This is a genomic window from Pseudomonas sp. 2957, from assembly GCF_031456345.1.
GTDB classification, from domain to species: Bacteria; Pseudomonadota; Gammaproteobacteria; order Pseudomonadales; family Pseudomonadaceae; genus Aquipseudomonas; species Aquipseudomonas siliginis.
The window spans coordinates 739,159-796,357 of the sequence record NZ_JAVDUL010000001.1; the positions used below are offsets into that span (position 1 = coordinate 739,159).

Annotated in this window: 48 protein-coding genes, 4 tRNA genes and 1 pseudogene (1 of these 53 cut by a window edge); 25 read left to right on the top strand and 28 right to left on the bottom strand. The window is 59.6% G+C overall.

The genetic code is table 11. The features are described from left to right. The 5 genes from J2Y39_RS03410 to J2Y39_RS03430 form a co-directional block, all read left to right on the top strand. Window positions 1-263: the 3' end of an adenosylcobinamide-GDP ribazoletransferase gene (locus J2Y39_RS03410; RefSeq protein WP_310215111.1), read on the top strand. Its footprint begins 460 nt before the window's first position; only the last 263 of its 723 coding nucleotides appear in the window; its start codon lies off the left edge, out of view; its stop codon occupies window positions 261-263. Between the two features lie 174 nt (window positions 264-437). Continuing rightward, window positions 438-842: a MarR family winged helix-turn-helix transcriptional regulator gene (locus tag J2Y39_RS03415; RefSeq protein ID WP_016773714.1), complete on the top strand. Its 405-nt coding sequence runs from the start codon at window positions 438-440 to the stop codon at window positions 840-842. A 52-nt stretch (window positions 843-894) separates the two neighbouring features. Continuing rightward, window positions 895-2,103: an MFS transporter gene (locus J2Y39_RS03420; protein ID WP_056783951.1), complete on the top strand. Its 1,209-nt coding sequence runs from the start codon at window positions 895-897 to the stop codon at window positions 2,101-2,103. Further along, window positions 2,100-2,222 (top strand): hypothetical protein, encoded by a 123-nt coding sequence (locus J2Y39_RS03425; protein ID WP_269084999.1) that lies wholly within the window; start codon window positions 2,100-2,102, stop codon window positions 2,220-2,222. Before J2Y39_RS03420 ends, J2Y39_RS03425 begins: the two co-directional genes overlap by 4 nt. 54 nt (window positions 2,223-2,276) lie before the next feature. Next, window positions 2,277-2,837: a glutathione peroxidase gene (locus tag J2Y39_RS03430; protein ID WP_041479535.1), complete on the top strand. Its 561-nt coding sequence runs from the start codon at window positions 2,277-2,279 to the stop codon at window positions 2,835-2,837. Window positions 2,838-3,041: 204 nt separating this feature from the next. Here the strand turns inward: J2Y39_RS03430 and J2Y39_RS03435 are convergent, their stop codons facing one another. The 3 genes from J2Y39_RS03435 to J2Y39_RS03445 all read right to left on the bottom strand — a co-directional run bounded on the left by J2Y39_RS03435 (window position 3,042) and on the right by J2Y39_RS03445 (window position 5,437). Then, window positions 3,042-4,313 (bottom strand): OmpP1/FadL family transporter, encoded by a 1,272-nt coding sequence (locus tag J2Y39_RS03435; RefSeq protein WP_056783953.1) that lies wholly within the window; start codon window positions 4,311-4,313, stop codon window positions 3,042-3,044. 145 nt (window positions 4,314-4,458) lie between these two features. After that, window positions 4,459-4,941: a hypothetical protein gene (locus J2Y39_RS03440; RefSeq protein WP_041479533.1), complete on the bottom strand. Its 483-nt coding sequence runs from the start codon at window positions 4,939-4,941 to the stop codon at window positions 4,459-4,461. Window positions 4,942-5,212: 271 nt separating this feature from the next. Next, on the bottom strand, window positions 5,213-5,437 hold the full coding sequence (locus tag J2Y39_RS03445) for a hypothetical protein (RefSeq protein WP_016773719.1): 225 nt from the start codon (window positions 5,435-5,437) through the stop codon (window positions 5,213-5,215). A 909-nt stretch (window positions 5,438-6,346) separates the two neighbouring features. On the opposite strand from J2Y39_RS03445, the gene J2Y39_RS03450 reads away from it, so the two are divergent. Both J2Y39_RS03450 and rmuC read left to right on the top strand, forming a co-directional pair. Then, window positions 6,347-6,670, top strand: a complete 324-nt coding sequence (locus tag J2Y39_RS03450; RefSeq protein WP_024012181.1) for a hypothetical protein — start codon at window positions 6,347-6,349, stop codon at window positions 6,668-6,670. A gap of 175 nt (window positions 6,671-6,845) precedes the next feature. Then, on the top strand, window positions 6,846-8,210 hold the full coding sequence (gene rmuC, locus J2Y39_RS03455) for a DNA recombination protein RmuC (RefSeq protein WP_310215789.1): 1,365 nt from the start codon (window positions 6,846-6,848) through the stop codon (window positions 8,208-8,210). Between the two features lie 582 nt (window positions 8,211-8,792). On the opposite strand, the gene J2Y39_RS03460 is transcribed toward rmuC, so the two are convergent. Further along, window positions 8,793-12,263: a NahK/ErcS family hybrid sensor histidine kinase/response regulator gene (locus J2Y39_RS03460; protein ID WP_310215119.1), complete on the bottom strand. Its 3,471-nt coding sequence runs from the start codon at window positions 12,261-12,263 to the stop codon at window positions 8,793-8,795. 223 nt (window positions 12,264-12,486) lie between these two features. Further along, window positions 12,487-13,029, bottom strand: a complete 543-nt coding sequence (locus tag J2Y39_RS03465; RefSeq protein ID WP_252887532.1) for a TetR/AcrR family transcriptional regulator — start codon at window positions 13,027-13,029, stop codon at window positions 12,487-12,489. A gap of 103 nt (window positions 13,030-13,132) precedes the next feature. Here J2Y39_RS03465 and J2Y39_RS03470 point away from each other — a divergent pair, with 103 nt between their 5' ends. The 3 genes from J2Y39_RS03470 (at window position 13,133) to J2Y39_RS03480 (ending at window position 17,555) form a co-directional block, all read left to right on the top strand. Then, on the top strand, window positions 13,133-14,320 hold the full coding sequence (locus tag J2Y39_RS03470) for an MFS transporter (RefSeq protein WP_310215792.1): 1,188 nt from the start codon (window positions 13,133-13,135) through the stop codon (window positions 14,318-14,320). 115 nt (window positions 14,321-14,435) lie between these two features. Then, entirely contained in the window at window positions 14,436-15,587 is a 1,152-nt protein-coding gene (locus tag J2Y39_RS03475; protein WP_310215125.1) for a TDT family transporter, read from the top strand. Between the two features lie 96 nt (window positions 15,588-15,683). Continuing rightward, a complete protein-coding gene (locus tag J2Y39_RS03480; RefSeq protein WP_130900883.1) occupies window positions 15,684-17,555 on the top strand; it encodes an MFS transporter in 1,872 nt (623 codons plus the stop codon). A gap of 103 nt (window positions 17,556-17,658) precedes the next feature. Here J2Y39_RS03480 and sugE read toward each other — a convergent pair whose 3' ends face one another. The 3 genes from sugE to rdgC all read right to left on the bottom strand — a co-directional run bounded on the left by sugE (window position 17,659) and on the right by rdgC (window position 20,123). Next, entirely contained in the window at window positions 17,659-17,973 is a 315-nt protein-coding gene (gene sugE / locus J2Y39_RS03485; protein WP_041479526.1) for a quaternary ammonium compound efflux SMR transporter SugE, read from the bottom strand. A gap of 120 nt (window positions 17,974-18,093) precedes the next feature. Then, window positions 18,094-19,059 carry a bile acid:sodium symporter family protein gene (locus J2Y39_RS03490; RefSeq protein ID WP_041479525.1) on the bottom strand — a complete coding sequence of 322 codons (966 nt, stop codon included), beginning with the start codon at window positions 19,057-19,059 and terminating at the stop codon, window positions 18,094-18,096. A gap of 143 nt (window positions 19,060-19,202) precedes the next feature. Next, window positions 19,203-20,123: a recombination-associated protein RdgC gene (gene rdgC, locus J2Y39_RS03495; RefSeq protein ID WP_024012190.1), complete on the bottom strand. Its 921-nt coding sequence runs from the start codon at window positions 20,121-20,123 to the stop codon at window positions 19,203-19,205. 159 nt (window positions 20,124-20,282) lie between these two features. Here rdgC and J2Y39_RS03500 point away from each other — a divergent pair. From J2Y39_RS03500 to J2Y39_RS03515, 4 genes are all read left to right on the top strand, one after another. Then, window positions 20,283-20,358, top strand: a tRNA-Val gene (locus J2Y39_RS03500). A gap of 19 nt (window positions 20,359-20,377) precedes the next feature. Beyond that, window positions 20,378-20,454 (top strand) — tRNA-Asp (locus J2Y39_RS03505). A 190-nt stretch (window positions 20,455-20,644) separates the two neighbouring features. Beyond that, window positions 20,645-20,720, top strand: a tRNA-Val gene (locus J2Y39_RS03510). A 19-nt stretch (window positions 20,721-20,739) separates the two neighbouring features. Further along, a tRNA-Asp gene (locus tag J2Y39_RS03515) sits at window positions 20,740-20,816 on the top strand. An 89-nt stretch (window positions 20,817-20,905) separates the two neighbouring features. On the opposite strand, the gene J2Y39_RS03520 is transcribed toward J2Y39_RS03515, so the two are convergent. Together J2Y39_RS03520 and J2Y39_RS03525 are read right to left on the bottom strand one after the other, a co-directional pair. After that, window positions 20,906-22,075, bottom strand: coding sequence for a catalase family protein (locus tag J2Y39_RS03520; protein WP_310215128.1), 1,170 nt, complete (start codon window positions 22,073-22,075; stop codon window positions 20,906-20,908). Continuing rightward, window positions 22,072-23,883, bottom strand: a complete 1,812-nt coding sequence (locus tag J2Y39_RS03525) for a di-heme-cytochrome C peroxidase (RefSeq protein WP_310215130.1) — start codon at window positions 23,881-23,883, stop codon at window positions 22,072-22,074. Before J2Y39_RS03525 ends, J2Y39_RS03520 begins: the two co-directional genes overlap by 4 nt. A 269-nt stretch (window positions 23,884-24,152) precedes the next feature. Between J2Y39_RS03525 and J2Y39_RS03530 the strand changes: the two genes are divergently transcribed. The 7 genes from J2Y39_RS03530 to J2Y39_RS03560 all read left to right on the top strand — a co-directional run bounded on the left by J2Y39_RS03530 (window position 24,153) and on the right by J2Y39_RS03560 (window position 32,143). Next, on the top strand, window positions 24,153-24,869 hold the full coding sequence (locus tag J2Y39_RS03530; protein WP_016773732.1) for an FKBP-type peptidyl-prolyl cis-trans isomerase: 717 nt from the start codon (window positions 24,153-24,155) through the stop codon (window positions 24,867-24,869). Between the two features lie 292 nt (window positions 24,870-25,161). After that, a complete protein-coding gene (locus tag J2Y39_RS03535; RefSeq protein ID WP_310215133.1) occupies window positions 25,162-25,617 on the top strand; it encodes a YkvA family protein in 456 nt (151 codons plus the stop codon). 112 nt (window positions 25,618-25,729) lie between these two features. Continuing rightward, a complete protein-coding gene (locus J2Y39_RS03540; RefSeq protein WP_310215135.1) occupies window positions 25,730-26,071 on the top strand; it encodes a helix-turn-helix transcriptional regulator in 342 nt (113 codons plus the stop codon). Then, entirely contained in the window at window positions 26,068-26,439 is a 372-nt protein-coding gene (locus tag J2Y39_RS03545) for a hypothetical protein (RefSeq protein WP_003223109.1), read from the top strand. Before J2Y39_RS03540 ends, J2Y39_RS03545 begins: the two co-directional genes overlap by 4 nt. Then, the gene (locus J2Y39_RS03550) at window positions 26,440-26,847 is read left to right on the top strand and encodes a sel1 repeat family protein (RefSeq protein WP_310215138.1); all 408 of its coding nucleotides are present in this window, start codon (window positions 26,440-26,442) and stop codon (window positions 26,845-26,847) included. A gap of 239 nt (window positions 26,848-27,086) precedes the next feature. Continuing rightward, window positions 27,087-31,760, top strand: a complete 4,674-nt coding sequence (locus J2Y39_RS03555; protein ID WP_310215141.1) for an RHS repeat-associated core domain-containing protein — start codon at window positions 27,087-27,089, stop codon at window positions 31,758-31,760. Continuing rightward, window positions 31,757-32,143 (top strand): hypothetical protein, encoded by a 387-nt coding sequence (locus J2Y39_RS03560; RefSeq protein ID WP_263469732.1) that lies wholly within the window; start codon window positions 31,757-31,759, stop codon window positions 32,141-32,143. Before J2Y39_RS03555 ends, J2Y39_RS03560 begins: the two co-directional genes overlap by 4 nt. Window positions 32,144-32,270: 127 nt before the next feature. Here the strand turns inward: J2Y39_RS03560 and J2Y39_RS03565 are convergent, their stop codons facing one another. Both J2Y39_RS03565 and J2Y39_RS03570 read right to left on the bottom strand, forming a co-directional pair. Next, window positions 32,271-34,052 carry a bifunctional diguanylate cyclase/phosphodiesterase gene (locus J2Y39_RS03565; RefSeq protein ID WP_236169464.1) on the bottom strand — a complete coding sequence of 594 codons (1,782 nt, stop codon included), beginning with the start codon at window positions 34,050-34,052 and terminating at the stop codon, window positions 32,271-32,273. A 118-nt stretch (window positions 34,053-34,170) separates the two neighbouring features. Next, on the bottom strand, window positions 34,171-36,255 hold the full coding sequence (locus tag J2Y39_RS03570) for a carboxy terminal-processing peptidase (RefSeq protein ID WP_177434207.1): 2,085 nt from the start codon (window positions 36,253-36,255) through the stop codon (window positions 34,171-34,173). Window positions 36,256-36,393: 138 nt separating this feature from the next. Here J2Y39_RS03570 and J2Y39_RS03575 point away from each other — a divergent pair, with 138 nt between their 5' ends. Continuing rightward, on the top strand, window positions 36,394-37,356 hold the full coding sequence (locus J2Y39_RS03575; protein WP_236169465.1) for a zinc-binding dehydrogenase: 963 nt from the start codon (window positions 36,394-36,396) through the stop codon (window positions 37,354-37,356). A 96-nt stretch (window positions 37,357-37,452) separates the two neighbouring features. Here J2Y39_RS03575 and J2Y39_RS03580 read toward each other — a convergent pair whose 3' ends face one another. The 6 genes from J2Y39_RS03580 to J2Y39_RS03605 all read right to left on the bottom strand — a co-directional run bounded on the left by J2Y39_RS03580 (window position 37,453) and on the right by J2Y39_RS03605 (window position 42,811). Next, entirely contained in the window at window positions 37,453-38,106 is a 654-nt protein-coding gene (locus J2Y39_RS03580) for an HAD family phosphatase (protein WP_095180777.1), read from the bottom strand. A 34-nt stretch (window positions 38,107-38,140) separates the two neighbouring features. Continuing rightward, window positions 38,141-39,130 carry an ABC transporter ATP-binding protein gene (locus tag J2Y39_RS03585; protein WP_150638743.1) on the bottom strand — a complete coding sequence of 330 codons (990 nt, stop codon included), beginning with the start codon at window positions 39,128-39,130 and terminating at the stop codon, window positions 38,141-38,143. After that, window positions 39,127-39,927, bottom strand: coding sequence for an ABC transporter permease (locus J2Y39_RS03590; protein ID WP_016773742.1), 801 nt, complete (start codon window positions 39,925-39,927; stop codon window positions 39,127-39,129). Before J2Y39_RS03590 ends, J2Y39_RS03585 begins: the two co-directional genes overlap by 4 nt. Then, the gene (locus J2Y39_RS03595; protein ID WP_162245414.1) at window positions 39,914-40,750 is read right to left on the bottom strand and encodes an ABC transporter permease subunit; all 837 of its coding nucleotides are present in this window, start codon (window positions 40,748-40,750) and stop codon (window positions 39,914-39,916) included. The genes J2Y39_RS03590 and J2Y39_RS03595 overlap by 14 nt, the downstream gene beginning before the upstream one ends. Window positions 40,751-40,755: 5 nt before the next feature. Continuing rightward, window positions 40,756-41,562, bottom strand: coding sequence for an alkaline phosphatase family protein (locus tag J2Y39_RS03600; RefSeq protein ID WP_310215154.1), 807 nt, complete (start codon window positions 41,560-41,562; stop codon window positions 40,756-40,758). Between the two features lie 181 nt (window positions 41,563-41,743). Next, window positions 41,744-42,811 (bottom strand): ABC transporter substrate-binding protein, encoded by a 1,068-nt coding sequence (locus J2Y39_RS03605; protein WP_150638735.1) that lies wholly within the window; start codon window positions 42,809-42,811, stop codon window positions 41,744-41,746. A 349-nt stretch (window positions 42,812-43,160) separates the two neighbouring features. On the opposite strand from J2Y39_RS03605, the gene phnR reads away from it, so the two are divergent. Beyond that, window positions 43,161-43,874 carry a phosphonate utilization transcriptional regulator PhnR gene (gene phnR, locus J2Y39_RS03610; protein WP_236169468.1) on the top strand — a complete coding sequence of 238 codons (714 nt, stop codon included), beginning with the start codon at window positions 43,161-43,163 and terminating at the stop codon, window positions 43,872-43,874. A gap of 528 nt (window positions 43,875-44,402) precedes the next feature. Here the strand turns inward: phnR and J2Y39_RS03615 are convergent. Beyond that, a pseudogene (locus J2Y39_RS03615) lies at window positions 44,403-45,738 on the bottom strand (amidohydrolase). 304 nt (window positions 45,739-46,042) lie between these two features. On the opposite strand from J2Y39_RS03615, the gene J2Y39_RS03620 reads away from it, so the two are divergent. Both J2Y39_RS03620 and J2Y39_RS03625 read left to right on the top strand, forming a co-directional pair. Then, window positions 46,043-47,953, top strand: coding sequence for an S-type pyocin domain-containing protein (locus J2Y39_RS03620; RefSeq protein ID WP_310215159.1), 1,911 nt, complete (start codon window positions 46,043-46,045; stop codon window positions 47,951-47,953). Continuing rightward, complete coding sequence (locus J2Y39_RS03625; protein WP_076566779.1) at window positions 47,953-48,207, top strand: bacteriocin immunity protein; 255 nt, start codon at window positions 47,953-47,955, stop codon at window positions 48,205-48,207. Before J2Y39_RS03620 ends, J2Y39_RS03625 begins: the two co-directional genes overlap by 1 nt. Window positions 48,208-48,254: 47 nt before the next feature. On the opposite strand, the gene J2Y39_RS03630 is transcribed toward J2Y39_RS03625, so the two are convergent. The 9 genes from J2Y39_RS03630 to minC form a co-directional block, all read right to left on the bottom strand. After that, window positions 48,255-50,411: a mechanosensitive ion channel family protein gene (locus tag J2Y39_RS03630; RefSeq protein ID WP_041479310.1), complete on the bottom strand. Its 2,157-nt coding sequence runs from the start codon at window positions 50,409-50,411 to the stop codon at window positions 48,255-48,257. A 74-nt stretch (window positions 50,412-50,485) separates the two neighbouring features. Continuing rightward, entirely contained in the window at window positions 50,486-50,662 is a 177-nt protein-coding gene (locus J2Y39_RS03635; RefSeq protein WP_016773747.1) for a hypothetical protein, read from the bottom strand. A gap of 192 nt (window positions 50,663-50,854) precedes the next feature. Next, the gene (locus J2Y39_RS03640; protein WP_016773748.1) at window positions 50,855-52,144 is read right to left on the bottom strand and encodes a M18 family aminopeptidase; all 1,290 of its coding nucleotides are present in this window, start codon (window positions 52,142-52,144) and stop codon (window positions 50,855-50,857) included. A gap of 78 nt (window positions 52,145-52,222) precedes the next feature. Then, complete coding sequence (locus J2Y39_RS03645) at window positions 52,223-53,317, bottom strand: hypothetical protein (protein WP_056784013.1); 1,095 nt, start codon at window positions 53,315-53,317, stop codon at window positions 52,223-52,225. Between the two features lie 94 nt (window positions 53,318-53,411). Then, complete coding sequence (locus tag J2Y39_RS03650; protein WP_056784015.1) at window positions 53,412-54,254, bottom strand: hypothetical protein; 843 nt, start codon at window positions 54,252-54,254, stop codon at window positions 53,412-53,414. Between the two features lie 152 nt (window positions 54,255-54,406). Continuing rightward, window positions 54,407-55,042, bottom strand: a complete 636-nt coding sequence (locus tag J2Y39_RS03655; protein ID WP_024012204.1) for an RluA family pseudouridine synthase — start codon at window positions 55,040-55,042, stop codon at window positions 54,407-54,409. A 169-nt stretch (window positions 55,043-55,211) separates the two neighbouring features. Beyond that, window positions 55,212-55,466 carry a cell division topological specificity factor MinE gene (gene minE, locus J2Y39_RS03660; protein ID WP_003223146.1) on the bottom strand — a complete coding sequence of 85 codons (255 nt, stop codon included), beginning with the start codon at window positions 55,464-55,466 and terminating at the stop codon, window positions 55,212-55,214. After that, a complete protein-coding gene (minD, locus tag J2Y39_RS03665; protein WP_056784017.1) occupies window positions 55,466-56,278 on the bottom strand; it encodes a septum site-determining protein MinD in 813 nt (270 codons plus the stop codon). Before minD ends, minE begins: the two co-directional genes overlap by 1 nt. Window positions 56,279-56,447: 169 nt before the next feature. Next, window positions 56,448-57,185, bottom strand: a complete 738-nt coding sequence (gene minC / locus J2Y39_RS03670; protein ID WP_024012205.1) for a septum site-determining protein MinC — start codon at window positions 57,183-57,185, stop codon at window positions 56,448-56,450. Between the last annotated feature and the right edge of the window lie 14 nt (window positions 57,186-57,199).

Consider the following 57,199-nt stretch of genomic DNA (forward strand, 5'->3'; position numbering starts at 1 on the left):
CTACGCCGTATGTGCGTGCGGGTGGATTGGGTCAGGCGCTGGCCGATCATCTGCCGCGTAAAGTGGGGTGGTGGGTGCTGGGATTGAGTGCCTTGGGCTGCGTGTTGATCGCTGGCTTCGGTGCGGTGCTGATTTCGCTGGTCGGGTTTGTCTGGCTGCGGCGTTTGATGATGCGGCGGTTGGGCGGGGCTACCGGGGATACGGCAGGGGCGTTGCTGGAATTGCTGGAGATGGGAGTGTTGGTGGGGCTCGCTTTGGTCTGAAAGATTTGCGTAGATGATGCCGGCTCCTTCGCGAGCAGGCTCGCTCCCACCTTCGAAATGCAATCCCCTGTGGGAGCGAGCCTGCTCGCGAAGGGGCCTCACCGGCAACAATGATGTTCAGAGTAAACTCATCTGTAACTTGATTTAACACACTCGCGGGTATATACACGCATCATGCTTCCTTCTCAGTGTTTGTGCACCAACCTGCGTCGCGCCGCGCGTGGCGTCAGCAGGCATTACGACGGCGCTCTCGATGGCTTCGGGATCAACGTTGCCCAGTATTCTCTGCTGTGCAATCTGCAGCGGCTGGAGCAACCGAGCATTTCCGAACTGGCTGAGGCCATGGGCCTGGATCGCAGCACGCTCGGACGCAATCTACGTGTGCTGGAGGGCGAAGGTCTGGTGGCGCTGGCCGAAGGCGAGGACATGCGCAACCGCATCGTGCGCCTCACTGAAACCGGCGTGCAGCGCCTGGCAGCGGCATTGCCGGCGTGGGAAGCGGCGCAACAGCGGCTGATCGACCGTCTCGGTGCCGAGAAGCGCGAAACCTTGCTCAAACTGCTCGACGAACTGGCCTGACGGCGGTTTTTTCGCGCTCAAGCGGGTATATACCCGCGACTGGAGAATAACAATGACATCGATGTGGCGTACGTGCGGTTGGGTGTTGCTGGGGAGTGCGCTGATCCTGGCGTTGTCATTGGGCGTGCGCCACGGTTTCGGTCTGTTCCTGTCGCCGATGAGCGCGCAGTTCGGCTGGGGTCGCGAAGTGTTTGCCTTCGCCATCGCCCTGCAAAACCTGATCTGGGGCCTGGCGCAGCCGTTCACCGGCGCGCTGGCTGACCGCTTCGGCGCGGCGAAAGTGGTGCTGGTCGGTGGGATCCTCTACGCGGCGGGCCTGGTGTGCATGGGCCTGTCTGATTCGGCGGTGACTCTGTCACTCAGTGCCGGTCTGCTGATCGGTATCGGTCTTTCGGGCACTTCGTTTTCGGTCATTCTTGGTGTTGTGGGTCGCGCTGTGCCGCCAGAGAAACGCAGCATGGGCATGGGTATCGCCAGCGCCGCCGGTTCGTTCGGCCAGTTCGCGATGTTGCCGGGCACGCTGGGCCTGATCGGCTGGCTCGGCTGGTCGGCCGCGCTGTTGGTGCTGGGCCTGCTGGTGGCGATGATCGTGCCGCTGGTGAGCATGTTAAAAGACAAGCCACTGCCGGTTCTCGGCCACGAACAAACCCTCTCCGAAGCGCTGCGTGAGGCCTGCTCGCATTCGGGATTCTGGCTGCTGGCGTTCGGCTTTTTTGTCTGCGGGTTTCAAGTGGTGTTCATTGGCGTGCACTTGCCAGCGTATCTGGTCGATCAGCATCTGCCCGCCAGTGTCGGCACTACGGTGCTGGCGTTGATCGGACTGTTCAATATCTTCGGCACTTACACCGCTGGTTGGCTCGGTGGCCGCATGTCCAAACCGCGTCTGCTGACGGCGTTGTATCTACTGCGCGCGGTGGTGATCGTGCTGTTCCTGTGGTTGCCGGTGACGACCACCACAGCGTATCTGTTCGGCATGGCCATGGGCTTCCTGTGGCTGTCGACGGTGCCGTTGACCAACGGTACGGTGGCAACCTTGTTCGGCGTGCGCAATTTGTCCATGCTCGGTGGCATCGTCTTTCTGTTCCATCAGCTCGGTTCGTTCCTTGGTGGCTGGCTGGGCGGGGTGGTGTACGACCGAACCGGGAGTTATGACTTGATCTGGCAAGTGGCGGTTCTCTTGAGCCTGCTCGCGGCGGCGTTGAACTGGCCGGTGCGCGAGCGTCCGGTGGCGCGCCTGCAAGCTGCGGCGAGCGCAGCATGAGCCGGATCTGCACGCGATTCGCGCTGACCGCACTGGCTGCAGCGCTGTTGGCGCTGGTGTGGTGGGGCTGGCAACGCGGCGGTCTGGCGCTGATGCAGTTGGGCATGAGCATTTGCTAGATCGCAGCGTGGCGAGTAACGTCGAAGCCTGATGAATGCCCAAGGAAGTTCGACATGTTGATGCGCTGGTGTGCTGTTCCCGCGTTGCTGATGGCGTTGACTGGCCTGGCCCAGGCCGCCGATTGTCCTGAGCTGCTGCAAGGCTCGCTGCCCAAGCTGCGCGCCAAGGAATCCATCGATCTGTGCAAGCAGTACGCCGACAAACCGCTGGTGGTGGTCAATACCGCCAGCTTCTGCGGTTTCGCCCCGCAGTTCGAAGGCCTCGAGGCGCTGAACAAGCGCTATAAGGATCAGGGGCTGGAAATGCTTGGCGTGCCGTCGAATGACTTCAAGCAGGAGTCCAAGGACAGCGCGGAAACCGCCAAGGTCTGCTACGCCAACTATGGCGTGACCTTCAACATGACCGAGCCGCAGAAGGTCCGCGGCGATGACGCCACGCATCTGTTTCAGGTGCTGGCCGCGCAGAGCAATGCGCCGAAGTGGAATTTCTACAAGTATGTGGTCGACCGGCAGGGCAAGGTCGTGGCGAGTTTTTCCAGTTTGACCAAACCGGATGATCCCGAGTTTATCGCCGCGATCGAAAAGGCCATTGCCTCCAAGCCGCTGAAGCCCTGAAGCCTTGTGATGGTCCTGTAGGAGCTGACGAGTGCAACGAGGCTGCGATCTTTTGTTCTTGAAACTCCAGGATCAAAAGATCGCAGCCTCGTTGCACTCGTCAGCTCCTACCGGTTTGTTCGATGCCCAGGCATGAAAAAGCCCCGCCTCTGTAAAGAGAGCGGGGCTTTTTCTTGGGCGAGGGGTTAGCCTCGCCACGGTGCATCAGAAGCGGTATGTCGCGCCGACACCGAAGCCGTTTGCCGAGTTTTCATACTTGGCATCGTAAGTCTGGCCACGCGCGTTTTCGTTGCGGATGTTGACCGACTCTTCTTTCAGGTACGAGTACGCGACGTCGATGGTCAGGTCGTCGGTCGGGCTCCAGCCGGCACCGATACTGAAGATGGTGCGGTCGCCAGTCGGGATACGCGGCGAGCGGTCTTCGTTATTGGTTGGCGACTGGTCGAAGGTCAGACCGGTACGCAGGACCCATTCCTTGTTCAACTGGTACGAGGTACCCACGGCATAGGCCCAGGAGTCATGCCAGTTCTGGTCTTCGTTGATCGAACCGAACTGACCGGCCAGCAGAGGCTGCACGCCGGAGTTCTTCACGGTGATCTTGTCCAGTTGGCTCCAGCGGGTCCAGGTGGTGCCGGCGTAGACGTTCCAGCGATCGTTGATCGCCTGGGTGACCGACAGGTCCACGGATTCCGGCGTGGTGATCTTCAACGAAGCGTCGTACTTCTGGTTGGCGCCAACGCCCACCAGCGCCAGAGCGTTGTAGTTGACCTTGGTGTCGCCTTCGAGCTTGTAGTCGACCTTGGAGTGATAGGTCAGGCCGACACGGGTGGTGTCGGTGGCCTGGACCAGCAAGCCGACGTTGTAGCCCAGCGCGGTGTCGTCACCCTTGATCTTGACCTTGCCGTCCGGCAGTGCCTGGGTGATCGACAGGTTGGATTCCAGCGAGCCGTCGATACGGTTGATGGTCGGGCCGAAACCGATCGACACCTTGTCGTTGAAGGCGTAGCTGACGGTTGGCTGGAAAGTGATGACTTGCACTTCGGACTTGCTGCCGAAGTAACGACCGGCGAAGCCGTTTTCGTAATCCGTGATCAGACCGAACGGTACGTACACACCGAGGCCGAATGCCCAGTGATCATCGATCGGTTTTACATAGAAGCCCATCGGTACGGCAGTGAGGGGCACCATGTCGCCCTTGTTGCTGCCGCCATTAGGGCTGGAGCTGGTATCGCTGATATCGGTATGCGCGTCGACCAGGGCGACGCCGCCGGTGACTTGTTCGCGCTTGATGCGCGCCATGCCGGCCGGGTTGCCATAAACAGTGCTTGCGTCGTCGGCAGAAGAAGATCGCCCGGCAAAACCAGTCCCCATCCCACTGATGCTTTGTTCGTTGAGGGCAAAACCTGCCGCGAAGATTTGTGTGGAGGCAAGGGTAACGGCGAGGCTAAGGGTGGTTTTGAGCATGACTTTTTTCATTATTAGAACTCCTGGTGATCACCGGGGCGAAAATTACCAACATTTTCGTCCCAGCGCTATAGCTGTAAGCCTTGAGTTAGAGCGGTTTTGTAGGACAATCCGACCAAAATGGCGACTTGTTGCGAGAACTTGTGAAACCGCCCGGTCAGCAAGCGACCTGATTCAGCGGTGAAACACAGGTTTGCCAAGCGCAGGTAAAGTCGCGCAAACGGCCTTGCGGTTGAAAGGTCTGGCGCCAGATACGCGCCATGCCGAGCAGATCGGTCGGAGCGGGGAGGGTGGGGTTCTGTTCTTCCACCAGCAGCCAGGCGATGGCCGTGGCGTAACGCAGGTTGACGGTCAGTTCCAGATGCGGGCCGCTGAGGAATGCATGCTGACTGGCGAGGCCGCGCACCAGGCTGGCGCGCTCCGGGTCGAGCGCCAGATAATCGTCCCAGAGCGCCTGATGGCGATGCTCGGCAATCCGGTAGAGGCCGTGGCCGCGGCGGTCGTGCAGGGCAGAGCCGAGGGCGGATTGGCTGGCAGCGATACCCAGCAGCAGGGATTCGGCGGTTGCGCAGTGGCGTCCCAGATAGATCAATGTGGGACGGATCACATAGCGGCACAGTTCGCTGGCAGCGATACCCATAACACCCTCGGTTCTTGTTGTTGAGGGCGAGTCCTGAAGGGGCTTTGGCAGCAGTGGATCGAATCAGGCTCGCCGCAAGCGGGTCAAGCCGCTTGAGTTGAAGTGTAGTGTCATATTCAGCGTGTAAAGGACTGTTTTTAAAATATTTCCGCCATCGCATACCGGGCGTTAGATCGGAACATGCTTAGAAGCGTTGCGCTAAAAGTGAAATATCAGGCAATAAAAAGCCCCGCTTTTCAGCAGGGCTTTGCTTTTGCAGCCTGTCCGGCTTTCAGGCAACCAGTGCCTGACGGGTACGCTCGATCACGGCCTGCAGCGGTTCGGCGCTGGAGTATTGATCGGGGTACAGACGCTCGCTGTGACGAGCGATACCGTGTTCATTGACTACGGTGAAGCTGAAGCAGCCTTTGCGAGCGGCCATGATCAGGCAGTTCATTGGAGCAAAAGCGTTGGTTAGGGTGCGAATGGCATCCTGAGTCTGGATTTGAGTAGACATAGTTATTAGGTGTTCCTACAAATGACACGGATAAGAACCGTGCAACGTTAAAACGTTCCAGTAACGTTGATCACCATTGATCGAACGAAGAACCCGACTGGAACAAAGCAGCCAGTTTGAAGCGCTGATAAGTGAGCGCGCTTGGGCTGGCAGGTAGGTACTTAGGAGGACAGGCATCACAGCGAGGGCAAAGGTTCTGGGCCCGGGGTGAAGATCCTGATCAATTTGCAGGTTGGTTCGGTCAGAGTAAGTGTTCTTCGCAACGCCCTTTGCTTTCGTTCAAAGGCAGCGTCGTCGCAAGAGTTACCTGGAAACCATCGAGGGGTCGTTCCCGCTTTTTTCGGCAGTGTCTTCCTGTTGGAAGTTGACCGTGGGAGATGTTCGACCGGAATTGACTTTCAGCTTGGTACTAACGCCGCGGATAGTAACGGATCCGTTCGGGCGAAGCAAACCCCATGACGAAAAAAGCTTCGCACGGAATGGTCGTGTCACACCGTCCGTCGGCGTGCATGCTTTTCGCAGAGCCTTTCGGTCGTTCGCAGCTGCGCAAAATGACCCCAAAAAGCGCACGCATATAACCGGCGCACAGGTACTTGTGCACATTAGTTGCGCAGAGCGTAACGCAACTGTCACATCGATCCTGACTCCAGTCGCTGCCTGTATCAAAAGTTTAAGTCAATGAAAAATATCGTCTTTTTTTGTTGGTGAAAAAATCGTCAGTTTGACTGCGAGCCCCATTCCATAAGGCTTTGCGAGGATCACAGAGCGGTTGTCCACTGACTTATCCACAGCTTCTGTGGATTGTCCCTAGCGCTTGCTCTAGGACGGGCGTGCCGGGTTTTTTTCGACTTTACCTGTAAGAAAAAGAGAGTAAAGTGGCGCGCCTTCCGATCTGTCCCGCAGTGCTTTATGAAGTTTCGCTCAGTATCAGACTCTGTTACCTCCAATCCGACCTCTGTTACCGCTCCCAAGCGTTTTTCCGTACGTGTGGCTGAGTGGCTGCTCGATGCGCCGCGCCTGAGCGACAGCCCCAGCGCCAAACACCTCGCGGGCCGCCTGCTCAAGCAACCGGCCCGTGAAGGTGTAGTCGCTGCGCAAAGCCGTCTCGGCCAATTGATCTGCCGTGAGTGCGGCAATGCCCGTGACCGGCGTATCGGCCAGGAGCTGCTGCGTCAGGCCGCCCGCGCCGGCGACCGTCGCGCACAGCAGGAACTCGGTCTGATCGAAGACTGAGCTGTCCAAGCCCAGACACCTTGGTTAACCTTCAGGCTTTATCCGATTGGCAGGAGTCGCTATGGCTATGGACTTGACCAGCATATTGCTTGGTCTTGCGGCAGCAGGGGTGCCGCTGCTGGCGCTGGCCTGGCAACTGCAACGCCGGGCCAGCAATGCCCAGGCCGATCTGGCCTTGCTCGAGGAGCGCCTGGCCATGGCGCAACTGGCCCAGGACGGCCTCACCGCGCAGCTTGAAGCGAGCCGCGATGAAATCGCCGATCTTGGCCAGGCCAACGGCGCCAAACAGGCAGACCTCGCCGCGCTGCGCCGCGAAGTCGAATTGCTGCAGATCGAGCGCGACGACGCCCGCGACGCCTCCCACGCCTGGAACCTCGAACGCGCCAACAAGGATGCTGAGTTACGCCGCCTCGACGCCCACGCGGCCTCGCTGAGTGCCGAACTGCGCGAGCAACAGGAAAGCCATCAACAACGTCTCAACGACCTGCAAGGCTCACGCGATGAACTGCGCGCGCAATTCGCCGAGCTGGCCGGCAAGATCTTCGATGAGCGTGAGCAGCGCTTTGCCGAAACCAGCCAGCAGCGGCTCGGGCAGTTACTCGATCCGTTGAAAGAACGCATCCAGTCCTTTGAAAAACGCGTGGAAGAAAGCTATCAGGCCGAAGCCCGCGAGCGCTTCTCGCTGGCCAAGGAGCTGGAGCGTTTGCAGGCGTTGAACCTGCGTCTGAGCGACGAAGCCACCAACCTGACTCGCGCGCTCAAGGGCCAGAAAACCCAGGGCAATTGGGGCGAACTGATCCTCGAGCGCGTTCTTGAGCATGCAGGTCTGGAGAAGGGCCGCGAGTACCAGACCCAGGTCAATCTCAAAGGCCCGGACGGTGAACGCTTCCAGCCCGATGTGATCATTTATCTGCCCGGCGACAAGCAAGTCGTGGTCGACTCGAAAGTCAGCCTCACGGCCTATCAACAATATGTTGCGGCCGATGACGACACCCTCGGACAGATCGCGATCAAGCAGCATGTATTGTCGCTGCGCAATCATGTCAAAGGTCTGGCCGGCAAGGATTACAAGCGTCTGGAAGGCCTGCACAGCCTCGATTTCGTTTTGTTGTTCGTACCGATCGAAGCGGCATTTTCCGCTGCGTTGCAGGCTGAGCCTTCGCTGTTTCAGGACGCTTTCGACCGCAATATCGTGATCGTCAGTCCGACTACGCTGTTGGCCACGCTGCGGGTGATCGACAGTCTGTGGAAGCAGGAACGGCAGAGCCAGAATGCCCGGGAAATCGCTGAGCGCGCGGGTTGGCTGTATGACAAGTTCGTGTTGTTTATTCAGGATCTGGACGAAGTGGGCAATCGTCTGCAGCAACTGGACAAGGCTTACAGCTCAGCGCGTAACAAGCTGACAGAGGGGCGCGGTAATCTGGTCAGCCGCAGTGAGCAGTTGAAGTTGCTCGGTGCGCGGGCGAGCAAGAGCTTGCCGGCGGATTTGCTGGAGCGGGCGATGACGGATGTTGATGGGTTGATTGAGTTGCCTGAGTAAGAGGTCTTTTTTTTGGGCTGATTTTTGGGGCATATCCGTTGCTGCGGTGATGGCGGCTGGCGGTTTCGCCCTTACGGCGAGTCACCTTTTTCAAACGCCAAAAAGGTAACCCAAAAGGCTTGCTCCTACGTTCGGCCCTCGCAGGCTCGGGTCCCTTCGCTCCGGGATCGATCCGGGCGCAGCGGCTACGGTTTGCTTCGCTGCACCTCCTTCCGCTGTGTCTGGCTGCGCCAGACGGTCGCTGCGCTCCCACGCCCGGATCAATCCCTCCACTCAGCCTTCCGACGTCGCCGGTGGATCAAGATCAAAAGCACTCGAGCTTGCGCTCATTGTTGAGTGGGGCGGCTTCGCCGCGGGCAGCTGCGCTGCCTTGCTTTTGCTTTTGTGGGAGCGAGCCTGCTCGCGAAGGCAATCTGCCGACCAACCATTTCACTCAGATATCGACGGTCCAACTGTAGGAGCTGCCGAAGGCTGCGATCTTTTGCTCTTGCTCTTGCTCTTGCTCTTGCTCTTGCTCTTGCTCTTGCTTTTGCTGTTCTGTGGGAGCGAGCCTGCTCGCGAAGGCGTCTGCAAGGTCACCTTCTACAACGGCAAATACCGACTCAGCAGTGCCCGCAACGCTGCCGGCTTCACCGGTTTGGCCAGGTAATCCAGGCCCGCAGCATGCACTTGCGCTACGGTCTCCGGGCGTCCATCCGCGCTGATGACCACGCCGGGTACCGGCTCGCCCAGGCGCGTGCGCAACCACGCCATCAGCTCTGTGCCGGTATCGCCGTGGTCGAGGTGATAGTCGACCAGCGCCAGTTGCGGCCGCACACCTTCATTCAATATCGCTGCGCATTCTTCGCGATTGCGCGCCGTCCATACCTGGCACCCCCAGCGGCTCAGCAGGCTGTTCATGCCGATCAGGATGCTGTCTTCGTTATCGATGCACAGCACCTGCGCGCCGCTGAGCATTTTGCTGTTTGGCTCGACCGTGGCGCTCGCCGCAGGCGTTTGCGTGCGCGCCAGCGGTACCGTCACGCTGAATACACTGCCGCGCCCCGGCCAGGAGCGAACGCGCAGGGTGTGCCCGAGCACGCGGCACAAGCCGTCGGCGATCGCCAGACCCAGGCCCAGACCTTTTTCGGCGCGGGTCTGGTGGCTGTCGAGGCGTTTGAATTCTTCGAAAATCACTTGTTGTTTGTCTTCCGGAATCCCCGGGCCGCGATCCCAGACTTCCAGACATAACTCGCCACTGCGCCGACGCACGCCCAGCAGCACCGGGCCTTTGGCATAGCGGAAAGCGTTGGTGAGGAAGTTTTGCAGGATTCGCCGCAACAGTTTGATGTCGCTGTCGATGCGCAATTGACTGCCGCGCACCCGGAACGTGAGCTTTTGCTCTTGGGCCAGCGCCTTGAACTCCGCGCCTAGGGTGTCGAACAGTTCATTGACGACGAACGCTTTGCGGTCCGGGTTGATCTTGCCGTTTTCCAGGCGCGAGATGTCCAGCAGATCGCTGATCAGGTCTTCCGCCGAGCGCAGCGAGCTGTCGAGGTGTTGCACCAACTGCTGCGCCTCTGCGCTCAAGCCTTCGTTCTGGTGAGAGAGGGCGGCGGAGAACAGCCGTGCGGCGTTCAGCGGTTGCATCAAGTCATGGCTGACAGCGGCGAGGAAACGGGTTTTCGACTGGTTGGCCGCCTCGGCATTGCCCTTGGCTTCGGTGAGCGCGACGTTGAGTTGCGACAGTTCCTGGGTGCGCTCGCTGACCCGTTGTTCCAGCCCTTCGTTGGCCTCGGTCAGCGCCTGTTCGGCTTCGCGGAACGCGGTAATGTCGGTGAAGCTCATGACAAATCCGCCGCCGGGCATCGGGTTGCCGATCAGCTCGATCACCCGGCCATTGGGAAACAGCCGTTCGGAAGTGTGCGCGCGGCCCTGACGCATCCAGTGCAAGCGTCGCGCGACGTGCACTTCCGCTTCGCCGGGGCCGCACAAACCGCGTTCGGCGTTGTAGCGAATGATGTCGGCAATCGGCCGGCCGACGCTGATCAGGCCGTCGGGGTAGTTGAACAGCTCCAGATAACGCCGGTTCCACGCCACCAGTTTCAGCGACTGGTCGACCACGCTGATGCCCTGGGTGATGTTCTCGATCGCGCCTTGCAGCAGGGCGCGGTTGAACTGCAGCACTTCCGAGGCTTCGTCAGCGATTCGGACTACGTCCTCCAACTGCATTTCCCGACCTTCGATGGCGGCCTTTACTACGGCGCGCGTCGAAGAAGCGCCAAGGACACCGGCGAGCAAGCGTTCGGTGTGGGCAATCCATTCGCTGTCGGCGTTCTGGTTGGGGTTGAAACCCTTGCCCTGACGGTAGGCGAAGCGAATGAAGCTCTGCCGCGCACGTTCTTCGCCGACGAAACGCGCCGCCAGTTGCAGCAGATCGTCGATCTGCACCGCCAGCATCGAACGGGCATTAGGCCGCGCGCTGATTTCCTGACCGATGAAGCGCCCGGCTTGCCAGTGCTCGGAAACGCGCGTGCGCGACAGCACCGAGACCCAGGCGAACAGGGTGAAATTACCCGCCAGCGACAGCACCACGCCTTGGGTCAACGGGGTGATCGGCAGGTTCAGCGGATTGCTGTGCAGCCACGCCAAGCCGGGGAAGCTCGCCAGTGACCAGCCGAGACTGTGCGCGGCAATCGGCAGCACCAGCGTGTAAAACCACAGAAACGTCCCGGTAGCGAGCCCGGCGAACACGCCCCGGCGGTTGGCCTGTTTCCAGTACAGCGCGCCAAGCATGGCCGGCGCCAGTTGCGTCACCGCCGCGAAGGCGATCTGGCCGATGGTCGCCAGGCTCGCGGTCGAGCCGAGCAAGCGATAACTGACGTAGGCCAGCAGCAGAATCACCACGATGCTCACGCGGCGCACCGAGAGCATCCACTGGCGGAACACCTCGAACGGGCGCTCGGCGTTGTTGCGCCGCAACAGCCACGGCAGCAGCATGTCGTTGGAGACCATGGTCGACAGTGCGACGCTGGCGACAATCACCATGCCGGTCGCTGCCGATGCGCCACCGATAAACGCCAGCATCGCCAGCGCCGGATGGGCCTGGGCCAGCGGCAGGCTGATCACGAACGAGTCGGGCAGCACGTGGCTGGGCAGCATCATCTGACCGGCAAGGGCGATCGGTACTACAAACAATGCGGCCAAAGCCAGATAGGCGGGGAACACCCATTTCGCCAGTCGCAGATCCTGCGGGTCGATGTTCTCCACCACGGTCACGTGAAATTGCCGGGGCAGGCAGATGATCGCCATCATCGCCACGCCGGTCTGCACCACCATCGATGGCCAGTTGATGGTTTCCTTCCAGTACGCCTCAAGGCGCGGGGCGAGCATCGCCTGATTGAACAGGTCGTCGAAACCGTCATACAGCCCGTACGTGACGAAGGCGCCGACGGCGAGGAAGGCGAACAGCTTGACCAGCGATTCGAACGCGATCGCCAGCACCATGCCACGGTGGTGTTCGGTGGCGTCGAGGTTGCGCGTGCCGAAAACGATGGTGAACAACGCCAGCACCAGCGACACGATCAGCGCCGTGTCTTGAGCGCGGGTGCCCATGGCATCGGCGCCGGCGCCGATCAGCAGGTTCACGCCAAGGACAATGCCTTTGAGTTGCAGGGCAATATAGGGCAACACGCCGACCAGACAGATCAGCGCCACAACCACCGCCAGCGATTGTGATTTGCCGTAGCGCGCGGCGATGAAGTCGGCGATGGAGGTGATGTTCTCCTGTTTGCTGATCATCACCATTTTCTGCAGGACCCACGGCGCGCCGACCAGCAGCAGGATCGGCCCGAGGTAGATCGGCAGGAATGACCACAGTTGTTCCGCCGCCTGACCGACCGCGCCGAAGAACGTCCAACTGGTGCAGTAAACCGCCAGCGACAGGCTGTATACCCAAGCGCGCACCCGTGGCGGCAACGGCGTGCTGCGACGGTCGCCGTAGAAGGCGATGGCGAACATGATGGCCATGTAGGCCAGGGCAACGACGGCGATCAGCCCGGTGGACAACGACATGCAGCACTCCCGACAAAAGACTCCCCGGCACTCCTGCCCGGGCGGACAGTCTCGCACGCGCGCGACGGTTAGTCAGTGTCGACCAAGGTCGTGGCGTGGCGGGGTGTCGCAGGCGGGGTACCGAGTAGTTTTTGTGGTGACCGGGCGGGCCTCTTCGCGAGCAGGCTCGCTCCCACGTTCTGGAATGCATTCCCTTGTGGGAGCGAGCCTGCTCGCGAAGGCGTCAGTCCTGCCGCAATGCAATATCGATCAACCGATGCAACTCATCCACCTCCAGCGCCGTGGCCGAAAACAGAATCCGGAACACAACCGGCGCCACCATCAGATTGATCAAGCGATCGACACTCGGCGCCTTTTCATGCGGATAGCGATCGACAATGGTCTGCAACTGCGCACCAATGATCGCCACGCAATAGCCCGGCGTGGCGCTGGCCTGCACGTCGCGCATCATGTTGCGCCCGACCTCCGAGCTCATCTCGTCGAGATATTGCTCGGCCCAGGCGCGGATATCGCCGCGCAGGCTGCCAGTGTTCGCCGGCTCGCTGTCCGGGCGCATGCGGGCGAGGGCGACGTCCGCCAGCAGCGCCGCAAGATCACCCCAGCGGCGGTAGATCGTCGACGGCGTAACCCCCGCGCGGGCGGCAATCTGCGGGACGGTCACGGTGGAGCGTTCCTGCTCTTGCAGCAGCGCATTGACCGCCGAATGAATCGACTCCTGCACCCGGGCACTGCGGCCACCGGGGCGTAAACCTTCTTTAATAGCCATGCGGCAGACCTTAACACAAAGAATTTGCTTTAAGCGCTGGGCGGTAGCACACTGCGCAAAAGCAAAAAATTAGCTTTTGCGGAGTATGCCCATGACCAGCCCCTTGAATAGTGTCGCTTCCCACCGGTCCAGCTTGTGGTTTCTGGCGATCACCTTACTCAGTTTTCTCGCCGCTTCCACCGCGCCGACGCCGTTGTATCACTTGTATCAGGATCAGCTGCATTTCTCGGCAGCGATGTTGACGCTGATCTTCGCCGTTTACGCTTTCAGTCTGTTGGCGGCGTTGCTGACGGTTGGTTCGCTTTCCGACCATCTCGGACGCAAACCGGTGATCTTCAGTGCCGTGCTGCTCAATGCGCTGGCGATGCTGCTGTTCATTTATGCCGACAGTGTCGCTTGGTTGATCGGCGCGAGGGTACTGCAGGGTTTCGCCACCGGCATGGCCACCGCCGTTTTGAGCGCAACATTGCTCGATACCGACCGTCAGCAGGGGCCGCTGATCAACAGTGTCGCGCCGTTACTCGGGATGGCTTTGGGCGGTTTGGGCTGTGGCTTGCTGGCAGAATTCGCACCGGCGCCGTTGCAGCTGACCTATTGGTTGCTGTTGGCGTTGTTCGTGTTGCAGGGCGTTTATGTCTGGCGCCTGCCGGAAAGTGTCTCGCGGCAAGGTGGGGCGCTGGCGTCTTTGCGACCGACTTTGCACGTGCCGGTGCAAGCGCGTTCAACGTTGTGGCGAGTGCTGCCGCTGAACACCGCAACCTGGGCGCTCGGAGGTTTTTATGCCTCGCTGGCACCGTCGTTGGTGCGCACGGCCACTGGCTCTTCCTCCAATCTGATCGGTGGCGCTACGGTCGCGGCGCTCACCGTGACCGGTGCGTTGATGATTTTCATGATGCGCAATCGTCCAGCCGCTCAGGCGCTGCGGCTGGGTGCGAGCTTGCTGCCGATCGGGCTGGTCCTGATCCTCCTCGGCGTGCATGGCGCCAGTCTGTCGCTGTTTTTCTTTGGCACCCTGGTCGCCGGTTGCGGCTTCGGTTCGGGTTTCCTCGGTGCGGTACGCAGTCTGGTGTCGCTGGCTTTGCCGCATGAACGAGCCGGGTGGATGTCGGCTTATTACGTGCTCAGTTATCTGGCGTTCTGTCTGCCGGCGCTGCTGGCCGGGCATCTCGCTCGCAGTTTCGGGTTGCTGGCGACCACTGATGGTTACGGCGTTGTATTGATCGTGCTGGCCGTGGCTGCGCTGCTGCTCAGTCTGCGTCCGCAGACAGGCAGAGTTTGCAGCGCTCCTTGAGCGCGTGTAGATACTTATCTGCAAAACAGATAACAGTTAGAGATATTACCCGTTATATCGATATTCGATTCGGATCTACCATGGACTCCACCTCACCAGAGGACAGGAGTTCATGATGATTTGCCCTAACAGTGTCACCCCCGGCTACAAACCTTTCAGTCAGCTTCAACATCCTCGTGAAGTGATTCGCCAATTCACGCCGAACTGGTTCGCCGCGACCATGGGCACCGGTGTGTTGGCATTGGCGCTGGCCCAGTTGCCGCTGGCCATTCCCGGATTGCGCGCTGTGGCCGAAGGGCTTTGGTTGTTCAACATTCTCTTGTTCAGCCTGTTTACCGCTGCCTACGCCGCGCGCTGGATTCTGTTCTTTGACGAGGCGCGGCGGATTTTCGGTCATTCCACTGTGTCGATGTTCTTCGGCACCATTCCCATGGGCCTGGCGACGATCATCAACGGCTTTCTGTTGTTCGGGCTGCCGCGCTGGGGCGACGGTGTCATTCAGCTCGTTGAAGTGTTGTGGTGGATCGATGTAGCGATGTCGCTGGCCTGCGGTGTGTTGATTCCGTACATGATGTTTACCCGTCAGGAACACAGCATCGATCAGATGACTGCGGTCTGGTTGCTGCCGGTGGTGGCGGCGGAAGTAGCAGCGGCCAGCGGCGGTTTGCTCGCCCCGCATCTGACCGACGCACATGGGCAACTCGTCGTACTGACCACCAGCTATGTGCTCTGGGCTTTCTCCCTGCCGGTGGCGTTCAGCATTCTGACCATCCTGTTGTTGCGTATGGCTCTGCACAAGCTACCTCACGAAAACATGGCCGCGTCGAGTTGGCTGGCCCTCGGTCCGATCGGCACCGGTGCGCTGGGCATGTTGCTGTTGGGCGGTGAGGCGCCAGCGATTTTTGCCGCGAATGGCCTGGCTGGCGTCGGTGAAATCGCCTCAGGATTAGGGCTGGTGGCAGGGATCACCCTGTGGGGTTTTGGTCTGTGGTGGATGTTGATGGCGCTGCTGATCACCGTGCGTTATCTGCGTGACGGCATTCCGTTCAACCTCGGCTGGTGGGGCTTCACCTTCCCATTGGGCGTGTATTCGCTGGCGACGCTGAAACTGGCAAGTATCCTCAACCTGACATTTTTCAGTGTGTTCGGTACGGCGCTGGTGATTTTGTTGGCGGCAATGTGGCTGATCGTCGGCAAGCGCACCGTGCAGGGCGCGTGGCGTGGCGAGCTGTTTGTCTCGCCGTGTATTGCAGGTTTGAAGAAATAATCCGAAAAGTTTAGGTAAGGTGTGGCCTGGATCGTGGTGCGGGATTCCAATAACAAGCACCCAGGCCTCACTACCTAACATCAGGAAACACGGAAGATGAGTCACCCCTCACAGTTCAACCTGTTGCGCACCCGGCGCTTTTTGCCCTTCTTTATTACCCAGTCGCTCGGCGCTTTTAACGACAACGTGTTCAAGCAGTCGTTGATCCTCGCCATCCTCTATCGGTTGACCATCGAGGGCGATCGCTCGATCTGGGTCAACCTCTGCGCGCTGCTGTTTATCCTGCCGTTTTTCCTGTTCTCGGCGCTGGCCGGGCAGTTCGGGGAAAAATTCGCCAAGGACGCGCTGATCCGTCTGATCAAGCTCGCGGAAATCGCCATCATGGCCGTAGGATCGATCGGCTTTCTCTTTGATCATCTGTCGTTGATGCTGGTGGCGCTGTTCGCCATGGGCACGCATTCGGCGCTGTTCGGCCCGGTGAAGTATTCGATCCTGCCGCAGGCCTTGCGCGACGATGAACTGGTCGGCGGCAACGGTCTGGTGGAAATGGGCACGTTTCTGGCAATTCTCGCCGGCACCATCGGCGCCGGGATCATGATGTCGACCGAGCACTACGCGCCGGTAGTCTCCGCCGCGATCGTCGGCATTGCCGTGCTGGGTTATCTGGCCAGCCGCAGTATTCCGCGCGCGGCGGCCTCGTCGCCGGAAATGCGCCTGAACTGGAACATCTTCAGCCAGTCCTGGGCGACGCTGAAACTCGGCTTGGGCCAGACGCCAGCGGTGTCACGCTCGATTGTCGGCAACTCGTGGTTCTGGTTCGTCGGGGCGATTTACCTGACGCAGATCCCGGCCTACGCCAAGGAATGGATGCACGGTGACGAAACCGTGGTCACGCTGATCCTGACCGTGTTCTCGGTGGGCATCGCGCTGGGTTCGATGCTCTGCGAGAAGCTCTCCGGGCGCAAAGTCGAGATCGGACTGGTGCCGTTTGGCTCGTTTGGCCTGACCGTGTTCGGCCTGTTGCTGTGGTGGCATTCCGGTGGGATCCCGGACAGCGTCACCGGCCATAGCTGGATTGCCGTGCTGGGCTTCGTGCACACCTGGGCGGTGTTGATCGACATCCTTGGCCTCGGCATTTTCGGTGGCTTCTATATTGTCCCGCTGTACGCGCTGATCCAGTCGCGTACGGCTGAAAACGAACGGGCGCGGGTGATTGCCGCCAACAACATTCTCAACGCGTTGTTCATGGTGGTGTCGGCGATTGTTTCGATCGTTTTGCTGAGCGTCGCCAAGCTGTCGATCCCGCAACTGTTCCTGGTGGTGTCGCTGCTGAACATCGGCGTCAACGCCTACATCTTCAAGATCGTTCCGGAATTCAGCATGCGCTTCATGATCTGGCTGCTCAGCCATTCCATGTACCGCGTCGAACATCGCAACCTTGAAGCGATCCCGGACGAGGGCGCGGCGCTGCTGGTGTGCAACCACGTGTCGTTCGTTGACGCCTTGCTCATCGGCGGTGCCGTGCGTAGGCCGATTCGCTTTGTCATGTACTACAAGATCTACAACCTGCCGGTGCTGAACTTCATCTTTCGCACGGCGGGCGCGATTCCTATCGCCGGACGCCAGGAAGATATCCAGATCTACGAGAAAGCCTTCACGCGTATCGCTCAGTATCTGAAGGACGGCGAACTGGTGTGCATTTTCCCGGAAGGCAAATTGACCGCCGATGGCGAGATCAACGAGTTTCGCGGCGGCGTGACGCGGATTCTCGAAGAGACCCCGGTGCCGGTGATTCCGCTGGCGCTGCAAGGATTGTGGGGGAGTTTCTTCAGTCGCGATCCGAATAAGGGTTTGTTCCATCGCTTGTGGTCGCGGGTGACGCTGGTGGCGGGGCCGGCGATTACCGAAGGGACCGAGCCGGCGAAGTTGCAGGTGTTGGTGGGGGAGTTGCGCGGATCCGTCAGATAGTTGTTGACTGGACGGCCCTCATCGCTGGCAAGCCAGCTCCCACAGGTTCGATGGTGTACACCAATCTTGTGGGAGCTGGCTTGCCAGCGATGGGGCCGGTGGCTTAAGCGCTGACCTTGAGCCCGATCAAACCGGTGACGATCAACGCCACACTGGCCAGCCGAATCAATGCCATCGACTCACCGAACAGAATGATCCCGGCGATCACCGTACCCACCGCACCGACACCGGTCCAGATCGCATAGGCCGTACCCAACGGTAATTCCTTCATCGCCAGGCCCAGCAAACCAAGGCTGATGGCCATGGCGGCAACGGTGAGGGCGGTGGGAAGCGGGCGGGTGAAGCCGTCGGTGTATTTCAGGCCGACGGCCCAGCCGACTTCGAACAGGCCGGCGCAAAACAGAATGATCCAGGACATGCAGGACCTCCATCGATTGACGGGGTCGTCCCCAGATTAATGACTCGAGCGAGCCGCAGGGTCGTCCCCGCGTTGCGCAATATACTGACGAGCATTAACCCGGGGATCAAGTTTTCAGCCTCAATCGGCAGCCCGTTGTGCGAGGTTGTCGCGATCTTCTTTTTCGCTCATGCGCCGGAAGTACGTCGACAGCAGCGCCCCGGAGATATTGTGCCAGACGCTGAACAGCGCGCTCGGCACCGCCGCCAGTGGCGAGAAGTGCGCACTGGCCAATGCCGCGCCCAGTCCCGAATTCTGCATGCCGACCTCCAGTGCCAGCGACTTGCGCTGAGCCAGAGGCAAGCCGAACAGGCGTCCGGTGAAGTAGCCGAGCAGATAACCGAAGCTGTTGTGCAGCATCACCACGGCCATGATCAACAGGCCGGACTCGGCGATTTTCGCCTGACTGGCCGCCACCACGGCGGTGACGATAATCACGATGCTGACCACCGATACCAGCGGCAACACATCCACCGCATGCCGCACCTTGTCGCCGAGCAGACGCTGCGCGACCACGCCGAGAACGATCGGCAACAGCACCACTTGCAGGATCGACCAGAACAGCTCCATGAACGATACCGGCAGCCACGCCGAGGCCAGCAGCCAGATCAGCGCCGGGGTCAACAGTGGGGCGAGGAGGGTAGTGACCGCGGCAATCGCCACTGAAAGCGCCAGATCACCGCGTGCCAGCCAGGTCATCACGTTCGAAGAGGTGCCGCTCGGGCAGCAACCGACCAGAATCACCCCGACGGCGATTTCCGGCGGCAGGTGGAACACCTGGCAGAGCAACCACGCCACACCGGGCATGATCACGAAATGTGCAACCACGCCCAGCGCCACCCGCCACGGATGGCGAGCGACGGCAGCGAAGTCGTCGAGCTTTAGGGTCAGGCCCATGCCGAACATCACCAGACCCAGCAGCGGTACGATCGCGCTTTTCAGGCCGATGAACCACGCCGGTTGCAGGAAGGCCACGACGGCGAATATCAGAACCCAGTAAGCGAAGGTATTGCCGACAAAGCGGCTGAGTGCAGCCAGTGCGCGCATGGCTTGATCCTTATTATTGGTTACACCACAAAACATTGTGGGAGCGAGCCTGCTCGCGAAAGCGGTGAGCCAGATACATTAATGTTGCTGGCGCACCGCATTCGCGAGCAGGCTCGCTCCCACAGGTTAGATGCTCGTCAGAGTCAGATCCCCTGCGGCATCTCTTCCCCACCCAACGCTTCAACCAGCGCCGGCAGGAAGTCGCCGAAGGTCAGCATCATCAGGGTGAAGCTGGCATCCAGTTGGCCCAGGGCTTCATCACCACCGTCCTGTTCCGCCTGATCCTGCAGCAGATCCTCGAATTTCAGGCGCTTGACGGTCATCTTGTCGTCGAGCATGAACGACAGTTTGTCCTGCCAGGCCAGCGACAGCTGAGTGACGACTTTGCCGGTGCTCAGGTGCAGCTGGATTTCTTCGCTGGTCAGGTCCTGACGCTTGCAACGGACAATGCCGCCGTCTTCGTGGGTGTCGCGCAGTTCGCACTCGTCCAGTACATAGAAATCGTCGGCGGCTTTCTGTGTGGTGACCCACTCGGTCATCACCGCAGTCGGTGCCATTTTCACGGTCAGCGGACGCACGGGCAGGGTGCCGATCACTTCGCGCAGCGTCGACAGCAGGTCTTCGGCGCGTTTCGGGCTGGCCGAGTTGACCAGGATCAGGCCCTGTTTCGGCGCGATCGCGGCGAAGGTCGACGAGCGACGAATGAACGCGCGCGGCAGAAACGCCTGGATAATTTCATCCTTGATCTGGTCGCGTTCCTTCTTATAGACCTTGCGCATCTGCTCGGCTTCGATCTCTTCGACCTTTTCCTTGACCGCGTCACGCACAACGCTGCCCGGCAGGATACGTTCTTCTTTACGCGCAGAGATCAGCAGGAAATCGCCGCTGACGTGTACCAGCGGCGCATCTTCGCCCTTGCCGAACGGTGCAACGAAACCGTAAGTGGTCAGCTCCTGGCTTGCACACGGCCGCGCCAGTTTGGTCGCCAGTGCAGTTTCCAGCGCCTCGGCATCGACAGGCAGGTCTTGGGTCAGGCGATAGATCAGCAGGTTCTTGAACCACATGGGGCGAGTCACTCCTTTATACAAAGGGGGGCATTATTGTCTTCGCCGGGGCGTAGGCCAACCCTTCTCTAAGCCTTTGGAAGGCCTCGGAAAATTATTTAAAAAAGTGCTTGCCAGAGGTTGGGGTGCTCCGTAGAATGCGCGCCACACCGAAGCGAAGGGTGATTAGCTCAGCTGGGAGAGCGTCTGCCTTACAAGCAGAATGTCGGCGGTTCGATCCCGTCATCACCCACCATTCGTTTCAAGTGTTTAGCGCAGCGGTAGTTCAGTCGGTTAGAATACCGGCCTGTCACGCCGGGGGTCGCGGGTTCGAGTCCCGTCCGCTGCGCCATATTCGGTAACCTGGACCACTGAACGCCAGGTCACCACGGAAAAACCCGCTGAGGCGGGTTTTTTTCTGTCTCAAGGTTGTACCCGCGGGATGTATCGTTTCACCGGTTTTCAGATTTTTTTGAAAAATATTCAATTAAATCAACACTTTACGAAAACTTGTGGCATAATGCGCCCCGTAACGAAGCGAAGGGTGATTAGCTCAGCTGGGAGAGCGTCTGCCTTACAAGCAGAATGTCGGCGGTTCGATCCCGTCATCACCCACCATTCGTTTCAAGCGTTTCGCGCAGCGGTAGTTCAGTCGGTTAGAATACCGGCCTGTCACGCCGGGGGTCGCGGGTTCGAGTCCCGTCCGCTGCGCCATATTCGGTATCTGGAACTGAACGCCAGACACCACAAAAAGCCCGCCTTGTGCGGGCTTTTTGCTGTCTGCGATTTATGAAATCGCCGCGCTACTGCGCCGCATTGCGGGCATGCCGATAATCGCTCACCGCCTCGTACACTGCCTTGCGCAAGCGATTGATCCCGCCAATCGGCCGATGCGCGTCGATGCCGAACCACGGGTTGAACGACAGGTTGTCGCATTGCAGATTCAGCGCCGGCGTATCGAAGTCCTGCGCGGGCAGGGTGATCCGCGCCACCGTTGCAAACGGCGCATCCTGCTCACGCCACTCAATGCTGGTGTTTTCGATCGGCATGTACTTGTTCGCGTCCTGGCGCTGGATCTGCAGGGCAAAACACGCCGGCACCCGATCCGTGGATAACTGTTGATTCAGTGCACTGCGCAGAAAATTCGGCAAGTCGTGATTCTGTTTGGGCAAGGTATACGCCGGGCAACGCTCCGGATCCGGCACGACGCGGAATTTCGCATTGGCCTCACCGAACTTGTAGGGTGATACCGAGAAATATGTAGTCTCGGTCGGACTGTCCGGCGGCGCTGACAGGGTTGCCAACGCGATGAATAGATGACGGACCTGCCAGGTGCGCGGATCCCACGTCGGAAAAAACGCCATGACCTTCTTGCCGTCAGCCTGCGCCGCTACATTCTGACGATACTCGGCGACATCGCTGACAAAGAAATTCGGATGGCTGAACATCACGAAATCCTGTTCATGCTGGTCCTGGCGGTTGCCGAGCAGTTGCTTGCCAGGAACCTCGAACAGCTTGATTGCCATCCCGCGCGCGTCGCGAATGCTGTCGAATTGCGGATAGGCATTGCCGTTGGACAACCGGATCAGCGCCTGCCAGGTCTTGCCCGGCTCGCTGAACACCCCCTGCCGCAGCGATTGCTCCAGTTCCGGTAACACTTGCACTTGCGCCTTCACGCAGCCATGCGCTTTGGCGTGGGCATCGCGCAGATAACGCGTGGGTTCGCGGTGCTGGTCGACGATGCGCACTGCGGTTTGAATGATGTCCTGAGTCATCGCCGCTTCGCCTGGTGGAATCTGTTCCTGCGCCGACACCGGCCCACGATGCTGCCAAGCGAACCACGCGGCGGCGATGGCCCAGCCGAGCAGGCCGATGATCAGCAGGATCAGCAGCGTCTTGCCAAGCAAACGCCCCAACCAGAGCCAGAAGCGCGCCAGTGGCGGCAGTTCTTTTTTGAATGTCGGCATGATCATGGCAACTGCGCCTCCAGTGGTCCGCCCAGTACTTTCAGATATTCGAGCAGCGCCCAGCGCTCCTCGGGTTGCAGGAGGCGGCCGATCACCCCGTTGCCGCGCGCGCCGGCGCGGAATTCGTGGCCGCTGTTGTGGTTGCCGCTGATGCGCGTGTCGAACAGAAAACCGTTGGTGAAAGGTTCGGTGCGATAGCCGAGGTGGCGCGGGTCGTATTCGAGCGTGCCTTTATAGAAGGTGGTGGCGCGCTCATCCTGCGGTGACAGCAACTGATAGATGCTTGGCACCGAACCGTTGTGCAGAAACGGCGCAGTCGCCCATACGCCGGCCAGCGGCCGGGCCTTGTAAGCGACTTTCTCGCGCACGCCGATCGGCAGGCCGAAACCATCCATGCGCGGTTTTTCTTCCGGCGTGATCTGCGCGTCGCGATAGGCACGGTTTTCCACGAACGCGGTGACGTAAGCCAGGCCCTTGGCCACCGACAATTGGCTCAGATCAAGCGGCGCTTTAGGTTCGGGGTGCAGTCTGACGTCCATTTTTTCCAACTCTTTGACATCCCATTGCAGCGCGCTCAGGTCGAAACGATGGCTGGCAACGTTGTTGGCCGCATTCGGATCGGTACCGATCACCTCCACGGGAATCATGTGCAAGTGCTGCACCCAACGTTCGCCTTCCTGCGATTGGCGCGGGACATGGCAGCCGGCGCAGTTTTCCGCGAACAGCGCGCGGCCTTTGGCGGCCAGCGGCTTGTCGATCGCACCGAACAGATCTTCCGGCCAGGTCGGCGGCTTCAACTGCTGCAAGGTTTCTTCGATGGCGTGCAGATCGCGCACGCGCACGCTGGAGGGGTAGCGCTCAGCACCTTGCAGCGGCTGGCCGTTGCCGTCGAAGAAATTCAATGTGGCTCCGACGCCGAGCGCTTCGCCGATATTGCGCGCCATCGGCTGCTGGGCCGAGCCATTCCACTGCACCCAGTCGAACGTCCACATGTCCCACAGCTGCGGATAATCCACCGGGGCATCGGCTACGCGGTAGTTGGCAGGGGAAATCGCATCGCCAAACGTCGCGTTGGCAATCCGGCCGAACGCATCGGTGCGCCCCGGGCCTTCCTCGGTCGGGTACAGGCCGCGATGGGTGTCGTTCCACGCCACTTTGATGAAGGTGTTCAGCGAGGTCTTGAACTCGCTGCGCAATTGTTCGCGGCGCGCTTCGTAATCATCTCCGAGCACCTGGCGGGCGAAGCGCTCGAACTTCCACGGGTTGTAGTAAGTCGAGGCGAGACTGGCGACCAGGGCCTGTCCGAAACTGCCACCGCGCAACGTAGGAACGCTGGAAGGCAGCACGTGCTGTGCGCTGCCGCCATCGATACGTACGGCCTGGCCTTTGACGCGCAACTCGCCGGTGTGGCAAGCGGCGCAGGTGATGTCCAGATAATGCTCCGAGGCGTTGCCGGGATTCTGGTGCCGGGCAAAACCGACGGGAAGGTTGCCGGGGTTGTTCGCGCTCGCTTTCTGCTGCGGGTCGACCAGGAAGCCGAAACGGGCGAGATATTCAGGGGAGGCGAAGCGCTGCTCGGAGAAGGGCAATTCCAATGCCTGAAACCACTCGTAACGCAGGCCTTTGACTTGCGTACCTTGGGGCGTGAAGTAGTAGGTCTGCCGTTGCTCTTCGCTCCATTGATCCAGGTAACGTACCTGTTGCGGCGGGGTGTAGAAGGGCAATTTCGGGCTGGCGACGTAATAGACGATCACCGCGAGGGCGATTATCGCCAGCACGATCACCAGAGTGAGAACGCGGAATAGAAGGCGCAAGTTAAACATCCTTGTCGAATTGTTGCGCTGTTATGCCTGAGCCATGACTGCTGGGCAAGTGGCCATTACGCCAGACGCTGAGGCAAGCTCCGATGACGCTTGTCGTCCGTGGATGACAGAAGCTTCATCCAGCCGTTGCCCAAATGCGTTTTAATCCCTGAACTTATCGGAAGATTCCTGCTCTCATGCCGGTAGCCATTGGTCGTGGCGGCCTGATAAGCTCGCGGCTTTACTCGATTGCCCATTCGGCGCATGAACAAGGAAATAGCATGAAACAGCATCGGTTGGCGGCGGCGGTAGCCCTGGTTAGCCTGGTACTCGCGGGTTGTGACTCGCAGACCAGCGTAGAGCTGAAAACCCCGGCGCAAAAAGCTTCCTACGGCATCGGCCTGAACATGGGCAAAAGCCTTGCCCAGGAAGGCATGGATGATCTGGACTCCAAAGCGGTAGCCCAGGGCATCGAAGATGCCGTTGGCAAGAAAGAACAGAAGCTGAAAGATGAAGAACTGGTCGAAGCCTTCGCCTCGCTGCAAAAACGTGCTGAAGAGCGTATGGCCAAGATGAGTGAAGAGTCGGCAGCCGCCGGCAAGAAATTCCTCGAAGAGAACGGCAAGAAAGCCGGTGTGACCACCACCGCTTCCGGCCTGCAGTACGAAGTAGTGAAGAAAGCCGACGGCCCACAGCCTAAGCCGACCGACGTCGTAACTGTTCACTACACCGGCAAGCTGACCAACGGCACCGTGTTCGACAGCTCCGTAGAGCGCGGCAGCCCGATCGATCTGCCAGTCAGTGGCGTGATCCCGGGTTGGGTTGAAGGTCTGCAACTGATGCACGTTGGCGAGAAGTACAAACTGTACATCCCTAGCGATCTGGCTTACGGCGCTCAGTCGCCAAGCCCGGCAATCCCGGCCAACTCGGTTCTGGTTTTCGACCTGGAACTGCTGGCCATCAAGGATCCAGCCAAAGAAGACGCCGCTGCCAAGTAACACGCAACGGCTCGAAAACAACGCCTCGCACATGCGGGGCGTTGTTGCATCTGCAGGTCAGGGAAGGTAAACAGAGCGAACTGACAGCGATCAGCACAGTCATAGCTTTGAGGCTGCCCGCGCTAGACGCCCTGAGCTGCCAAGTCAATGAAATATTGGGCTTTTTTATGTGAGTAAAAAACGCCCGATCTGAGCGCAGCCCTTATGAAACGGGGCTCTCAGCGCTGAAATGCAGCTCTGTTCACAAGGTTATCCACAATTTGTGTGGATAACATTTCAACGGGAAGAATAGATGAAAGCTCCGTGGAATTTCGCTCGATTCCTGCCGTTGGCCGGTCGCCTGCTGGCCCGTGGACGCTTGCCGACCCTGTTGTTTGCCGTGGCCAGCAAAGGCGCCGCGCAAGGCAATCGCCTGGGCAAACTCAAGGATGATCTGCGCTTGCTGCAGTCGCTGTGCCTGGCCTACTGGCGTGGCGAGTATCGTACGATCAGTGCCAAGTCGCTGATTTCGGTGGTGGCGGGCCTGATGTATTTCCTCAGCCCGGTGGATGCCATTCCGGATTTCATTCCCGTGTTCGGCATGCTCGATGACATCGCTGTCCTCGCCTGGCTGATGAAAACCCTCGATGATGAGCTCAACGCCTTTCGTCTGTGGCGCAAGCGCCAGCAACCGGAGAAGCTGGCGGTGGTTGAACGCCTCCCTGATACCCCTGAACAATTGCAGCTGCAAGGCCCGAAAAAGCCCTGACTGACGAAGACTGCCTACAGATAGATACCACTCGCGACCTTGGCCGCTGTTAGGATTACACTTCTAGGGAAAAGTGCCGACTCGCTAAGTGGTGTTGTCCTACGGGGTAGTCATGGATATTCAGATAATTGCACGCGATGGCGAACCCGAATACGCGGTTCTGCCGTGGGCTCAATATCAGGCTTTACTGAAAGCAGCAGGGATCAACGCAACACCGGTGCAGCAGCCAGCAGCGCCGCTCGCCGCCTCGCCGGAGCCGATTCTTCCGGGTCTGGATCAATTACGCAGTTTGCGCGAAGGGAAGGGCATCGCCATCGAGGCGCTGGCCCGCACGGTAGGCATCAGCCCGTCATATCTGGCCATGATCGAAAGTGGTGAGCGTCTGCCCGACGCCGCGATTCGCCGCAGCCTGGCTTGGGAACTGACGGTGCCGGGTTGGAGGGACGAATCGTGAGCGTACGAATCAGCCGTCAACATTGGGACGGATTGCTGGGGGAACTGGACCAGGCGCGTCGTCAGCGCCATCTTCTGACCTATCGAGCCTTGCTTGAGCGTTTGCAGCTACCGACTCCGGCGATGCAGACGTTGACGGCTGCACTGGAGCATCTGGCGGCACTGGACGCCAAAGCCGAGCAGCCGTTGCGCAGTTCGCTGGTCATCAGTCAGGGCGCCAGTCGTTTGCCGCGTACCGGTTTTTTTGAATGTGTCGAGCGTCTGGGGCGCTTTTCCGGGCCTTCGGATGGCGTTGCAGCGGCGTCCTGGCATGCGTCGGAAGTGGTGCGCGTCTTCGAATACGAATACCCGGAATCGGCGGAGGCCTGAGTGTTTCTGCGCCTCAAGGCGCGGGCCGGTTACTGGCTGGCCCGCAGGCTGTTTCATTGGTCGTGGTTCGTTCGCCAGCCGCGTGGCTGGCGCTGGCTCGAAGGCCAGTTTGCACGCATGGCCAACCTCGGCGATGTCGGTGCGCAAAGCTTTTATGGGCACATTCTGACTTTTCGCGGCGTCGGGTTAGGCGCGCGTGAAGAAGGCGTGCGCTTACTGCGTCTGGCGGCGTTGGCTGGTGATGGTAAAGCGGCGTATCAAGTCGGCGTGATCAGCCTCGCCGGTACCCCGAGCAAAGCACCGGATCCCACTGAGGCCGCTCGTTGGTGGAGCATGGCCGCCGAAGCCGGCCACCCGTTGGCCGAGCTTAAGCTGCAACAGCTGATGGCTGGTGATTCAACGCAGTAATTCCATGTATGTCTTCTAAGTAAACGCGGCGTGAGGTTTTCCTCACGCCGCGTTTACGTTTTTGCCTGCACGTTTTTCGCTGGATGTTGGATTGCAGATTAGTCCTACATCCTTTGCCTACTCGCCTGACTTCTTTCCTTTCTGATCCCCCGCACAGTTCCCGCGACTAATTTCTTGCGCGAGGGACCGCTCATGCTTCAGCCCGTTTTTCAGCCCACCTTGTCTGCCTGCGTGTGTTGATGGAAGCCATCGCTCGCATCGAGCAGGAACTCGACAGCTTTCCGCAAACGCTCAGCCTCTACCGCAAACAGCTTGATCACTGGCTCAGTCGCAGGGTGGACCAGATCAGCGAGGCAGCAGACCTGCCATCGCTGGTGGGTATGGAGCGGATCATTCGCTTCGGCGATCGCAGCACGGCGGTCAGTAGCAGCGACGAGGAGTTTTCTTCCAGCGTCGTCCAGTGCCCGCAGGGCGGGCTCATGCAGATCGAGAGCAAGTTTGAATCGGTCTACGACATCCCGCTGGGCAACATTTCCGTCGATGTGGTCGACGTGGATAGCGGCAAGACCGCGCCGGTCACCCTTGATCAGCAGGGCAAGGGCGAATTCAGAGGTGAAGAGGGCAAGTTCTACCGCGTTCTTGTGCACAGCGCTGTCACCTCCAATCAAGTCGCGAAGCTGTTCGAATCCTATGACGGTTTGACCGGCGAGCTGGACGGCTGGCTGCGTAGCGAGTGGCAAGGTTTCAAGCCGCAGTGGTCACAGTCGGTAGCGGCCGCAGCCAGCAACGGCATGCTCGCCGGCAGTTGGGCGGCCATCGAGGGGGTATGGGACAGCCTCGGACTGCTCTCGGAAATTCTTCAGGAACCCGGCAAGTTCGCCGAGCGTTTGGGCAGTGGCGCGGCTGAGCTGATCGAGCTGGCACAGACCGCGCCAAATCTCATGGAAAAGCTGCAGTTGCTGGTCAGTGACGAAGCGGCGATGTGCTTGCTGCTGCGGTCGGCAAGCCTGTGGCTGGACATGCTGCCGCCCAGCGAGATTGCCGGCAAATCTGCTGAAGTGGCGTCGATGATGATCGTGCAACTGATCATCGATGTGTTGATCAGCGTGGTGCTGACGTTTGTCGGAGCGGGGGCGGGGATCGCTTATCTGACGCTGCGTCTGGCTGACCGTGCAACGCAGCTGTTCAACGTCGCCAAGCGTCTGGTCAAGGCGCTGTTCAGCATCGTCAGCGCCTTCATTGAATACGTCGACCGCTACAAAGCCGTTGCCGCGCGCGGCATCGCCGCCGGGGTGAAAAAGGGCCGGATGCAATTGCGCTGGGATGCCCAGCGCAACGCCATGTTGAAGAAAGACGAACAGCACGACGACGTCCCCGACCAGGCAAAAAACCCCAACGGCGACGCCGCCGATTGCGTCCCCAATACCTGCAAAAACGGCTGTCCGGTGTCGATGGTCACCGGCGAGGAACTGCTGACCCTGACCGACGCGGTGCTCGATGGCGTGCTGCCCTTCGAGTTCACCCGCTTGTACCGCAGCAGCGCGGTCGAGATCGACATCGGCCTGGGTTTTGGCTGGAGCCACACGCTGGCCCATCGCCTGTCCTTCGACGGCGATGGCGTGATCTGGATCGACCACGAAAACCGCCGCACTCGTTTTCCCCTGCCCAACGTCGCGCGCCCAGCGATTCACAACAGCCTGTCGCGGGCGGCGATCTTTCTCGGCGATGAGCCGGAAGAACTGATTCTGGTTTTGGCCGGCGACAGCGCGCGCTTTTATCACTTTCGCGCCGGCCGGCTGACGGCGATCAGCGACGTCTACGGCAATCGTCTGACCCTGCAACGCGATCGCTCCGACCGCATTCAGCGTCTGGACAACGGCGCCGGCCGCGCCCTGCTGTTGCGTTATGACCGCGCGCAACTGGTGGCGATCGATTATCAGGTGTTCGTCCAAGGCGAGTGGACCACCGAGCAAACCCTCGCCACCTACAGCTTCGATGCCCGGCAACGCCTGCTGACCGCGACCAACGCGGTCGGCGACAGCGAACGCTACGACTACGACGACCATCACGTCATCCTCCAGCGCCAGCTGACCGGCGGCGCGAGCTTCTTCTGGGAGTGGCAGCGCGAGGGCAAAGCGGCGCGCTGCGTGAGGCACTGGGCTTCGTTCTCGCAGATGAACACCCGTTACGTCTGGAACGATGACGACGCCAGCGTGACCGTGCATTACGTCGACGGTACCGAAGAAGTCTACGTCCACGACGAGCGCGCGCGACTGGTGCGCCAGGTTGCGGCCGATGGCGGCGAGCAGCTCAAGGCTTATGACCAGCAGGGGCGATTGATCGCCGAGCAGGATGCGTTGGGCGCGGTCACCGAATATCGCTACGACGAACTCGGACGGCTGATCGCGCTGATTCCGCCGGACGATGCACCAACGTCCTACGAGTACCGCAACGGTTTTCTCTACAAGCGTTGCCGTGGTGATGCGGTGTGGATCTACCGGCGCAACGCTGAAGGCGCCGTTACCGAAGCGGTCGATCCCCACGGCCAGGTCACCCATTACTACTACAACCTGCGCGGGCAATTGCTGTCGCTGCGTTATCCGGACAGCAGCCGCCACCGTTGGGTGTGGAACGAGCTCGGCCAGCTCATCGAAGAAACCCTGCCCGATGGCGGCGTGCGGCGCTTTTCCTACGATGCGCTGGGACGGCGGATTACCACCCATGACGAATTTGGTGTTGTCAGTCGTCAGCAGTGGGACGCGGCCGGCCGACTGATCCTGACGACTTCTCCTACGGGCAGCACGCGCGCCTACAGCTACGGCGCCTACGGCCAGATCACCGCTGAGCGCGACGAGCTCGGGCGCATCACCCGCTACGAATATGACGACGACCTGCATCTGGTCTCGCGGCGGATCAACCCCGACGGCACCCGCGTGCAGTACCGCTATGACCATGCGCGGCTGTTGCTGACCGAAATTGAAAACGAATCGGGCGAAAAATACCGACTGGATTACACGCCGACCGGATTGATCCGACAGGAAACCGGGTTTGATGGGCGGCGCACGGCTTACGTCTACGACCTCAATGGTCATTTGCTGGAGAAGACCGAGTTTGGTGATTTCGGCCCCAGTCTGGTCACCCACTATGAGCGCGACAAGGCCGGGCGTTTGCTGGTCAAAACCCTGCCCGATGGGCTCAAAGTCCGCTACGACTATGATCGCCTCGGGCGCTTGGTTGCCGTTGATGACGGGCAAAACCATCCGCTGGCCTTCGAGTATGACCGTCAGGACCGGCTGATCACCGAGCATCAGGGCTGGGGCACCTTGCGCTACGCCTATGACGCCTGCGGTCAGCTCAAACGCCTGCGTCTGCCGGACAACAGCAAGCTCGATTATCACTACGCCAAGGGCGGTGCGCTGTCAGCCATCGACCTCAACGGCACGCCGCTGACCCGGCATGTGTATCAGTCCGGTCGCGAACAGCAACGCCAGCAAGGTCTGCTGCTCAGCGAATACTCCTACGACGATCAGGGCCGCTTGCTTGCCCACGCTGTAGGTCATCGCCACGCTTCGCTGTACCGCCGCGATTATGCCTACAGCGCCAACGGCAATCTCGAGCACATCGCCGACAGCCGCCACGGCCAGCGCACCTACGGCTACGACGCCCTCGACCGGTTGATCCGCGTCCGTCACTCGCGCGACGAACTGCCCGAATCCTTCGCCCACGACCCGGCGGGCAACCTGCTGATGCAGGACCGCCCCGGTCCCGCGCAGATCAAGGGCAACCGCCTGCTGATGCAAGGCGACCGCCATTACGACTACGACGCCTTCGGCAACCTGATCCGCGAACGCCGAGGCCACGGCCAGACCCTGGTCACCGAATACCGCTACGACTGCCAGCACCGCCTGATCGGCCTGACCCGCCCCGACGGCCAGACCGCCACTTATCAATACGACGCCTTCGGCCGCCGTATCCGCAAAACCGTCGACGGCGCCATCACCGAGTTCTTCTGGCAAGGCGAACACCTCGTCGCCGAAAGCAGCGCCACGCAATACCGCAGCTTCCTCTACGAACCCGGCACCTTCCGCCCACTGGCGATGCTCGACGGCAAAGGCCCGAAAAAAGCCTGCCCGTTCTACTACCAACTCGACCACCTCGGCACCCCGCAGGAACTCACCGACTACAGCGGCGAAATCGTCTGGTCCGCGCAATACGACGCCTACGGCAAAGTCGCCGCTGTGACCTTGGCCGGCGAAGACTACCTCGACCAACCGTTGCGTTTTCAGGGGCAGTATTTCGATGTTGAAAGTGGGCTGCACTACAACCGGCATCGGTATTACGACCCTAGGTTAGGGCGGTATCTGACGCCGGATCCGGTGAAGCTCGCGGGTGGGTTGAATCAGTATCAGTACGTGCCGAATCCGACGGGGTGGGTGGATCCGTTGGGGTTGAACGGATGCCCGCCAGATGGAGACGGAAAAGGGAATCCAACGGCACCATGCGGGAATGCAAAGGTTGATACCAGAGAACCTCTTCCACCGGATATAGAATGGTCGAGTCCTAGCGTTAAACGAGCTTCTGCGCTGCTGGATCAAGGTGCTAAGGACGTTACTGTTAACAGTCGAGCTGAAGCTGAAGAATTGTTCAGAGGGAAATATTTAGGTCAAGGATATAAGAATGCTGAAGAGTTCAATTCCGTTACCGCCAAAGACTATTTCCAAACGCCCTTTGGGAAAGAATCGTACTATCACTGGGATGACACAGCTGTATCTAATGTTGTGAATCGAAAAGTTTACATGGCAAATCATAGTCCTGACGATCCGCATGCTGTCATGCCTCATCTACAATTACATCCAAAGGACGGCAAAGTAATCCGAATTTACTGGCCAAACTCATTTGCAGGTCAAATATGAAACAGCAGAAGAAAATCGCTCGTAGCGTATGGTATGGACTCGAAGGGACGAGCTACGACAATATTGCACAAGAACTTCCGTGCAAAGATCACTCAAGTCGAAAGTGGGTCTCAATATATGCTAATTACAAATATTCTTTCTCAGGCGATCCGCATCAATATTACGATTTTATTCATAAATCGAAAGGGTTCAGGTTTTCGATTGTAGTGTTTACTGTGGCTATTGAAGAAATTGGCTCCAGCGATGGTATTGATGATCGGGATATCGTGATATTAAACTTTGTACCCGTTAATTCTGAGGAGGATATCTATACGGTTTTGGAACGGCTCGCGATCGATCCGGAATTATTCTGCCCTCCATGGCGGTGCGGGTATCCGATTTGAGTAGTCCGATAGATTGAGAATTAGTAGTCACTACTTAGTACCCTTGCGTGTCTTAAGAGGGGGCATGTGATCGCTAGATTATGATTGTGAACTACATGGAGTTCATGATGCGCTACTGTGCTGGGGTTTAACCAACTAGCTGTGATGTCTGGGCCGGAGGCGCTATAGCATCGAGCAAATACACACTAAACCCCACAACCCCCTTCGCATGATGCTTAGCCTGCGAAGCCATCTCCGCAAGCTGGCTGGCATCAAGCGTTGCACAAGCTTCAGGTCGCAAATGCACCACCCCGATCGATAACGACAACAACGCAAATTCTTGCCGCACACCCTGTCGGTTTGGCGCTACAAAACAACCGGCTTCCAGATGCTCGGGCCGATAGAACCGGCGGCACTGGCTCTGGAAGTCGTCGAGCAGTTGGTTGAGGCGTTTGCGCCAGTCTTCGGGGCCGAGGACGAGGAGGAAGTCGTCGCCGCCGATGTGGCCGACGAAGTCGCGGGTGGGGTCGATGCGTTCGTTGAGGCATTGGGCGAGGCAGAGCAGGACTTCGTCGCCGCGACCGTAGCCGTAGATGTCGTTGAAGGGTTTGAAGCTGTCAATGTCGACGTAGCAGATGATCGATTCGCGGGCCTGTTGCAGCAGGCGGGTGAGGCACTGCTGGATCGGTACGTTGCCCGGCAGCAGGGTGAGGGGATTGGCGTAGCGCGCCTGCTGGATTTTCAGTTCGGTGATCAGTTTCAGCACGTCGATCACTCGGCCGAGGCCTAGATAACCGCCGTTGAGGGTGATGATGAAGTCTTCTTCGATGCGCTGGCGGGCGCGGCTGGTGATCAGGCGGCTGACTTGCTGCAGCGACTGGCTGATTTCCACGGCGAGGAAATCATCGTTCATCAGGCGGCTGATCGGTTTACGTGCAAACAAGTCCGTGGCAAACGGTTTGAGCAGTGCGTCGGACAGGGAATGGCGATGGACGATGCCACAAGGCTGGCCTTGTTCGTCGAGCACCGCGAGCGAATTGAGGTTGGCCTGGCGGCGAAAGGCTTCCAGTACCGTCGCGGTGGGCGTATCGCGTTGCACGGCGGGCTGGTCGTTGAGCAGGGCGCTGAGGTCGCTGCCTTCGTCATTCAGTGCGACGGCGCTGCTGTCGTGTTTGGGCATCATCGCGCGAGCGTCGCGGGACGGATGTTCCTGAGGGCGGCCGAGCAGGTAGCCCTGCACCAGGTCGACGCCCATTTCAGTCAGCACCGCGAGTTCTTCCGGTAGCTCGATGCCCTCGGCGATGACTTGCGCGCGCGAGGCTTTGGCAATTTGCAGAATCGAACCGACAAACTCTCTTTTCAACGCATCCTGATGAATGCCATCAATGAAGTGCCGGTCGATCTTCACGTAATCCGGACGCAATTCCGACCACAGGCGCAGGCTCGAATACCCTGCGCCCAAGTCGTCCAGCGCAATGGAAAAACCCATCGCCCGGTAGTGATGCAGGGCGGTTTGCAGCAACTGGAAGTCATCGATTGGCGTCTGCTCGGTGAGCTCGATGACCACTTGGCTCGGCGCAATGCCCAAGTCCTGCAGCAGTTGCAACGTACGCCCGGGTTGGTGCGCGGCTTCGAGCAAGGATTCTGGAGACACGTTAAGGAACAGCTTGCCCGGCAGTTGCTGCTCATTGAACCGTCGGCAGGCGCTTTGTCGGCAGGCGATTTCCAGTTCACTCAATCGACCAGCCTGTCGCGCCACGGCGAACAGGGCAATCGGAGAGTGAAGAGGGCTGTTGGACGGGCCACGGGTGAGGGCTTCGTAACCGAGAATGCGGCGTTCGGAAAGACAGATGATCGGCTGGAACAGGCTGTGTAAACCGCTTTGAGTCAGGATCGAGCTCAAGGCGCTCAGCTGTTCGGTCGTGGTCATGGCAGTCTCTGGCGATAAAAAAAGGACCGGGAGCGCTTGCTCCCGGTCCTTTATTGCACGACAGAATGATGACTGTTTGATGACGATCCGGGGATCGTCAGCACTAAATTGCCATCACTTACTTCTTGGCCACCTGATTGCTCAGTTTCAGGTAATCCAGCAGCACGCGCCCGGTTTCGCTCAGGTAGGCATCGTCTTCTGGTTTGACCTTGTCCGGCTCGGCAGCGGCCAGTGCGTCTTCGTCTTCTTTCTTCAGCTCTTTGAGCGGTTCTTCGCCTTTGGCCTTGCGACGGATGTTCTCCATCGCCAGTTGCTTGGCGTCGATGTCGGCGTGCTGGGCACGACGATCGGCTTCGTTGAGGCTGACGGTTTTTTCTTCCATCAGTTTCTGCGCCAGGGCCAGCTTGTCGCGGATGAACACGAACTCGGCATCCTTGTTGGTGCGCGAGTCATGTTCGGACTTCAACTGGGCGAGGAACGGCTTGAACGGATCGGCCGCCGGTTTGATCGCCGCGCGAATGGTGTCCCACGGCATGGCTTCCGGCAGGGCACTTTCGCCGATTTCCTTGGTGTCGATCAGCGACGGGTAGTCGATGTCCGGCAGTACGCCCTGATGCTGGGTGCTCTGCCCGGAGACACGGTAGAACTTGGCCAGGGTCAGTTTCAGTTCGCCGTGGTTCAGCGGCTGAATGGTTTGCACAGTGCCTTTACCGAAAGTCTGGCCGCCGATGATCAATGCGCGGTGGTAGTCCTGCATGGCGCCGGCGAAGATCTCCGAGGCCGAGGCGGACAGGCGGTTGACCAACAGCGCCATCGGGCCTTTGTAGAACGCGCCCGGGTTTTCATCTTCGAGCACGTCGACACGGCCGTCGGCGTTACGCACGAGTACGGTCGGACCTTTGTCGATGAACAGGCTGGTCAGCTCGGTGGCTTCCTGCAGGGAGCCGCCGCCGTTGTTGCGCAGGTCGATGACCACGCCGTCGACTTTGTCCTTCTGCAACTCGGTGAGCAGCTTCTTGACGTCGCGAGTGGTGCTCTTGTAGTCCGGATCGCCGGCACGGAATGCCTTGAAGTCGAGGTAGAAGGCCGGGATCTCGATCACGCCAAGTTTGTAGTCCTTGCCGTCCTGTTTCAGGCTGAGGATCGACTTCTTCACGGCCTGATCTTCGAGTTTCACTGCTTCACGAGTGATCGGCACGATCTTGGTGGTCTGGTCGTTCGGCGCATTGCTCGCCGGAATGACTTCCAGACGCACCACGGTGCCTTTCGGACCGCGAATCAATTTGACCACTTCGTCCAGACGCCAGCCGACCACGTCGACCATTTCCTTGTTGCCCTGGGCAACGCCGATGATCTTGTCGGCCGGAGCGACCTGCTTGGTCTTGTCCGCCGGGCCTGCCGGCACCAGACGCACGACCTTCACTTGATCGTTGTCGCTCTGCAACACGGCACCGATGCCCTCGAGGGACAGACTCATGTTGATGTCGAAGTTTTCCGCGTTATCCGGCGACAGATAGTTGGTGTGCGGGTCGTAGGACATGGCGAAGGTGTTGATGTACGCCTGGAAAATGTCCTCGGCACGGGTCTGGTCGAGGCGCGCCAGCTGATTCTTGTAGCGCTTGGTCAGGGTTTCCTGGATCTGCTTCGGGTCTTTGCCGGCGATCTTCTGGCGCAGCACTTCGTCCTTGACGCGTTTGCGCCAGAGGTCGTCGAGTTCCGCGGTGGACTTGAGCCAAGGCGCGTCCTTGCGATCGATCAGCAAGGTCTCCTTGGTGTTGAAGTCCATCTTGTCGACGCCTTTGTTCAGCTCGGCAAGGGCGAAGTCCAGACGCGCTTTGACGCGGTCCAGATAGCGCTTGTAGATGGTGAACCCGGCGTTGAGGTCGCCGCTTTTGAGGAAGTCGTCGAACTGGGTCTTCCACTTGTCGAATTCGGCGATGTCGCTGGCCATGAAATAGCTGCGCGACGGGTCGAGCAGCTTGATGTAGCTGTCGTAGATGATCACCGAGCGCGCATCATCGAGCGGCGGCTTGCTGTAGTGGTGACGCTTGAGCAACTCGACGACGTTCAGGCTGGCGATGACTTCATCGCGATCAGGCTGCAACTTGTCCCAGCTGTTGGCTGCGAATGTGGTGCCCGACACCGGCAACAGGCCGATACCGATGAAAAGAGCGAGGGCGGTGCTGGGGAGCAGATGCTTCATGCTGATTCGACGCGGGGACAATTGATAACGCATATTAGGCCGTCTTTGAAGTCGCCGGTTCTTTGAGAGCCGGTCGCATAATGCAAAAAGCCCGGCGCTACAGCTTCGGGCTCAGTCCAGACTCACTATGGAGGCAGTGTGAAGGCATTGCAAGGCGTTGAAGGTCAAGTGGCATGGGTTGAAGAGCCGAGTCCGACGTGCGATGTAGGACAAGTCCGCATCCGGGTGGCGGCAGCCGGCCTCAATCGCGCCGATTTATTACAGAAAGCAGGGCTTTATCCGCCACCAGCCGGGGCCAGCCAAGTGCTTGGTCTTGAGTGCTCCGGGGTGATCAGCGAGGTCGGCGCGGGCTCGTCCTGGCAAGTCGGTGACCGGGTCTGCGCCTTGCTGGCCGGGGGCGGCATGGCTGAAGAGGTGGTCGTCGACGGACGGCATGTGCTGCCGGTGCCCGAAGGTATTTCGCTGATCGAGGCGGCGGCATTGCCCGAGGTGTACGCCACCGTCTGGCTGAATGTGTTTCAACTTGCAGCGCTGAAACCCGGTGAGAAAATTCTCCTGCACGCCGGCGCAAGTGGAATCGGTTCAGCCGCCATTCAGCTGTGCAAAGCCTTCGGCAACCCGTGCTGGGTCAGCGTCGGTTCCGCCGAACGCCTGGCTTACTGCGAAGCGTTGGGTGCGCAGGGCGGCGTGGTGCGCACCGATGAAATTGAAAGCCTGCGCGACTTCGGGCCGTTCGATGTGATTCTCGACCCGGTGGGCGGCAATTATGCGGCGCTGAACCTCAAGCTGATGGCGCTGGACGGACGTTGGGTGCTGATCGGTTTGATGGGCGGGCGCGAGGCGAAGATGGATCTGGCGCAGGTGTTGGCCAAGCGTGTGCAACTGCTCGGTTCGACGTTGCGCAGCCGTAGCGATCAATTCAAGGCCGATCTGCTCAGTGATCTGGGCCAGCATGTGTGGCCGCTGTTTGCCGAGGGCCGCTTGCGTCCGCAATTGGCCAGAGCCTTTGCGGTGAAGGATGCCGAAGCAGCGTTTGCCGAACTGGCGAGCAATACGGTGGCGGGCAAGTTGGTGTTGGTGATCAATGAGGGTTTGAGCTGACAGCAAAGCAAGGTCAAAAGATCGCAGCCTTCGGCAGCTCCTACAGAGGCACGCATTCCAAAAGTAGGAGCTGCCGAAGGCTGCGATCTTTTGCTTTTATTTCCAGAGGTGGATCGGCCAGCCGGATTTTTCCGCGTGCTCGAGTAGCACCGGATCCGGATTGACCACGTGTGGAAAATCCACTTTCAACAGCAGCGGCAAGTCATTGCGCGAATCGGAATAGAAACTCGCGCCCTCGAGGTTTTCTTCTTCGGCGTCCAGCCATTCCAGCAGGCGAGTGATCTTGCCTTCGCGGTAGGTCAACGTGCCCACGGTATGGCCGCTGTAAACGCCGTGCGCGACTTCCAGTTCAATCCCTAGAATCTCGTCGATGCCGAGTCGATCGGCAATCGGTCTGACCAGGTGCGTGCCCGACGCCGAGATCACCAGAATCCGGTCGCCGGCCTTGCGGTGCGCGGCGATGGTTTTGGTCGCGTCGCTGAAGATGATCGGTTCGATAAAGTCTTCAACCCACGGCCCGACCAGGTGCTCGACTTCTTCTGGCGTACGGCCGATCAGCGGTTCGAGGCTGAACGCCATGTAATCTTCCATGCGTAATTTGCCATGGCTGTAGGCGTCCATCAGTTCGTTGTTCTTGCGCATGAACGACTCGGGATCGACCCAGCCCAGGCGCCCCATCTGCTCGCTCCAGAGGGTGGCGCAGTCGCCGTGGATCAACGTTTCGTCCAGATCAAAAATTGCCAGGGCCATCAGTGCAGTTCTCTCTTCAACGTCAGCAAAGTCATCAGGCTACCTCACACAACGCCGTCGGATCGATGGAAAGTGCCAGGCGTTGTCCGTCGGGATGCAGATCGGCGGCGGAGCGGTTGAGCACATCGACCACCAGTTCCACGCCGCGTGCTTCGACGCGATAGCGAATGACGTTGCCGAGCAGGCTGTGGCTGCGGATCTGCGCGTCGAGTTCGCCGTCAAGGCTCAGTTCGATGGCTTCCGGGCGGATGGCGATGCGATGGTTGACCGGCCGTTGCAACAGCTTCGAGGCGGCATCTGCGTCGAGCAGGTTGTAGTTGCCGATGAAGCCGGCGGCGAATACATCGACCGGAGCGGTGTAGAGGGTTTCGGCGTCGCCGCTCTGGACGATCTTGCCCTGATTCATCAGGAAAATCCGGTCCGACATGGTCAGCGCTTCTTCCTGATCGTGGGTGACGAAGATCGTGGTCAGGCCGAGTTCGCGCTGGATCTGACGAATCTGTTCGCGCAGGTGTTTGCGAATCCGTGCGTCGAGCGCCGACAGCGGCTCATCCAGCAGCAACAAGCGCGGGCGGGTCACCAGCGACCGGGCGAGGGCGACACGCTGGCACTGCCCACCTGACAGTTGATGCGGATAGCGGCTGGCGAAGTCGTGCAGTTCAACCAGTTTCAACACTTCAGAGACGCGCTTGTGGCTGTCATCGGCGTTGACCTTTTGCATGCGCAGGCCGAAGGCGACGTTCTGTTCGACGGTCATGTTGGGGAATAGCGCGTAGCTTTGAAAGACCATACCGATGCCACGTTTCTGTGGGCTCAACGGCACGAGGTCGACACCGTCGAGGAGGATCTTGCCGCCATCCACCGGGGTCAGGCCGGCGATGCAACGCAGCAAAGTCGACTTGCCGCAACCGGACGGGCCGAGCAGGGTGACGAACTCGCCTTTGTTGATCTCGCAATCGATGTCGCTGAACACCGTGGTGCCGGCATAACTTTTCTGCAGGTGTCGGACGCTGACGTAGCTCATTCGCTTTTGTCCTTGTTCAAGATGTTGGCGATCCAGGTCAGGACCAGCACGAAAAAGAAATACGAAATGACCAGCGCACTGGTGAAGTGACCGCTGCTGTTGCGCATGTTGTTCAGGTACACCTGCAAGGTTTCGTAGCGGGTGCCGACGAGGATGTTGGCGAACACGAACTCACCGAAGAGGAACGAGAAAGACAGTAGCAGCGCCACCATCAGGCCTTTGCGCAAGTTCGGCAGCACCACCAGAAACGCCGCTTGAAAGGTGCTGGCGCCGAGCAGTTGAGCGGCGTCCATCAGGTCGCGCAGGTTGATCGCTTGCAGGTTGTTGGTGATCGCGCGGTACATGAACGGCAGCGCTACGGTGAAGTAGCAGCCGATCAGAATCCACGGTGTGCCGACCATCGCCATCGGCCCGGAACCGTATAGCTGCAGCAGCCCCACCGAGGACACCACCGGCGGCACCGCGAAGGGCAGCAGGATGAGGATGTTCATCAGCGCATCGAGTTTCGGAAAGTAGTAATGCACGACAAACAGCAGCGGCAGGATCAACACCACCGATAACACCAGCGCGCCGACGCAGACGATCAGCGACTGCCCGAATGCGTGGAGAAAGCGCGGATCGCTCCACAGCTGGATGTACCACTTGAAGGTGAAGCCGCTCGGCAGAATCGTTGCCGACCAACTGCTGGCGATCGAATAGACCAGCGTGCCCAGCAGCGGCAACAGCAGAATGGCGAACAGCAGATAGACCACGACGCGGTGGTAGAGGCCGGCCGGGCCGGATTCAGCGCGAGACATGGTAGCTCCTCTTCAACAGCAATTGATGCACGACGGTGACAATGGTCATCAGCGCCACGAGCACCACCGCCAGCGCGCTGGCCAGGTTCGGGTCAAGGGAAATGTCGCCGGAGACCATCGCCGCAATACGGATCGGCAGAACGTTGAAGTTGCCGGTGGTCAGCGCATAAACCGTGGCGTAGGCGCCGAGGGCGTTGGCCAGCAGGATCACGAACGTGCCGAGCAACGCCGGGGTCAACACCGGCAGGCCGATGTGCCGCCAGAACTGCCAGCCGTTGGCGCCGAGCAGTGCGGCGGACTCGCGCCAGTCTTCACGCAGAGCGTCGAAAGCCGGATAGAGCAGCAGCACGCCGAGGGGAATCTGGAAATAGGTGTAGAGGATGATCAGGCCGGTTTTCGAATACAGGTTGAAGTCCTGAATGATCCCCGACTGCTTGAGCATGATGGTGATGCTGCCGTTGAAACCGAGCAGGATGATGAACGCGAACGCCAGCGGCACGCCGGCAAAATTGCTGGTCATGTTGGCGAAGGCATTCACGAAGTTGCGCAGCTTCGAATCGACGCGGCGTAGTGAATACGCACCAAGCACGGCGATGATGATGCCGAATACGCTCGACCAGAAACTGATCTCCAGGCTGTACTGGATTGCCTGCCGATAGAACTTCGAACCGAAGATCTTGCTGAAATTGGCCAGGCCCCACCCGGACTCTTCCGATTGCAGGCTGTTGATCATCACCCAGACCAGCGGGGCGATTTCGAAGACGATAAAGAACAGCGCGAAAGGCACCAGACACAGCGCCGCGAGCCATTTGCCGCGAGTCATGGCATTCACTTGAGCAGCTCCCTGCACACAGGTTTGTCGTGGGACACGCCGAGCAGCTCGCAAACTGTGCCGCAGAGCTCGGTCTGCTTCGGTGTGACATCAGGGTTGAGGCTGAACGCCTCGCCGAGGACGAACAGCGGCACCTGACGTTCTTCCGCCAGCAGGCCGTTGTGCGAGCGATCGTTGTTCATGCCGTGGTCGGCGGTCACCAGCACCTGATAACCAGCGTCGAGCCAGCTCTGCAGATAGTCGGCGAGGATGACGTCAGCCGAGCGCGCGCTGTTGCGGTATTGCGAGCTGTCGAGGCCGTGCCTGTGCCCGGCGTCGTCGATGTTCATCGGGTGGATCAGGAGGAAATCCGGCGCGTGACGCAGGCGCAGGTTCTCGGCGTCGGCGAACAGGTGCGAATCCGGATAATGATCGTTCCAGTAGAAGTGGCCGTACTGGATCGGCAATGTCGGATCGTCGGTGTGGCGGTCGCGCGCGGCCACGAACGGTGAGCGGTTATACAACTCGCTGACCCAGTGATATGCCGCAGCGGCGGTTTTCAGCCCGGCATCGCGGGCGTAGTGATAGATGCTGCGCTGGTTGGACAAGCGCGAGACATTGTTGTGAACGATGCCGCTGTCGATCGGCGGCACGCCGGTGAGGATACATTCGTAAAGCGGTCGGGACAGGGCGGGCAATTCGCACTCCAGTTGATAGAGCGCCGCGCGTCCTGCGCCAACATAAGCCTGCAGATGCCCCATGGCGTGACACGCAACCTCGTAGTTGAGGCCGTCGAGCACGACAAGGATGACGTTGTGCTTCATAGGGGCAAGAACTCCGCGAAATTCAGATATTCCGAAATCAACCCGATCCCCTGTGGGAGCGAACCCGCTCGCGAATGCAATACATCATTCAACAGTGATGTCGACTGACGCGCCGCCTTCGCGAGCAGGCTCGCTCCCACATTCGGATCTTCAGCGGATCCCGAACAGGGGGATCACAGGATTACTTCATCTCTACGATGACTTCTTCGTTCCACTGCTGCGGCAGGGCTTTGGAGGTCTTTTCCCACGCGTCGGCGTCCTTGACTGGCGTAACGTTTTTGTATTGCTCGTTCGGCAGCAGTTTGGCTTTCACGTCTTCCGGCAGTTGCAGGTGTTCGGCGCGGATCGGCCGGGCGTTGCCGCGGGCGAGGTTGGTCTGGCCGGCGTCGCTGAAGATGTATTCGCGCGTCAGCTTGGCGGCATTGGGGTTTTTCGCGTACTTGTTGATGATCGTGGTGTAGCCGGAAATCACCGAGCCGTCGGATGGAATCAGCACCACGTAATCATCCGGGTTGGCCATCTTGGCTTTGTAGCTCAGGCCATTGAAGTCCCAGACCACGCCGACTTCAATCTCGCCTTTTTCCATGGTGGCGATGGTCGGGTTGGCCATCGACAGACGACCCTGTTTGGCGAGGTCGGCGAACAGCAGCAAGGCAGGCTTGATGTTTTTCTCGTCACCGCCATTGGCCAGTGCGGCAGCGAGGACACCGTTGGCGGCCTGGGCAGCAGTGCTCACGTCGCCGATGGAGACTTTGTATTTACCGGTTTTCAGGTCAGCCCATTTGGTCGGCACGTCGGAGCCGTTCAGCAGCTTCTTGTTGACGATGAAGGCGATGGTGCCGGTGTAGGCCAGTGCCCAGTTGCCGTCCTTGTCCTTGGCCCAGTCCGGAATCTGATCCCAGGTGCTTGGCTTGTACGGTTGCACCACGCCTTGCTTGACCGCGATCGGGCCGAAGGCGGCGCCGACGTCACCGATGTCGGCGGTGGCGTTGTCTTTTTCAGCTGCGAATTTGGCGATTTCCTGGGCCGAGCTCATGTCGGTGTCGATGTGTTTCAGGCCGTATTTCTTGGCCAGGTCTTCCCAGGTGCCTTTCCAGTTGGCCCAGTCATCGGGCATGCCGACGCTGTTGACGGCGCCTTCCGCTTTCGCAGCGGCTTCGAGGGTTTTCAGATCGGTGTCGGCCGCCATGGCGGCGCTGCACATTGCAATGGTCGAGCCTAACAGTGTTGCCAGGAAAAGCTGTTTCATTCCGAAGCTCCTTGGTCGTGTTCAACGCTGCGATTGCGGTTGTGTTGGTCTAGGTCAGCAATACCTGAGCCAATTTAGGCGGGCTGGATGACATTTTGATGTCGATGGCCTTATGGCTGATCTTTTCTCCGCCCGGGATTGGCCGTTGCCAAACAAGCGTAGACCATGACGCAGGCCCGATAAGCAAGGGACTTGGCCGATGTATTGCAAGCCGTGAAAACGACCGTTGGGTAGTTTTGTCATCTGTCGGTCATCTGCACTGCCTAGGCTTGCAACACACGAAAGCGCTCTGAGCAGCGCCCGGATTTGCCCTGAAACAGTGCTGGTCTAGTCCAGATAGGTAACGTTGATGCGCGATGAGGCAACGAAAGCGGTGACAGCGATTGGCCAGGTGCTGCAGGAGCAGATCGATCATGGTTTGCTGGGGGCCGGGAGCAAGTTGCCCGCTGAACGCAAGCTCAGCGAGTTGTTCGGGACGACGCGGATCACTGTGCGTGAAGCGCTGTTGCAATTGGAGGCGCAAGGGCAGATTTATCGTGAGGAGCGGCGCGGCTGGTTCGTGTCGCCGCCGCGTCTGGCGTACAACCTGATGCAGCGCAGTCATTTTCACGCGATGGTCAGTGCGCAGGGGCGTGAGCCGTCGACCGAGGTGATTTCGGCGCGGTTGCAGCCGGCTTCGGCGGCGGTGTGTGCGTGGTTGCAGCTGCCGGCGTTGTCGAGCGTGATCCAGATTTGCCGCTCGCGGCGGATTGATGGGCGACTGGTGTTGTATGTCGAGCACTACCTGAATCCGCAGTTTTTTCCGGGGATTCTTGAGTTTGATCTGAATCAGTCGATCACTGAGTTGTATGCGCGGCATTTCGATTTGCACTATGGGCGGGTGCGGTTTGAGATTGTGCCTACGTCTTTATCTGTCGATGCAGCGGCGGCTTTGCGGGTGTCGGTGGGGAGTCCGGGATTGAGGATTGCTCGGGTCAATTATGATCAGCATGGGCGGCTGATTGATTGTGATCTGGAGTTTTGGCGGCATGATGCGATTCACGTAGGGGTTGATGTGGTTTGATCTTTTTTGACCTTGGCGGCCTTTGGGCCGACCAGGTTTTGGGGGTTTGGGTGAATATCCGTTGCTGCGGTAACGGCTTCTTATGGTTCCGCCCTTACGGCGGGTCACTTTTTCAAACGCCAAAAAGTAACCAAAAGGCTGCGCCCTGACGTTCGGCCCGCTCGCTGGGGCTCGGGGTTCCTTCGCTGCGGGATCGATCCTGGCGCAGCGGCTCCGGTTTGCTTCGCTGCACCTACACTCGCTGTGTACGACTGCGTCGTACGGTCGCTGCGCTCCCACGCCCGGATCAATCCCTCCACTCAGCCTGCCGACGGGCTCCGAGATCAAGATCAAAAGCGGTGCTCGAGCTAACGCTCATCGTGTGTAGGAGCTGCCGAAGGCTGCGATCTTTTGTTTTTGCTTTCGCTTTTCTGTGGGAAGCGAGCCTGCTCGCGAAGGCGGCCTGTCAGCCGACCAATCTCTGTCGGATGTACTTAATCCCTGTGGGAGCGAGTCTGCTCGCGAAAGCGCCCCCACAGTCACCCCTTCCTACTTGCCCACCGCCGCATTCCCATACAGATAATCCGTCGCCAACGACGCCAATGTTCTCACCCCAACCACCAGCGCCGACTCATCCAAAAAGAACCCCGGATTGTGATTCGGCGCGGCCTTGCTCATGTCCTGATCCCGCGGCGTAACCCCGAGAAACACAAACAATCCCGGCGCCTCTTTGGCGAAGAACGAGAAATCTTCCGCCCCACCCACCAGCGGTCCCTGCACCACATCATCCTTGGCCGCCCACTTCAATGTCGGCAGCATTTTCTCGGTCAGTGCAGGGTTGTTAATCGTCGGGTCGTATTTTTCGATGATGGTGACGTCGGCTTTGGCGCCGCCGCTTTCGGCGATTTTCTCGATGGTCTGGCGTACGTCGCTGTGCAGTTTCTGGCGGATGCCGTAGTCGTAGGAGCGGATGGTGCCGGTCATGTCGAGTGATTCGGGGATGATGTTGTAGCGGGTGCCGCCGTTGATGGTGCCGATGCTGACCACCGACGGGTAAGAGGAAATGTCGGTGCGGCGGCTGACCACGGTTTGCAGGCCGACGATGGTTTGCGCGCCGACGGTGATTGGGTCGATGCCATCCCAGGGGCGGCCGGCGTGGGTTTGTTTGCCGTGGATCTTGATGCGCAGGTCGTCGGAGCTGGCCAGGGTCGGGCCGGGGCGGTTAGGCGATCTGGCCGGCGGGGACGCCGGCCCAGACGTGCAGCCCGAACACCGCGTCTGGTTTCGGCGATTTCATTACGCCTTCCTCGACCATCATCTTCGCGCCCCAGGTGTTTTTGCCGTCGGGAATGAAGTCGCTCGGGCCTTCTTCGGCGGGCTGGAAGTAGAACACCACGGTGCCGGGCAGGGTGTCGCGCATGCCCGTCAGAATTTTCGCTGCGCTGAGCAGGATTGCGGTGTGGGCGTCGTGGCCGCAGGCGTGCATGACGTCGACTTCCTTGTCGAGATACGTGCCTTTGGCTTTCGAAGCGAACGGCAAGTCGGAGACTTCCTTGACCGGCAGCGCGTCCATGTCGGCGCGCAGGGCGACGGTCGGGCCGGGCAGGGCGCCTTTGAGAATGGCGACAACGCCGGTGCGGGCGACGCCGGTTTTCACTTCCAGGCCCATGGCTTGCAGCTGTTTGGCGACCAGTTCAGCGGTGCGTTTTTCAGTGTTGCCAAGTTCTGGATGAGCGTGAAGGTCGCGGCGGGTTTCCAGCAGCTCCGGCTCGAGCTTCTGCGCCTGCTCGGCGATGCGCGTGCGGGCGCTGTCCATCGTCGCGGCACTGGCGTGGCTGGCGACCAGGGTGAGCAAAAGGGTCTGGGCAATACGCGTCAGTTGCATGGGCTTCTCCTTGATTATTGTTGTTGGCTTCCTTGCCTGTGACAAAGGCTTTGCACGCAAGTGCGATCGGGTCCGGAAAGCGCTATGCGCTCCGACAGATTTACGTTTGAGCATAAGTTATCAGCGAAAACTCCTACCGCTTTATCAGTTCCGTCCGGCGTGACAGATAAAACGCGGGCGATAACCATGTACCGCACCGCACAACATCTATTTCCATAAATTTCTCCAGGTGCCGGTCACGTTATTGGCTGTTTGAGGGTAACGAGTCAGTGCGACAAAACTATTGTCCATGGAGGACTTATAAATGCAGCGTAATGGAATAACGCTTCCGCCGATTGTTGTGCGTCCGGATAAACAAGATGAATATTTACATTATTTAGGTGCAGGGGACGGCTCGGGACCAGGCATTAACTTTGCGCCGCTGGGTGAAATACTCGATATGGAAAGTATCTATAAAGATACTTCCAGGAATATTGCTCAGGTCATTGAAAATGAACTGGCAGAAGTGCGGGCAGCAGGTGATCAAAGTGTCTTGCCGCCTTTGGATGCGCTGGCGCGGGAGATGCAATTCAGGGATTCCCTGATCGCCAGGAAGTTTGGTGCGCTTTTGGTGGCCAAGGACGTGGCCATCGAACGTTTCGGCCACGCCCAGGTTGAAACCTTTTTCAACGGAGGCCGCTTACCGCAAGTCAATCGGCGAAGCGCCAGCGTCAGCGTACGGCAGGCTTATAGCGCTCTGTTCAACGCCAAGTTACTGGTTGAAGGCATTGGCGTGTTGAACAGCCAGTCGGCCACGGTCAAGGGCATGATTGCCGTGGTGCAAGCGCAGGAAGCCGAGCGGATCGCTCAGGAGCAGGCGCGGTTGGCGGCGGAATACGCCAGGCAGGTTGCACAGGAACAGGCCCGCGTCGCTCAGGAGCAGGCGCGGCGGCAGGCGGAGGAGCTGGCGCGGCAGGCCGCGGCCGATGAAATCAGGCGGCTCGAAGAGGAACAGGCCCGTTTGGCGGCTGAGGCACTAGAGCGCAAGCGTGCCGAGGAACAGGCAGCGCTTGAGGCTGAGGCCGAAGCACGCAGGGTTGCTGAGAAAAAGCGCCGGCAGGACACCTCCGGTGGGCACAGTAGCCTGTTGCGCTTTCAGGGCAATACCAGCCACGCCCAACTGGTATTTGCGACGTCCGCTGGTGCGGTCGCGATTGCCGACAACCTGATGGCGGGTTTTACCGCTTCGATTCGCGCGGCGGTGGCCGGTTTATCGGGGCTGGCTGCCGGCACGGCGTCCGGTCTGATGGTGGGGGTAAGTGCGTTTGTCTACTCCCCGGTGTTGGGTAATGGGGAATTGCCTGAACGCTTTCTGCTCAGCCTCCCACTGGCAGATCTGCTGCCCGGTCAACTGCCTGATCTGGGCAAGCTGGCAAGCGAAAGAGCACGACTGAATCTGCCGGTACGTTTGAGCGCCCGGCCGCTGACGGGCTCTCTCGCCGAACTGCTTGTCGTTCCGGTAGCGGGGACAAAACGGCCTTCCGGCGTTCGCGTGGTTGCAGCTGATTTCAACGCAGGGAACAACACTTACAGCGCGACCCTCACTGACATCCCGCCGACAACCGCGGTCTGGACTCCCGCAGTAACGCCGGCAGACAGTTCAACGCTGTTCCCCATCGAGAATCCGTCCCCACCGCGATATATCGGCGGCAACCTCGTACCGATTGAAGGACGGATCGACGCTCACCCAGGGCGGGGCAGCATTCGTTTCGACGACTTCATTCTGGTCTTCCCGTCGGAATCGGGCCTGCCACCGCAGTACGTCATGTTCCGGGATCGACGCAATGATCCAGGGGTGGCGAGTGGTCATGGAGCGCCGGTTGCGGGTGGATGGCTGGAGGCGGCCACGCAAGGTGAGGGGGCGGCAATTCCCTCAAAAATTGCAGATCAATTGCGAGGCAAGAATTTCAAGGATTTCAGGGCATTCAGGGAGACTTTCTGGAAAGCGGTGAGCGCTGATGCGGAACTGGCGATGTCGTTTGATCCAGGTAGTCTCAGTGCAATGAGCAAAGGCCGATCACCGTATGTGAAAGCGGGCGATCGGGTTGGTAAACGAGTGAAGTTTGAGTTGCACCACGTCTCATCGTTATCGGATGGTGGGCAGTTGTACGATATTGACAACCTGCGGTTGCTAACTCCGAAACAGCATTTGGCAGTTCATAAGGGAGGCGAGTAATGAAAAAATTAATGATCAATGAAATGTCCGAAGAGCAATTCTTGCATTTCGTACAAAAGATATACCAATCGGATTACGCGACTGAGAAGGGGCAAACCTCAGCTGTAATGGAGTTTGAACGACTGAGCGAACATCCAGCGGGTTCCGATTTAATCTACTACCCAGAATCGGGAAAAAGCGGTCCGGAAAATATTGTGGCGGAAGTCAAAAGGTGGCGGGCCGCCGAAGGAAAACCTGGTTTCAAAGCCAGATAAAACTAGCCCCCTATTGGTATTACCTGCCAATAGGGGGCCATCTCTGTTCAGCTTTCCTTTTTGATTTCCACCCCAGGCGTAATCACCTGCACACTCATCCTTGGCGTCGCCAGATCCAGCCCCGCCTCATCCAGTTGCCTTTTCAGCGACAAATTGAACGCCCGGGAAACTTCCCACTGCTTGATCGGCGCAGTCTTGAACCGTGCGCGCAAAATCGCGCTGCCGGACTCGAAACTTTCCACACCCTGAATCTCCAGCGGCGACCAAATATTGCGGCGCTGCAACGGATCGCTGCGCATCTTCTGGCCGACGTCGCGCATCAGTTTGATCGCGTCGTCGATTTCCATGTTGTATGGCACGGCGACGCGGAAGATGGCGTAGCCGAATTCCCGCGAGTAGTTCTTGATGCTTTTGATTTCGCTGAACGGGATGGTGTGGACGATGCCGTCGATGTCGCGCAGGCGCACGGTGCGGATGGTCAGGCCTTCGACGGTGCCGAGGTGGCCGCCAACGTCGACGTAATCATCAATGGCCAGCGAGTCTTCGATGATGATGAACAGGCCGGTGATCAGGTCAGCGACCAGCGACTGCGCACCGAAGCCGATGGCCAGACCGATCACGCCGGCACCGGCCAGCAGCGGTGTGACGTTCATGCCCATGTTCGCCAACGCGACGATCAGCGCGATGATGAAAATCGCCACGAACAGCACGTTGCGGATCAACGGCATCATCGTCTGCGCCCGTGCATTCGCCAGGCCTTTGCGCGAGCGGGTGAGGGCGTGGTGCACGGCGGTGTCGGCGAGGATCCAGATCAGCCAGGAGAAAATCAGCGTGCCGATCAGGCTGAACAGTTTGACGCTGATGTCATGGCCATCGCCTTCGGCGAACGCGATCAGCGAATGGCCCCAGACGCGCAGGCCCAGTTCGATGAAGATCAGCCACACCAGCAAATGCGTCAGGGTGTAGAAGAAGTTTTTCAGTCGCTCCGAATACAGCGCATGGCGTTTCGGCCCGCGTTGCGGTTTCAGCGAATGGCGGCGCACGAGGCCGTTGATAACCATGCACAACACCAGCAGCACCGTGCAGATCAGCGACTGGCGCAGCGCGGTGCTGGTGTCGCCGGCGGAGACAAACGTGGCGAACAGCGAGATGCCGACCAGCACCAGTGCCGGCACGTACCAGAAGGTGCCGAGGATTTCGATGGTGTCGCTGAGGGCGCGGCGGGTCAGGCGCCGCGACAGCGGTTGGTTGCGGATCAGGTGCGCGATCGGTCGGCGGAATCGCAGAATGAACAGGCCGGTCGACAGCGCCGCAAGCACATTGGCCGTGGTCGCGGCGGTGTGCGCCAGATGTACGCCCAGGCTCTCGACCAGACGCGGATCGCTCAGCGCTTCACCGAACGCGGCGAAGCTGCCGATCAGCCACAGCGGCCGAAACGCCTGATGACGCAGGATGTACAGCGCGCGATGGCGATGCGGGCCGTCGAGCAGGGAGAAGGCGATCACGCAGATCGCCGAGAAACAGGTGCCGACCACCAAGGCATAGGCCAGCACCATCGCCAGGCTTTTGCCCAGGGAAGACGGCAGCACGTAGCTCATGTACACCGTCATTACCAACGCGATCAGCCACGGCCCGAGCTTGCGCAGGGCAAAGCGCAGCATGTCGAGGGCCTTGGGGTGTTGCGGCAGTTCTTCGGTGAGGCCGAAGCGCAGACGCACGCGGTGGCTGAGCCAGATCAGCGCGGCGGCGAGCAGGCTCCAGACCATCAGGATCACTGCGAAACCGAAGATGATCGGCAGCCATTCATTGGCCGGCAGCAGCTTGCTGGTCAGTTCGTCCTTGGCCAGATCGAATTCGTTGGACCAGCGGGTGAGCGGGCTGTCGGCGCCGGAAAACTGTTTTTCGAAGCTGGCGAGGGTGCCGCCGATCAGGCCCAGTACGCCTTCTTCCGGGGTGGCTTGAGCTTTCTTCGTAGCGTCGCGCAGCTTCTTCAGATCGCTGAGCAACTGCGCGCGTTGCTTGTCGTTTTCCAGCGACTTGATCACTTCGTCCAGTGACTGGCCGAGGGGTTCCACGGCTTCAGGCTGCGGTTTGGAAGTGTTGAGCAGGCCGGGCAGACCGACCGCTTGGGCGGGCGCCAGCGGCAGCAGCGTCATCAGGCAGACAAGCAGCAGACCGGGCAAAGCAAAAAGACGAGCGAACACCAGAAGACAACCTCGCGATAGGCGGATGCGCTGGAGTGTACGAGGCCCTTTGGCTCAATGCGAGCCGGGCGCGGTCATTCGTTGAGTTTGGCGAGGATCTTGTAGACCACCGTGGCGAGGATCATCAGCATACCGATCCACATGGCGAACACCCCGGCGTTCTTGTCGCGGAAGTTGAAGCCGATGGCCAGCAGGATCATTCCGCTGAGGATGGGAATGAGCATGGCGTGGAAGGAGGACATCGAGATCATGAAGACTGCCTTGTCTGTGGGGGATGTTTGCAGTCTAGGCGGGTTTTCGAGGCGGGGTGTGATGTGGCTCAGGAATGCATCAGGCCGGGAGGATTCTGCTGTCTGCACAGGCGATTTCGCGAGCAGGCTCGCTCCCACAGGTGAATGGCATTCCATTGTGGGAGCGAGCCTGCTCGCGAAGCTTGTCAGCCGTTACGGCAATTCACGGCTGGCATAGAACGCACTGAGCACTTTGACCAGATGCGCCAGGTCATGGCTGCCGCACAGCTCGCGAATCGAATGCATGGCGAAGGTCGGCAGGCCGATGTCGACGGTGCGCACGCCCAGATGGCTGGCGGTGATCGGGCCGATGGTCGAGCCGCAGCCCATGTCGCTGCGCACCACGAAGCTTTGCACCGGGACTTCTTCGGCCATGCACAGGTGGCGGAAGAAACCGGCGGTTTCGCTGTTGGTGGCGTAGCGCTGGTTGCTGTTGACCTTGATCACCGGGCCGGCGTTGAGTTTCGGGCCGTGGTTGGCGTCGTGCTTGTCTGCGTAGTTGGGATGCACGCCGTGGGCGTTATCGGCCGACACGAGCAGGGATTTCTGAATGGTGCGGACGAACTCGTCACCTTCCGGCAGCAGGCGGCGCAGGGTCTGTTCGAGCATCGGGCCGTCGGCACCGCATGCCGAGCACGAGCCGACTTCTTCGTGGTCATTACAGACCAGCACGCAGGTTTCGTCGGTCTCGGCGGTGAGCAACGCTTGCAGGCCGGCGTAGCACGACAGCAGGTTATCCAGACGCGCACCGGCAATGAAATCGCCGTTCAGGCCGATCACCGCAGCGCTTTGCGTGTCGTAAAAACTCAGCTCGTAATCCAGCACTACATCGGCGTTCAAACCGTGTTCGCGGGCCAGTTGGTCGGTGAGCACGGCGCGGAAATCGACGCGCTCGTCACCGGCGAATTGCGCCAGGATCGGCGGTAGTTCGGTCTGCGCGTTGATCGCCCAGCCCTGGTTGGCTTCACGGTTGAGGTGAATGGCCAGGTTGGGAATGATCGCGATGGGTGCCTTGAAGTCGATCAACTGACTCTCGACCTTGCCGTCACGGCGGAAGGTCACGCGGCCGGCCAGCGACAGATCGCGGTCGAACCACGGCGCCAGCAGCGCGCCGCCGTAGACTTCGACGCCCAGTTGCCAGAAGCCCTGACGTTGCAGTTCCGGTTGCGGCTTGACCCGCAGACACGGGCTGTCGGTGTGAGCGCCGACCAGACGGATACCGTCGTGCAGTGGCGAGTTGCGGCCCATTTTGATCGCGACGATCGAGGAGTCGTTACGGGTGACGTAATAGCGGCCGTTGGCCTCGGTGGACCATGGCTCGCGCTCGTCGAGGCGTACATAACCGGCGGCCTCCAGACGCTGAACGAGGCTGGCGGTGGCGTGGAACGGGGTAGGGGAGGCCTTGAGAAAGTCGATCAGGCCCTGGTTCAACTCTGCGCGCATAAGAAACTCCAGACAGCAATCGGCGGCAGTTTAACGCATCACTCAGCGCCATTGGGCAAGTGGTTTGCGCAAGCACGCTCAGGAGTGCTGATCGATGCGCTTGCGCAGGTAGGCAATGATGGCTTGTTGATCATCCTTTCTGGCGGGTTTCGGCAGGTGCTTCGGCCAGCCCTTGCCGCTGCCGAAGAAGGCCTTTTGCGTGACGCTGTCCCAACGCAGGATTTCCCGCGACGCCGATTCCCACCATTCGTGACGGCAGATCTCGTAATACGGATGGGCAGGTGCAGCACTGCCGAACAGCAACGCCCGGCCGACTTTCTTCATGCCGCCGCGCTTTTTGCGCAGCTTCCACTTGATGCGCAGGCGCTCCCAGGTTGAGGGAACGGGTTTGCTGCGCGGAACCTCGTTGCACAGCGCTGGCAGTTCGAGGTGGAAGGCCTCGCCATAGCGGGCGAAAAAATGTTTCTGCATGGCGTGGAAGAAGTTCTTGTCGGCGAAGTAGTGATAGATGAATTTCTTCGCTTCCTGGATCGGCTGGTCGCGCATGGCAAAAGACAGTGCAATCTGTTCGATCGTATGGATGTCGAACGAACCCTGCGTCCACTCATCGATCAGCCGGATCGATTTCTCCAGCAGCGCTGCATCGCCATCGGTGACGCCGCACAAGCCGCTGTTGTAGAGCTTGAAGCTGTTCGTCGACGAGATGCCGTGGACTTGCAGGCAGCGCGCGAGTTTTTCGTAGTCCGCCCGGTTACAGACGTAACTCCAGTCATATTCGAAGCGGTCCATCACGTAACGGCCGGGCGTGATCATGCTGAACAACCGGTGCGGCGAATCGAGAAACAGCGTGTCGGTGTCGACGAACAGGGTTTTTTCGGCGAGTGTCAGGCCCAGCGCAATGGCGCACGCTTTGCGGCGGTGGTGGTAGCCGTTCTCGCCCTGCCACTGGATCAGGGTCTGCTCGCTCAAAGGGACGGTCTCGACCGGCCAGCCGGCATAGTCCTGCGGACGATCGGTCAGCACTCGGATGCACAACGATTCATCTGGCTGCAGCTGTGCAAGGGCGGTGAGGATGCTGAATTTAGCCTCGCGCCGATAAACGTCTTTGTCGCCATAGATCAGGTAGAGCAGCTGGTGCGGTACTTTTTCCAGGGGGGGGAAGGCTTCGCGCATAAGCGGCTCCATACGGCGGGGGGCGCGAGTTTACCGTATTGCTCCGCTGATTTGCAGGCCGGGCACTTGCTTCAAAGTGTTGCCAGGGAGGGCGTCAACCGGTGATCAATCTGCCAGAGAGGAAGACTTCACGGCGTTGCTTGCGACCGACGTATTCATGTTTGCTCAACTGATAGACAGCCTCGAACCTGTCTCTCGATAAGCCAGGCAGTGCACTGAGGTATTGATCTACCAGGCGATCGTAGGCGGCTTCGGTGATGAATTTGTAGATATCCCGACGATAGAAGAAGCCGAGTTGAAAACCGAGTGTTTCACTTGCGTGCGCGGTCGGGCCTGCGAAGCAGTTTTCAAAGTCGATGGCTTTGAGTGGCCTTTGCGTTTGCTCGGGCACCATGATGTTGCCCACCCAGAAATCCATGTGGGTGATGTTCTTGCTGGCGAGCGAGCTGAGCAGTTGAAACGCGTCGAGGATAAAGGCTTCGATGTTTTCGGGATTGCGTCTGATGCACTCGGCCCCATCCATATGGCCTTCGAGCAGGTGAGTCAGCAGGAAGAACTCCTCGGTCAGGCCGAGTCTGCTGCGGGTATAGCCATAGCCCTTCAGTGGAGGCATCTCCACGCCCCGGCGCTGAGCTTCGAGGGAATTCATCAGCTCTTCGAGAGGCCAGTCGAAGCGCCCGTTGCGTTGCGGTTTGTTCAGGCTCACCCGCACCTTTGCCTTGAACGTGTCCAATGGCTGGACCTTGGCAAATAGTGGTGTTTCACAGGACGATAACGGTGCGCTGGCCCGGGTCAGTTTGTGCGCGCGGCGTTTTTTAATGAGCTGCTCCAGGGCCTGGCGTGCCTGGATGCTGGGTGCTTCGCTCAAGTGCAGGGTCGTGTTACCGAATGCGTAGATGATCGGGTATTCGGATTGAAGTGTTTTGCTGCAGAACACGGGAAAGGCCTCCTGCCTGATATCGAAGTGCCATGATTTTATATTTGATTACAATTTTATGACAGTTCTTTACGTCAATCTATTGCCGGTGGATTTTTGGCAGGACAAAAAAAGCCCTTCACCAGGAAGGGCTTCCAAAGTATTCACGCAATTCAGAACGGAGCCGGGCACTCGAAGCGCAGGCGCTCGCCGGTCTGCGGATGAGTGAAGCTGAGCATGCTCGCGTGCAGGCACAGACGCGGCCAGGCCGCCAGCGCTTGCTCGTGGGCGTAGAGTCCGTCACCGAGCAACGGATGGCCGATCGACAACATGTGCACGCGCAATTGATGCGAGCGGCCGGTAATCGGTGTCAGTTCGACACGGCACCAGTCGCCGCAACGTTCCAGCACCTTCCAGAAGGTCAGCGCGTGTTTGCCGAATTCGTGATCGACCACGTGTCGCGGCTTGGTCGGTGGGTCGTAGCGCAGGGGCAGATCGATGCTGCCGCTGTCCAGCTCAGGCTGACCCCAGGCCAAAGCGGTGTAGGCTTTTTCGGTTTCGCGGTCGTGAAACTGCCGCGACAGTTCGCGATGAGTGTCGGCGTCACGGGCCAGCAGGATGATGCCGGAGGTTTCCCAGTCCAGGCGATGAACGATGCGCGCTTCCGGGTAGCCGTTTTCCTGCAAGCGGGTAATCAGGCAGTCCTTGTTGTCGTCAGCGCGACCGGGCACCGAGAGCAGCAGGGTCGGTTTGTCGACCACCAGTACGGCGGCGTCCTCATGGATGATGCGGATGTTGGACAGCGGCATTAAAACAGCCTCGTAACAAATGCCAACGGCGGCTCGGGACTGCTGATAACTCTGTAGGAGCTGCCGAAGGCTGCGATCTTTTGACTTTGAAGATCAAAAGATCGCAGCCTTCGGCAGCTCCTACACGAGCATCAACAGCCCGAGCCGCCGTAGCGACTGCCAAATCGACTCAGCGATCGGGCAGGGTGATGTTGAGTTCCAGAATCGAGCAACTGCCCTGGCTTTCCAGTGCAACATGTACGTCGTCGTTGCCGATGTTGACGTACTTGCGGATCACGTCGACCAGTTCCTTCTGCAAGGCTGGCAGGTAATCCGGCGTGCTGCGCTGGCCGCGCTCATGCGCCACGATGATCTGTAGACGCTCTTTCGCTACCGAGGCGGTACTTGGCTTTTTGTTGGCACGAAAGAAGTCAAAAAGGTTCATTACCTACCTCCAAACAGGCGCTCGAAGAATCCCTTCTTCTCGACATCGAGGAATCGGTGGGCTTTTTCTTTGCCCAGCAGGCGGTCGACGGTATCGCTGTAAGCCTGACCGGCATCGCTCTGGTCGTCGAGAATCACTGGCACGCCCTGGTTGGAAGCCTTGAGTACCGCCTGGGATTCCGGGATGACGCCGAGCAGGGTCACCGAGAGGATCTCCTTGACGTCTTCAACGCCAAGCATCTCGCCCTTCTCGACACGCTCCGGGTGGTAGCGGGTGATCAGCAGGTGTTCCTTGATCGGCTCTTCGCCACGTTCGGCGCGGCGCGATTTGCTCGCCAGCAGGCCGAGCATGCGGTCCGAGTCACGTACCGAGGACACTTCCGGGTTGGTCACGACGATCGCTTCATCGGCGAAATACATGGCCAGGTGCGCACCTTTCTCGATGCCCGCCGGGGAGTCGCAGACGACGAACTCGAATTGTTCCTTGAGCTCCATCAGGACTTTTTCCACGCCTTCGACGGTCAGCGCGTCTTTGTCGCGGGTCTGGCTGGCCGCCAGTACGTAGAGGTTTTCCAGGCGCTTGTCTTTGATCAGTGCCTGTTGCAGGTTGGCTTCGCCGTTTACCACGTTGACGAAGTCATACACCACGCGGCGCTCGCAACCCATGATCAGGTCGAGGTTACGCAAGCCCACGTCGAAGTCGACGATCACTGTTTTGTGGCCGCGCAGAGCGAGACCGGTACCGATAGCGGCGCTGGTGGTGGTCTTACCCACACCACCCTTGCCGGATGTAACCACGAGAATCTTGGCCAAGGTGTTTCACCCCTAAGGAAGAAGGACTGTTCAGCCCCTGAAAAACATCTCTTGAAAACTACTGCAGTCGGACAGCCTTGGCTGGAATTTGGCTTTGGGCCTTTTTCCTACTTCGTTTGAGCCGTTTTCGCTACGTTTTAGAGATGCTTGGAAAATGCGGCAGTATCCGTTAAAGCCGAATGATGTTCAACACGTCGCCTGACAGGCTGACCTGGACGCCCGAGCCCCACATCGGATCGCGACGCAAATCCTCGGAGACCTTGTAATGACCGGCGATGGAGATCAGTTCAGCGCTCAATTGCTGACAGAAAATCCGTGCCTTGGTGTCACCTTTGACGCCGGCCAGCGCACGGCCGCGCATCGGGCCGTATACATGGATGTTGCCATCGGCGAGAAGTTCCGCCCCCGGACTGACCGAAGAGACCACGACCAGATCGCCACCCTGGGCATATATCTGCTGGCCACCACGTACTGGCGTGGTGATTACGCGGGTCGGTTTGACGCTCGGCTCAGGCGGCTTTTCCGGCTTCTTTTTGACTTCGGCTTCCGGCGTCTCCAGCGGGCGCTCGCGGGCGCCGGAGGGCGGTAGCACGGGGATGTCGATGGCGATGGCGGCGGCGATGTCTTCGATGCGGCTGGCGCGAATGGCCAGGGTACGCAGACCGTGCTGACGGCAGACGCGCATCAGCCCCGGCAGATCAACCGCGCCTTGGTTCGGCGGCAGTTTGTCCAGCGCCAGGACCAGCGGTGCATTGCTGAAAAAATTCGGCGCCTGGGCGACTTTGGCGGCCAATTGCCGATCGAGGCTTTCGAGGTCGTTACGGGCCAGTTCCAGCACAGTGATGGCCAGCATGCTGCCCTTGAGCTGGAATACGGGATCTTGGTCTAACGGGTCGGTTTGGCTCATGTCGGCATACAACG

Coding starts and splice junctions, on each gene's coding strand:
- J2Y39_RS03415 (WP_016773714.1), top strand. CDS start 438: ATGCTTCCTTCTCAGTGTTTGTGCACCAACCTGCGTCGCGCCGCGCGT.
- J2Y39_RS03420 (WP_056783951.1), top strand. CDS start 895: ATGACATCGATGTGGCGTACGTGCGGTTGGGTGTTGCTGGGGAGTGCG.
- J2Y39_RS03425 (WP_269084999.1), top strand. CDS start 2,100: ATGAGCCGGATCTGCACGCGATTCGCGCTGACCGCACTGGCTGCAGCG.
- J2Y39_RS03430 (WP_041479535.1), top strand. CDS start 2,277: ATGTTGATGCGCTGGTGTGCTGTTCCCGCGTTGCTGATGGCGTTGACT.
- J2Y39_RS03435 (WP_056783953.1), bottom strand. CDS start 4,313: ATGAAAAAAGTCATGCTCAAAACCACCCTTAGCCTCGCCGTTACCCTT.
- J2Y39_RS03440 (WP_041479533.1), bottom strand. CDS start 4,941: ATGGGTATCGCTGCCAGCGAACTGTGCCGCTATGTGATCCGTCCCACA.
- J2Y39_RS03445 (WP_016773719.1), bottom strand. CDS start 5,437: ATGTCTACTCAAATCCAGACTCAGGATGCCATTCGCACCCTAACCAAC.
- J2Y39_RS03450 (WP_024012181.1), top strand. CDS start 6,347: ATGAAGTTTCGCTCAGTATCAGACTCTGTTACCTCCAATCCGACCTCT.
- J2Y39_RS03460 (WP_310215119.1), bottom strand. CDS start 12,263: ATGTCGTTGTCCACCGGGCTGATCGCCGTCGTTGCCCTGGCCTACATG.
- J2Y39_RS03465 (WP_252887532.1), bottom strand. CDS start 13,029: ATGGCTATTAAAGAAGGTTTACGCCCCGGTGGCCGCAGTGCCCGGGTG.
- J2Y39_RS03475 (WP_310215125.1), top strand. CDS start 14,436: ATGATTTGCCCTAACAGTGTCACCCCCGGCTACAAACCTTTCAGTCAG.
- J2Y39_RS03480 (WP_130900883.1), top strand. CDS start 15,684: ATGAGTCACCCCTCACAGTTCAACCTGTTGCGCACCCGGCGCTTTTTG.
- sugE (WP_041479526.1), bottom strand. CDS start 17,973: ATGTCCTGGATCATTCTGTTTTGCGCCGGCCTGTTCGAAGTCGGCTGG.
- J2Y39_RS03490 (WP_041479525.1), bottom strand. CDS start 19,059: ATGCGCGCACTGGCTGCACTCAGCCGCTTTGTCGGCAATACCTTCGCT.
- rdgC (WP_024012190.1), bottom strand. CDS start 20,123: ATGTGGTTCAAGAACCTGCTGATCTATCGCCTGACCCAAGACCTGCCT.
- J2Y39_RS03520 (WP_310215128.1), bottom strand. CDS start 22,075: ATGATCATGCCGACATTCAAAAAAGAACTGCCGCCACTGGCGCGCTTC.
- J2Y39_RS03530 (WP_016773732.1), top strand. CDS start 24,153: ATGAAACAGCATCGGTTGGCGGCGGCGGTAGCCCTGGTTAGCCTGGTA.
- J2Y39_RS03535 (WP_310215133.1), top strand. CDS start 25,162: ATGAAAGCTCCGTGGAATTTCGCTCGATTCCTGCCGTTGGCCGGTCGC.
- J2Y39_RS03540 (WP_310215135.1), top strand. CDS start 25,730: ATGGATATTCAGATAATTGCACGCGATGGCGAACCCGAATACGCGGTT.
- J2Y39_RS03555 (WP_310215141.1), top strand. CDS start 27,087: ATGGAAGCCATCGCTCGCATCGAGCAGGAACTCGACAGCTTTCCGCAA.
- J2Y39_RS03560 (WP_263469732.1), top strand. CDS start 31,757: ATGAAACAGCAGAAGAAAATCGCTCGTAGCGTATGGTATGGACTCGAA.
- J2Y39_RS03565 (WP_236169464.1), bottom strand. CDS start 34,052: ATGACCACGACCGAACAGCTGAGCGCCTTGAGCTCGATCCTGACTCAA.
- J2Y39_RS03570 (WP_177434207.1), bottom strand. CDS start 36,255: ATGAAGCATCTGCTCCCCAGCACCGCCCTCGCTCTTTTCATCGGTATC.
- J2Y39_RS03580 (WP_095180777.1), bottom strand. CDS start 38,106: ATGGCCCTGGCAATTTTTGATCTGGACGAAACGTTGATCCACGGCGAC.
- J2Y39_RS03585 (WP_150638743.1), bottom strand. CDS start 39,130: ATGAGCTACGTCAGCGTCCGACACCTGCAGAAAAGTTATGCCGGCACC.
- J2Y39_RS03590 (WP_016773742.1), bottom strand. CDS start 39,927: ATGTCTCGCGCTGAATCCGGCCCGGCCGGCCTCTACCACCGCGTCGTG.
- J2Y39_RS03595 (WP_162245414.1), bottom strand. CDS start 40,750: ATGACTCGCGGCAAATGGCTCGCGGCGCTGTGTCTGGTGCCTTTCGCG.
- J2Y39_RS03600 (WP_310215154.1), bottom strand. CDS start 41,562: ATGAAGCACAACGTCATCCTTGTCGTGCTCGACGGCCTCAACTACGAG.
- J2Y39_RS03605 (WP_150638735.1), bottom strand. CDS start 42,811: ATGAAACAGCTTTTCCTGGCAACACTGTTAGGCTCGACCATTGCAATG.
- phnR (WP_236169468.1), top strand. CDS start 43,161: ATGCGCGATGAGGCAACGAAAGCGGTGACAGCGATTGGCCAGGTGCTG.
- J2Y39_RS03620 (WP_310215159.1), top strand. CDS start 46,043: ATGCAGCGTAATGGAATAACGCTTCCGCCGATTGTTGTGCGTCCGGAT.
- J2Y39_RS03625 (WP_076566779.1), top strand. CDS start 47,953: ATGAAAAAATTAATGATCAATGAAATGTCCGAAGAGCAATTCTTGCAT.
- J2Y39_RS03635 (WP_016773747.1), bottom strand. CDS start 50,662: ATGATCTCGATGTCCTCCTTCCACGCCATGCTCATTCCCATCCTCAGC.
- J2Y39_RS03640 (WP_016773748.1), bottom strand. CDS start 52,144: ATGCGCGCAGAGTTGAACCAGGGCCTGATCGACTTTCTCAAGGCCTCC.
- J2Y39_RS03645 (WP_056784013.1), bottom strand. CDS start 53,317: ATGCGCGAAGCCTTCCCCCCCCTGGAAAAAGTACCGCACCAGCTGCTC.
- J2Y39_RS03655 (WP_024012204.1), bottom strand. CDS start 55,042: ATGCCGCTGTCCAACATCCGCATCATCCATGAGGACGCCGCCGTACTG.
- minE (WP_003223146.1), bottom strand. CDS start 55,466: ATGAACCTTTTTGACTTCTTTCGTGCCAACAAAAAGCCAAGTACCGCC.
- minC (WP_024012205.1), bottom strand. CDS start 57,185: ATGAGCCAAACCGACCCGTTAGACCAAGATCCCGTATTCCAGCTCAAG.